Genomic DNA, 56794 nt, shown 5'->3' on the forward strand with positions numbered 1-56794 from the left:
CGAAGATCAGGCACTGCCCGGTGGGCGGGCCACCGGCACGCGGGGCCGTATCGAACGCGATGTGCCCTGCGCGAACGTCGTGGGCAAAGACCCTGCCGAACTGGTCATCGGCAACCTGGCCGATGAAAGCGCACGAGGCGCCCAGCGCGGCAAGGCCGGCCAGGGTGTTGGCGGCCGATCCGCCCGAAATCTCGCGCGCCGGGCCCATCGCTCCATAGAGCACGGCGGCGCGTTCGGCATCCACCAGAGTCATGCCGCCTTTGACCAGGCCGAGCCGGGCAACATCGTCTTCGGTGGCCGGCGCCATGACATCGACGATGGCATTGCCGATGGCGATAACGTCAAAGCGGGGATCGGCAGGAGTTTGCGCCATGGTGTCTTTCGCAAGGAACGGAGAAACTTTATCCGGCGCCTACCCGCCGCATCGACCGACCGCAAGGCCGGTTGCATCGCCGGGCTGCACGAGCCATGACCACGGCCATGCTGCGCCTTTCCCCTCCATCCGCCCGCCCCGCGTGGCAGCCCCTGTCATTCGCGCGTTTCGCACCCGCAATGGCGGGCCTGATGCTGCTTGCCGGATGCAGCAGCACGATACCCGCCGGCCCTGGGCCTGCCACCGCTCGCCGCCCGTCACCCCCGCCCGCGCGCCTGCCTGCGCCACAGCCGCGACCGGCCCCCACCGTGCAGATGGCGCCGGGGCTGGAAGGCGTGATCGGCGCGGATGCCGAGGCGCTGGTGCGGCAATTCGGCCCGCCGCGGCTGGACGTGAAGGAACAGGACGCGCGCAAGCTGCAGTGGAGCGGCGCGGCCTGCGTTCTCGACGTCTATCTCTATCCGCCGCAGGCCGGGGGCCGCCCCACCGCGACGTATGTGGATGCGCGGCGGGGCGACGGGCGCGAGGTGGACCGTGCGGCGTGCATCGCCGCGCTGCGACGGTAGTTCAGATCTGCCACCAGCGGCGGCGCGCGATCGCCGCCGTGCCAGGGCGGTCGGCCGCGCGATCATGCATGCCGGCCGGATCATGATGGGCCGCGGTGACAGTGCCCGGGCGGGCCGGCGGGTTTTCGGCCAGGGCTTCGGCCCGGCCCTCCGCACGGGAAGCGCGCATTTCGGCTTCGCGTGCCGCCATGTCGCGATCGCGGCGGGCGCGCAGGCTGTCATAACTCCACGCCACCTGGCTGTGCGCGAACAGCGCAAGCAGGCCGCCGGTGATCGCCAGGTTCTTGAGCGCTTCGACCACTTGCGCATGATCGAGCACGTTGTGATGGAAGAACAGGATCGTCAGCAGCGTGAAACCGGCCAGCAGCAGGGCGAAGAGCCGCGTTGCCACGCCGAACAGCAGCGCCAGGCCGCCGATCAGCTCGAACAGACCGACCGGTATGGCAAAATCGGGCGAAAGGCCGACACCGGCGAGCGCCGCCTGGGTGCCGCTGACGTCGAACAGCTTGCCCAGACCGGAAATCAGAAACAGAAGCGATAGCAGAATGCGCCCTGCCAGGGCCGCGATGGTGTTCATGGGCCTACCTTTCCGTGCCGTTGCCGCCCCCGTCATGTCTGAACGATATGCGGCAACAATGGCGGCAGGCCCGGTTCGGTTCCGGTGCCGGCCTCACGCAGGCACCCCCCTAAAGACGGGGCAGAGTGACCCCGCGCTGGCCCATGTACTTGCCGGCGCGATCGGCATAGCTGACTTCGCACGGTTCGTTCCCTTGCAGGAACAGGAACTGGCACGCCCCCTCGTTGGCATAGATGCGGGCCGGCAGCGGCGTGGTGTTGGAAAATTCCAGCGTCACATGTCCCTCCCAGCCCGGCTCCAGCGGGGTGACGTTGACGATGATGCCGCAGCGGGCATAAGTCGATTTGCCCAGGCAGATCACCAGGATATCGCGCGGCACGCGAAAATATTCGACCGTGCGGGCCAGGGCGAAGGAATTGGGCGGGATCACGCAGACGTCGGTCTGCCGATCGACGAAGGAATTGCTGGCAAAGTCCTTGGGATCGACGATCGCCGAATCGACATTGGTGAAAATCTTGAATTCGTCGGCCACGCGCGCGTCGTAGCCGTAGGAGGAAAGACCATAGCTGATGCAGCCGTCACGGCGCTGATTTTCCACGAAAGGCTCGATCATGCCTTCGGCAAGCGCCTTGCTGCGGATCCACTTGTCGGAGAGAATGGCCAAGGCCGGTCCTTTGCATGTGCGGATGGGGAAGCGTCAGCCCAGATAGGCCGGGCCGAACGCGCGGGGCAATAGGAAGGACAGGCGTTCTTCCACAACGCCATCGGCGCCGACGCTCAGGACCAGCGGATCGGTTCCGCCAAGGGCCGCCTGTTCGTGCAGCACCTGGCGGCAACGGCCGCAGGGGGTGATCGGATCGCCATCGCGGCCCTCCGGCCCGCCCGCCACCGCCACGGCCACCAGCCCGCCACGCCGGCCGGCATGGGCCGCGCTCGCGCAGGCCACCGTTTCGGCACAGAGCGAAAGACCATAGCTGGCGTTTTCCACATTGCCGCCAGTCACCATGCTGCCGTCTTCGAACAGCAGCGCGGCTCCCACGGTGAACCGCGAATAGGGGGCATAGGCCGTGGCACGCGCGGCGCGGGCAGCGGCGATCAGCGCCGCGCGGGTCGTATCGTCAGGCAGCAGGGCGTTTTCCATGTCTTGGGCTGTGACGCGCGAGAAGCGCCACGTCAACGCCCGACGGGCCTGGAGGGTAGTCGGCACCGGCGGCCTTATCCCCCTCGCATGATCGCATGACCCAGCGCCGGGGAAACGCGCATGATCGCGCGCAGCAGCCTGGTCTTGCCCACGTCGATCTCGCGCCTGCCGGCCTCCAGCCCGGCGACGATCTGGGTCGCGCAGGCCGCGGCGCTGATCTTGCCGCGCCCGCGCCCGGCGGTCATCGCGGTATCGACCAGCGGCGGCAGCGCTTCGACCACGCGGACGTGCGGCGCGGCGTTTTCGCATTGATAGCGCAGCGCGCGGGTGAAGCTGCGCACCCCGGCCTTGGTGGCGCAATAGACCGGCGCGCTGGTCTTCGGGGCCAGCGCCAGGCCCGAGGTGACATTGACGATGGCCGCCGATGGCTGCCGCGCCAGCAGCGGGAGCAGGCCCGCCGACAACGCCACCGTGGCCGTGAAATTGGCCGCGATTTCCTGGCGCAGGGACGGGATCAGCGCCGTGGGGTCTTCACCGGCGAGGTCGGCAAGCACCTGCATGCCCGCGTTGTTGACCAGCAGGGACAGATCGGGCGCGATGGATTCCAGATCGCCGATCAGGCGATCGACCTCGGCCGGATCGGCCAGATCGGCCCGCAAGGTCGTGACCGGCGCCCCCAGCGCCCGCCGGGTCTCTGCCAGGGCTTCGGGATTGCGGCCCACGACGATAACCGGCGCGACGCCCTTTTCCAGCAACAGGCGCGTCAGTTCGCGGCCGATACCGGCACTGCCGCCGGTGACAAGGGCCGTGCGGCCCGCAAGCGAGAATCCGGTCATTCCTCTGTTCCTATGCAAAAGCGCGGCGGTAGGCGGCCGGGGTCAGTGCGGTCTGGCGCCTGAACAGCGCGGTGAAGTGGGGTTGATCGGAAAAGCCGCAAACGAAGCCGATCTTGGCCACGCTGTGTTCGGTTTCGATGAGCATGCGGCCCGCCGCCTCCACGCGCGCCGCGCGCACGACGGCAGGCAGGTTGGCCCCCGCGGCGCCGAGACGCCGTTGCAGCGTGCGCATCGACGTGGCCAGATGCCTTGCCAGCACCGGCAGAGTCCAGCTGCGCGAAAGATCGGCGGCAATCGCGGCGCGTGCCGCCTGCAGCATCGCATCGGGATTCCGGCGGGGCGCGGATGCCGGCTGTGCGACAGACGGAGGATCGCTGGCGTCAGGCACCTCGGGCGTCCCGGCCAGCGGGTCCAGCGCGGTCCAGGCAAAGCGCCACAAGCCCGTGCTGCCCGGCATGGCATCGGCCGGTTCATGAAACCCGCGGTCGTCGATGACACATTGCGCGCGCCCGTCCGCCTGCAGAAGCGCGACGGTCAGGCCCCTGGCACCGACATGGCGGCACAATGCCGCCATGACGCCAAGGACCAGCGCATCCTCGCCCGGCTGCGGGGGTTCGCCGCCGGGCGGCCCGGCATGGCGCACGATCAGCGCTTTCGGGCTTTCCGCCTCGATGACCAGCCGGTGGCGGGAATGCACGAACCGCTCGAGCCGCTGCCAGCGTGCGAAAGCATCGCGCGGGTCCGCTGCACGGAGCAGCGCCGTCAGCGCCGGATCGGGCGGCAGACGATGCAGGCCGCGGCCGACCGCCATCAGCGGGACGAGGCCATGGGCCGCGGCCACCTGCGCGATCAGATCGCGCTTGGCTTCGAGCGCAACGGTCGCTTCGCCCAGCGGCACCCGCGCCTGGTCCGCCGCCGCCGGCAAGAGCCCCCGCGCCGCCAGTTCGGAACGCACGAGGCCGACCATCAGAGCGGATGCGAACGCCTTCACGCCGGCGGCCTTCCGGCGCGCGCGCCGCATCGGCCGCTGTCGATCGTGCCAGACGTTGCACTCATCGGCTGCATTGTTTCAGAACCGGTAGGCCAGGCCAAGCGTGAACCGTCCGAACGTGTCCTCGGGGGTGATCGGGCTGCGATAGGCCTGGCCCACCAGGCGCTTGGCCTCCACCACGCCGACCAGCACCAGACGTTTGGACAGGCCATAGTTGCCGGCAAGACCGGCATAAGCGTCGCGCAGGCCGCTGCCCGGATCGAAGCGGGCCAGTTCGCCGCGGGCAGCCTGCGCCGCGCCGACCCCGAAGTCGGTACGCATGGCCTGGCCATCGGCCCATGTCGCGCCGGCATAGGTGAACAGCTGGTAGCGCCGGTTCCGCACGAGGCCATAGCTCAGGCGCGCATCCGCTTCCGTGCCCTGGTCGTTCAACACGCGGCGCACCCGGACCAGCCAGCCGACCGCGCCTGCCCGGCCTTCGACGAAAGCGCCCAGGCTGGCCGTGGTGGCGATATCGGCAAAGCCGTTGCGCGCCAGCAGCGGGGTGTCGGCAGCATCGCGGCCGATCTCGAACGCGGCCTGCGCGCCCGCCGCCAGGTTCGGGCCAAGCTGGACGCGAACGCCCGCCTCGCCCACGCCGCGGGTGGTGCGCGCGAACAGCACGCCCCGGGAAATATCGGCAACCGGCAGCGCCAGCACGCGGTAACGGTCACCACCGTCGTAATAAGGCTCGATCCGCGCCGAAGCGCCGAGAAAATTGGTCGGCGCCTGCTGCGCCAAGGCTTTTCCGCTTGCCAGGGCGGCACTTGCCGCCAGAAACAACACGCCTGCCCGCATCGGTCACTCCCTTGCCGGTGATGCAGGCGTTTATGGCAGGCGGGAATACGGGTTTCTTGTAAGATCACGCCAATTCACGGCATGGCCGCTTAGGCGCCGCCGCCTACGGCACCACCACCACCCAGCGGAGCGGCCCCGGCGCGGCTTTGCCGCGATAGCGGTCGGTGGCGGTCCACATCACGAAGGGACGGCCGGCATAGCCCGGTTCGAAAAAATCCTGCCGCACCCAGATGTTGCGGTCGATCACCGCAGCCAGGTGATAGCGGCTTTCGATACCGCGCGAGAGCATCAGGATTGCGGGCTTGCCGGCGTGCATTTCCACCTGGTTGAGAAAGGTCGTCAGTTCGCTTTGCAAGGCCGCGTCGGTCGGCGGCACGGGGCAACTGCGCGATTCGCTATCGAGCGCCACGGCCGGGGGCAGCAGGCCTTCCTCGCGCGGCACCATGGTGACGAAATTGGCCGCCTGGGTGTCGCCCGGGGCGCACAGGTCATAGACATGGACGGCCCCGACCTGAAGCCCGGCAGCGCGCGCCTGTTCGAGCGCGTCGGTAAAGGCGCCGTCGCGGCGCTGCGGGCCTTCGCTGGCGGTCAGATAGGCGAAATCGGCGCCATCGCCTTTGAGCAACGGCCAGTCGACCGGCGCATCGTGCATGCCGATCCATGCCCCCTGGACGGGGAAGCGCTGGCGATCGGGCCGCCATGTGCGCGATTGCCACCATAACAGGCCCGCGCCGGCAAGCGCCACCAGCAGCAGCGCCGCCAGCGCGCGCCGCAGCACCGTGTTCCTGCGTTTTCCCATGATGGCGATGCCCCGACCGTGAATTGCCAGCCGCCCATAGGCCAAGGGGTCAGTGGCGTCAAAAAAGAGGCATGACGCCATTCGGGCGTTGACGGCGCGACCCGCGCCTTGCAACAGCGCCATCCGCGAAAGGACGCCGACCGATGCGCTCGACAGACAGGAATGCGGATGAAGGCACGCACGCGGGGCCCGCGTGGCAGCTGGCGCAGATCAACATCGGGCGGCTGGTTGGCCCGCAGGGCGATCCCCGGGTGCAGCCCTTTTTCGACGCGCTCGACAGCGTCAACGCTCTGGCCGATGCGGCCGAAGGCTTTGTCTGGCGCCTGCAGAGCGAGGCTGGCAACGCCACCGCGTTTCAACCCACGCCCGATCCGCTGCTGATCGTCAACATGTCGGTCTGGGCCGACGTGGAAGCGCTGTTCGCCTTCGTCTATCGCACCGGGCATGCGGCACAGCTGGCCCGGCGGCACGCGTACTTCGAACCGTTCGGCAGCGCGTTCCAGGCTTTGTGGTGGGTGCCGGTGGGCCACCGGCCAGCGATCGAGGAAGGCCTGTCGCGGCTGTGGATGATTGACCGCTTCGGCCCTTCGGCTCACGCGTTCACGTTTCGAACGCGGTTTGCAGCGCCTGCGTGACGGGCGCTATCCCCGGATGTGCAGCACGCAGATCAGCGTGAACAAGCGGCGGGCCGTGGCGAAATCGGTCTCCACCTTGCCCGCCAGCCGTTCGAGCAGCATATCGGCCGCTTCGTTGTGCACCCCGCGCCGGGCCATGTCGATCGTCTCGATCTCTTGCGCGGTGGCGCGGCGAATCGCCTGGTAATAGCTGTCGCAGATCGCGAAATATTCGCGGATCGGCCGGCGGAACCGCCCGAGGCCGAGCACGATGCTTTCCAGCAGGGTTCCGCCTTCGTCGGCAATGTCGAGCGTAAGCCGCCCGTCGCGCACCGACAGGCGCAGGCGATAGGGCCCTTCGTGGCCGGCGCTGCAGGCGCGCAACGGACGAAACGTGTTTTCCTCGATCAGATCGAAGATCGCCACGCGCCGTTCCTGCTCCACATCGGCATTGCGCCAGACGATTGTCGCCTCGTCCAGCTCGATATGGGAAATGCGCGGGTCCGCCATGATGGCCTTACTGTTGCAACATGGCGCCACGCGCAGCAAGCGGCCTTGCGCCGGCGCCGGGGCGGCGCGAAACGGCAAACCGTCCACAGGCTGTGGAAAACGGCTGGCCGATTGCCTGATCATCGGGCGCGGCCGCGGCTTGCCAGCCCCGGGGGCTTGCTTCATTCTGGCCGGATGCCTGCCAGCGAAGCCATTCTCGCGCGCCCGGCCAGCGAGGTCCGCGCGCTTCCCGCCAATGTCGAGGCAGAGGCCGCCTTTCTGGGCGCGGTGCTGATCGACAACCGCATCCTGGAAGAAATGACGGTGCCTTTGCGGCCCGAGCATTTCTTCGCGCCGGTGCACGGGCGGGTGTTCGAACGCATCCTGGCCTTGATCGATCGCAAGGCGGTGGTCACGCCGGTGACTCTCAAACCCTATTTCGACAGCGACGAAGAACTGAAGGAACTGGGCGGCACGGCCTATCTCGCCCGGCTGACGGCCGACGGACAGGGCCTGCTGGCGCCACGCGAACTGGCCCAGCAGGTCTATGACCTGGCGCTGCTGCGCGAGCTGATCAGCGTGGGCCGCACTCTGGTGGAAGGGGCGATGGACACGAGCGAGACGGTCGAACCGTTGAAGCAGGTGGAACAGGCCGAAGCCGCGCTTTTCGCCGTGGCCGAAGGCGCGCAGACCGGCAACGAGGCACAGACGTTCGGCCAGGCGACCCGCGCAAGCCTGGAAATGATCGAGAAGGCGCTGCTCTCGGGCGGCCATATCTCGGGCAAGACCACGGGGCTGTCCTCGATCAACGAAAAGATCGGCGGGCTTCACGATTCCGACCTGATCATTCTTGCCGGGCGGCCCGGCATGGGCAAGACTTCGCTCGCCACCAACATCGCGTTCAACGCGGCGGACCGGCTGCGCACCGATATCGCACGCGGCATCCCCGCTAGGGATTCGGTCGGCGCGGCCGTGGCTTTCTTCAGCCTGGAAATGAGCGCCGACCAGCTGGCCACGCGCATCCTGGCCGAACAATCGGGAATCAGTTCCGAATCGCTGCGCATGGGCCGCATCAGCCGCGAGGATTTCCAGCAGCTGTCGTTCGCCAGCCAGCGCCTGGCCGAACTGCCGCTCTACATCGACGATACGCCGGCGCTCACCATCGGCGCGCTGCGCACCCGGGCGCGGCGGCTCAAGCGCCGGCACGATATCGGCCTGATCATCGTCGACTACCTGCAACTGCTTTCGGGCACCGGCAAGGCCGACAACCGCGTCAACGAGATCTCCGAAATCTCGCGCGGGCTCAAGACGCTGGCCAAGGAACTGGCAGTGCCGGTGATCGCGCTTTCGCAGCTTTCCCGTGCCGTCGAACAGCGCGACGACAAGCGGCCGATGCTGTCGGACCTGCGCGAGTCCGGCTCCATCGAGCAGGACGCCGACATGGTGTGGTTCGTGTTCCGCGAGGATTACTATGTGGCCGCGCGCGAACCCAAGCGCCCGATCGAAAGCGACGAGGCCAAGATCCACGAGGCCCATGCCGCCTGGGCTGCCGACATGGAACGGGTGTTCGGCCTGGCCGAACTGATCGTCGCCAAACAGCGCCATGGTTCCACCGGCAAGATACGCTTGCGATTCGAAGCCCGCGTCACCCGGTTCAGCGATCTGGCGCCGGACCAGATGATGCACGACATGGACGACTGACTCCGCCACGCCACCACGTTTCTGGTGACGAAACGATGCAGCGTGCTTTGCAATTGCGACGAACGGAAACATGCGTGCGCCCGGCAGGTTCGCTTGGCGGAACCTTTTGCCTTTGCGAGAGAGTCACAATAGCTTATCCTCGCGCAACGAAATTATAAAAAGGTTCGTGGTAAAACCGCCCGATGGTCTGGATCCAGTCAAAACGTAAATGGCGCATCGCGGTCGCGGCTCTGGCGGTGCTTCCCGCCCTGGCGGCCACCAGCCCCGCGGTGCAAAGCCGTCCGCCCGCCCTGGTGCAGAGCGCGCGCGACCTGGCCATCCAGCAGCGGGTTGCCTCCATCGCCGCGGCGGCGCGCGGACGGGTGGGGGTGGCAGCCATGGATCTGGACGGCGGCGGCCAGGTTCTGATCAATGGCGACATGCCCTTTCCCATGGCCAGCACGGCCAAAGTGGCCGTTGCCGCCACGTTCCTTCAGATGGTGGAACAGGGCCGCTTCCGGCTGGACCAGCAACTGCCGATGATGATGCCCGTGCCCGAACGGACCGGGCGCCGCAATCTGGTGGCGATGGTGCGGCCTGGCCCGAGCTATACCGCGCAGACCCTGCTGGAACGCATGATCACGCGCAGTGACAACCACGCCACCGATGGCCTTATCGCCGCTTTGGGCGGGATCGGCGCGGTGAACCGGTTTCTGGCCCAGACCGGCATTTCCGGCCAGCGCCTGGACCATACCATGGCCACGCTGGTGCGCGATGACGGGCGCATCAACCCCGCGCGGGCAATCGATACCGGCACGTCGAGCACGCCCCGGGCGATGATCGCGCTGCTTTCGGCGATCGACCGCGGCGGCGCCCTCAGTCCCCAGGCCCGCGCCGTGCTGCTCGATACGATGACCCGCACCAGCACGGGCCGCAACCGCATTCGCGCCGGCTTGCCCGAAGGCGTGCTGCTGGCCCACAAGACCGGCACGCTGGCCGGGGTGACCGACGATGTCGGCATCGTGCGCATGCCCGACGGACGCCACGTGGCGCTGGCCATTTTCGTTGCCGGGCCGGAAAGCCATGCCGTGCAGGCCGGCCTGATCGCCCGCATTGCCGCCGCGGTTTACGAAGGTTTCCTGACCCCGGCCGAGGGACCCGGCCCGGCGAGCGAGATGTCCCGCCGCTAAACCTCTACGGCCCAGACCCCTGCTGCCAAGCGGCGCCTGCGCCTGCGCTTTCAACCGGCGCGCGGCGCGTGGGGTTGCCTGCCCATCTGCCCGACAGGACGCACGCGCGGCCGGCCTTCGCTTTTGAACATTGAACCTGGTCCCGTGAACCTGGCCCTGTGAACCTTGGCCCTGTGAACCTTGGCATGCGAACCCTGTCTTGCGCTCCGCACGCGCGAAAAGGGGCGCGGCCGCGTGGCCACGCCCCTCTATCCGTAACCTGCCCTTGCGGGCGGGGATTACATCTTCGCGGCAGCGCTCGCGTCAGCAGCGGCTTCCGAAGCCGAAGCGCTGGCGTCAGCAGCAGCAGCCGAAGCATCGGCCGAAGCGTCAGCAGCTTCGCTGGCAGCTTCAGTGGCGGTGTCAGCCGGCTTTTCCGAGCAGCCGGCGAGGGCGAAGGCGGTGCCGGCGACGGCGGCGAGGATGAGCTTGCGCATGCGTTACAATCCCTGGATTGAAGTGAACCGCGCCGGGCGAAAACCCGCCGCAAAGCCTACTCCCACGGTAGACTTCGACGTCCCAATTAATCGTCAATTCATCGGCTTGCAAGCACAAGACGACAGCATTGCGACGGGCCGTCGCTATCGCCCTTAGCGACAAGGGTTTTTTGCGCGAGCGCCGCTGCGCTCAAGCGCCCCGTTACAGCGATGAAGCGTTGAAACGGGGCTGAATTGTCGTCTCGGTGAAGTCGATTCCGGTACCCCCGGAAAAACGGACCATGGGTATTTTCCAAACCGGCGCGGAGGCGCTAGAGCCTGGTGGCATGGCTTCGCGCAACCACCTCTACCTCGTCGATGGCTCGGCCTATATCTTCCGCGCCTATCATCGCCTGCCGCCGCTGACCAATCCCCAGGGCGTGCCCGTGGGCGCGGTCTATGGCTACACCACGATGCTGTGGCGCCTGGCCGAGGATCTGCACAAGGCCGATGGCCCCACGCATCTGGCGGTGATCCTCGACAAGAGTTCGATCACGTTCCGCAACGCGCTGTACGATCAGTACAAGGCCCATCGCCCACCGCCGCCCGAGGATCTGAAACCGCAGTTCCCGCTGATCCGCGATGCCACGCGGGCATTCAGCCTGGCCTGCATCGAGGAAGAAGGGCTGGAAGCCGACGATCTGATCGCCAGCTATGCCCGCGCCGCCACGGCGCAGGGCTGGGACGTGACGATCGTATCGTCGGACAAGGACCTGATGCAACTGGTGGGCAAGTGCGCCCAGGGCGGCGAAGGCTGTGTCGACATGCTCGACACGATGAAGAACCAGCGCATCGGCATTCCCGAAGTGATCGAGAAATTCGGCGTGCCGCCCGAACTGGTGGGCGACGTGCTGGCCCTGATGGGCGATACGGTGGACAACGTGCCGGGGATTCGCGGCATCGGCCCCAAGACCGCCAGCAAGCTGATTCAGGAGCATGGCGGGCTGGAAGGGGCATTGGCTGCCGCCCCGGCGATGAAGCCGGGCAAACTGCGCGACAGCCTGATCGAGCAGGCCGAAATGGCGCGCCTTTCGCGCCAGCTCGTGGCGCTGAAGGAAGATTGCCCGCTGCCTGTCCCGCTGGACGATTTCGCCCTGGGGCCGATCCCGCCCGCGCCGCTGGCCGCGTTTCTTTCCACCCACGGCTTTACCAGCCTGCTGCGCAAGCTGGGAACCCCGGCCCTGGTCCCGACCGGAACGGCGACTGCCGCTGCCACCCTGCCGGCGGGCGATTCGCCGGGCACGGCGCCCGAAGCCCCGCCCGCCGAATCGACCCGCCAGCCCCTGCCCGCCTGGCCGGCGATCGACCGCGAGGCCTATCCCTGCGTCCAGTCGATGGCCGACCTGCAGGGCTGGATCACCCGCGCCTTTGCCGCGCGGATCGTGGCGATCGATACCGAAACCTCCGCACTCGATGCGATGCGCGCCGATCTGGTGGGGGTAAGCCTGGCCACGGGCGCAGGCCAGGCCTGCTATGTTCCCCTTGGCCACCGCGGGGCCGACATGTTTGCCGAGGCCCCGGTGCAGATCCCGCGAGACGCGGCGCTGGCCGCGCTCAAGCCGCTGCTGGAAAGCGATGCGGTGCTCAAGGTGGGTCAGAACATCAAGTACGATCTGGCCATCCTGGCGCGGCACGGCATTGCCGTGGCGCCGATCGACGATACCATGGTGATGAGCTTCTGCCTCGATGCCGGGCGCAGCGATACCGGCCTGGCGGGGCATGGCATGGACGAACTGGCGAACCGCCACCTGGGGCACGCCACCATGCTGTTCAAGGACCTGTGCGGGACGGGCAAGAAGCAGATTTCCTTTGCCGAAGTGCCGCTGGCCGACGCCACGCGCTATGCCGCCGAGGACGCCGAGGTGACCTGGCGGCTGCACCAGCTGTTCGCGCCGCGCCTGGCCGACGAGGGCGGCACGCGCATCTACCAGCGGGTGGACCGGCCCCTGGTGCCGGTGGTGGCGCAGATGGAGCGCCATGGCATCCGCGTGGACCGCGAGACCCTGGCCAGCCTTTCGACCCGCTTTGCCGGCGAGATCGCCCGCCTGGAAAGCGTGATCCACGAAAAGGCCGGCGGCCCGTTCACGATCGGCAGCCCCAAGCAACTGGGTGACGTGCTGTTCGAGAAGCTGGGCTACAAAGGCGGCAAGAAAGGCAAGAGCGGACAGTATTCCACCGACCAGTCGGTGCTGGAAACCCTGGCCGGCCAGGGCGCGGATGTCGCCACCCTGGTGCTGGAATGGCGCCAGTTGTCCAAGCTGAAGAACACTTATACCGATGCCCTGCAGGCGGCGATCAACCCCGAGACCGGCCGCGTCCATACCAGCTACAGCCTGGTCGGCGCACAGACCGGGCGGCTTTCGTCCAACGATCCCAATCTGCAGAACATCCCGATCCGCACCGAAATCGGCCGCCAGATCCGCGAAGCGTTCGTGGCCGAGCCGGGGCACGTGCTGCTGAGCGCCGACTATTCACAGATCGAACTGCGCCTGGCCGCGCATATCGCCGACGTTGGCCCGTTGCGCGAAGCGTTCGAACAGGGCGAGGACATTCACGCCCGCACCGCGCGCGAGCTGTTCGGCGAAGTCAACCGCGATACCCGCGGCCGCGCCAAGACGATCAATTTCGCTATCCTCTATGGCATCAGCCGCTGGGGCCTGGCCATGCGCCTGGGCACCAGCGCCGAGGATGCCCAAGGCATGATCGACCGCTATTTCGAACGGTTTCCCGGCATCCAGCGCTATATTCACGAGACGCTGGAAAGCGTGCGGGCGCGGGGCTATTCGGAAACCCTGTTCGGCCGCAAGACGTGGTTCCCGCGCATCAATTCCAGCGCCCAGGCCGAACGGCAGGGCAGCGAGCGCGCGGCGATCAACGCCCCGATCCAGGGCACCAGCGCCGATATCATCAAGCGCGCCATGGTGCGCATGCCCCCGGCCCTGGCCGCCGCCGGGCTGCCCCGCGTGAAAATGCTGCTGCAGGTGCACGACGAGCTGGTGTTCGAATTGCCCGAGGACGACGTGGCCGCCGCCGGCGCCGTGATCCGCGGCGTGATGGCCGATGCCGCCGCGCCGGCCGTGCGGCTGACCGTGCCGCTGGGCGTGGAAATCGGCACCGGCAGGAACTGGGGCGCGGCCCACTAGGTGGCTCTCGCCTCACCCGGCAAGAGATTCGACCGATTTGGCGGCACCGCCCCGCGCCCTCTTGTGACGCGCCGTTGCGGCCGGCAACGCTTGGCCGCATGGTTTCGCTGGTATCGACGGTGGCATATCTGGGCCTGGAAGCCCGCGCGGTGGAAGTGCAGTGTCAGATTGCGCCGGGGCTGCCCTCGTTCCGGGTGGTGGGCCTGCCCGACAAGGCGGTGGGCGAAAGCCGCGAACGCGTGCATTCCGCGCTCGCCGCGCTGGGGTTGAGCCTGCCGCCCAAGCGGATCACGATCAACCTGTCGCCGGCCGATCTGCCCAAGGAAGGGTCGCATTACGACCTGCCGATCGCGCTGGCGCTGCTGGCGGCGATGGGCGTGGTCGATCGCGAGACGATTGCCGATTACGTGGCCGTGGGCGAACTGGCGCTCGACGGGCGGATCATCCCCAGCCCGGGCGTGCTGCTGGCGGCGCTCCATGCCAGCGGGGCGGAAAAGGGGCTGGTCTGCCCCGCCGCGCAAGGCACGGAAGCGCGCTGGGCCAGCGGGATCGAGGTGATCGCCGCGCCCGACCTGATTGCCCTGCTCAACCATCTCAAAGGCACGCAGCGGCTGGCCCCGCCGCAGGCGGGCGAAGCGCTGCCTCCGGTGCGGCGCGCCGATCTCAAGCAGGTAAAAGGCCAGGAAACCGCCAAACGCGCGCTGGAAATCGCCGCGGCAGGCGGGCACAACCTGCTGCTGGTGGGGCCGCCGGGCGCGGGCAAATCGCTGATGGCGTCATGCCTGCCGGGCATTCTGCCCGAACTGACCCCGGCCGAGGCATTGGAAACCTCGCTCGTCGCGTCGGTGGCCGGAACGCTGGAGGAAGGGCGGATCAGCCGCGAGCGGCCGTTCCGCAGCCCGCACCATTCGGCCTCGATGGCCGCGCTTACCGGCGGGGGCCTGCGCGTGCGGCCGGGCGAAGTCAGCCTCGCCCACCTGGGCGTGCTGTTCCTGGACGAATTGCCCGAATTCCAGCGCGCGGTGCTCGATTCGCTGCGCCAGCCGCTGGAAACCGGGGAAGTGACCGTGGCCCGCGCCAATGCCCATGTCACGTTTCCCGCCCGAGTGCAGTTGATCGCGGCGATGAACCCCTGCCGCTGCGGCCATCTGGGCGATCCCGCGCTGGGGTGCAGCCGCGCGCCCAAATGCGCGGCCGACTACCAGGGCAAAGTCTCCGGCCCGCTGCTCGACCGGATCGACCTGCATGTCGAAGTCGATCCGGTTTCTGCTGCGGACCTGGCGCTGCCTCCGCCGGCCGAAGGATCGGCCGAAGTGGCCGCGCGTGTGGCCGCCGCGCGCCGGCGCCAGACCGCGCGGCTCGACGGCAGCGGCCGGCGCAACAATGCCGAACTCGACGGCGATCTGCTCGATCGCTTTGCCACGCCCGACGAGGCGGGGCGGCAACTGCTGTTCAAGGCGGCCGAGGCCATGCGCCTGTCGGCGCGCGGCTATACCCGCATCCTGCGCGTGGCGCGCACCATTGCCGATCTGGCCGGCGCGGAGGGCGTTGGCCGCGTGCACGTGGCCGAGGCGCTGAGCTATCGCCGCCAGGCGCCACGGGCCTGAGCGGCCCGTAGGCTTCAGCGCCCGGCCATGGCCTTGGCCTTGGCGAGATAGGTGCGGCCGATGCGCAGCAGCGTGCCATCGGCCAGTTCGGCCGACCATACCCCCAACCCATCGTGGCGCAATCCCCGGATGCGATCGCGGCGCACGATGGTGGAACGGTGAAGGCGGATGAAGCGGGCGGGATCGAGCCGGTCTTCCAGCCGCTGGATAGTGTGCAGCATCAGGTAGCTGCGCTGGCCCACGTGCAGGCGCACATAATCGCGTTCGGCGTCGATGCGGTCGATATCGTCCGCCGCCACGCGCACCAGTTCGCTGCGGTGGGGCACCCAGAATTCCTCGATCCACGGTGACGGCGCAGCCGATGCCGGCGCGACCGACCGATCGTCGGGTGCTCCTGCCTGGCGCGCCAGGGCACGCTCCACCGCGCGTTCCAGCCGGTCTTGCGCCACGGGCTTGAGCACGTAGTCCACCGCTTCGCAATCGAACGCTTCGACCGCGAAATTGTCGTGCGCGGTGACGAAGATCACCAGGGGGCGGGGGCTTTGGCGCGCCAGCGCGCGCGCCACGCCCAGGCCATCGAGTTCGGGCATGGTCATGTCGAGCAGCACCAGCGCCGGCGCCAGCGCCTCGACAAGCCGCAAGGCCGCCGCGCCATCGGCGGCGGTGCCCACGATCTGCAAGCCCGGGATGCGCGCGCAAAGGATCTGCAAGCGTTCGATGGCCAGCGGTTCGTCGTCCACGATCAAAGTGCGCATCAAGACCTCAGGCAGCGTTGGAAACGATCGGCAGCGTCAGCACGGTGGCATAGCCGCCCGCCGGCAGCGGCCCGCTTTCCAGCCGCGCCTGGTGGCCGAAGCGAGCGGCAAGGCGGCTGCGCACATTGGCCAGCCCGATGCCGGTGCCGCCGGCAGGCATGCTGCCCTGATCGCCGCCCTGATCGGCACCCTGACCGCCACTGGGGCCATCGTCGGCGACAGTGAGGACCAGGAGCTCGCCCGAAAGCCGCGCGCGAATGCTGATGGTAACGGGGCGGGTCGTGGCCGAAACGGCATACTTGATCGAGTTTTCTACCAGCGGCTGCAGGATCATGCCGGGCACGCAGGCCTGGGCCACATCGTCGGGCACATCGAATTCCACGCGCAGCCGATCGGGAAAGCGCACGCTTTCGATAGCCAGGTAATGCCGTTGCAGGGCGATCTCGTCGGCCAGGGGAACATCGGCCGCGGGGTCGGCGGCCAGGCTGTGGCGATAGAAGCTGGAAATCGTCTGGATCATCCGCTCCGCCTCTTCGGTGCGACCGACCATGACCAGCGCCGAAAGGGAATTGAGCGTGTTGAACAGGAAATGCGGATTGACCTGATAGCGCAGGGATCGCAGCTCCGCCGTCTTGGCCGCGCGACGGTATTCGCCTTCGCGCCATTCGGCCACGCGGCGCTGTTCGGCATTGCCCAGCGCGAGATAGAGCGCCGCCCAGGCAATCAGCAGGAAATAGCGGCCCAGCGCGATGTCGGTCAGTTCCTGCCAGCCTTCGGCCTGGCCGATCGCCTTGGCGACGGCGGCGGGGGTGGCGGCCTCGCGCGTGACGATACGCATGCCCCCCGCGTCGATTTCGGTGGTGCCGTCGGCATGGTGGCGCACGCTGACCTCGTCATCCGGCGGGGCGGGCGGAACGGCAGACCCAGGAGGAACTGGGGGCGCAGGAGGACCTGGCGGCGGGGGAGGACCTGGGGGCGGGGGAGGACCTGGGGGCGGGGGAGGACCTGGGGGCGGGGGCATGTCGATCAGCACGTTGCCACCGGTATTGCGCTGCTCTGCGTCGTTGCGCGCGGCGGACGAGGTATCGGCCTGCCCGGCTTGCTGCTGCGTCTTCTTGTCCCAATGCGCGTCGAGCGGGGCAAAGGCCCGCTGATTGATAATGGCCAGCAACAGCGCGGCGGGCAGCATGATGACCAGCGCCACCGCCACGCGCGCGCCCAGGCGGTAGTGGTCCCAGCGACGCAGCAGCGGCCAGGCCAGCACGGTGACGGCAATGCCCGCCACGGTCACCAGCGCGCGGCGCCAGAGCAGCTCGATCCAGATCGAAAGGTCGGTTTCGGTGGGGCCGACCAGCGCCCAGCGGATCGAGACCAGCACGAAATAGCACAGCCACAGCGCGGCGGCGGAAAGCACGACCTGCCGCGCCGCGACATGCCCCATGCCGGGCGGAAGCTCCTGGAACGATGAAAGCGGATCTGCCCGCTCGTGGTTGGCCATGCCCCTTGCTAGGCCAGCACGCCGCCTGGCGCCAGTGCAGCGATCGAGCGGGGTGGGCGGTTCATCGAGGGGCGGGCTTTGGCACCGCCCCTCGTCCCGCGCGGCAAAACTCAGGCCGGCAGCAGGCCCTCGTCGGCGATTTTCTTTTTCCATACCAGCGGCGCGAGCTGGTGGACGTTCTGGCCCTCGCTGTCGACAGCGACGGTCACCGGCATGTCTTCCACGGTGAATTCATAGATCGCTTCCATGCCCAGGTCTTCGAAACCCACGATCTTGGCCTGCTTGATCGCCCGCGCCACCAGATAGGCCGCGCCGCCCACAGCCATGAGATAGGCCGACTTGTGGCTGGCGATGGACCGGGTGGCGGCAGGGCCGCGCTCCGCCTTGCCCACGCAGGCCAGCAGGCCCTGGTCGAGCATCATGTCCATGAACTTGTCCATGCGCGTGGCGGTGGTCGGTCCGGCCGGGCCGACCACTTCGTCGCGCACCGGATCGACCGGGCCGACGTAATAGATCACGCGGCCCTTGAAATCGACCGGCAGTTCCTCGCCCTTTGCCAGCATGTCCTGGATGCGCTTGTGCGCGGCATCGCGGCCGGTCAGCATCCGGCCATTGAGCAGCAGGCGATCGCCCTGTTTCCAGCCCTGCACTTCTTCGGGCGTGAGCGTGTCGAGATCGACCCGCCTGGCCGCCGCATCGGGCGCCCAGTGCACCTGCGGCCATTCGTCCAGCCTGGGCCGTTCGAGATAGCTTGGCCCGCTGCCGTCGAGCGTGAAATGGGCGTGGCGCGTGGCCGCGCAATTGGGGATCATCGCCACCGGCTTGCCCGCTGCGTGGCAGGGCGCGTCCATGATCTTGACGTCAAGAATGGTGGACAGCCCGCCAAGCCCCTGCGCCCCGATGCCCAGGGCATTGACCTTGTCGAAAATCTCGATCCGCAGGCGTTCGATATCGGTCTGCGGTCCGCGCTGCTTGAGCTGGGCCATGTCGATCGGCTCCATCAGCGCCTTCTTGGCCAGCAGCACGCAATGTTCGGCGGTGCCGCCGATGCCGATGCCCAGCATGCCCGGCGGGCACCAGCCGGCACCCATTTGCGGCAGCATTTCCAGCACCCAGTCGACGATCGAATCGCTCGGGTTCATCATCTTGAACTTCGACTTGTTTTCGCTGCCGCCGCCCTTGGCCGCGACATCGACGGTCACTTTGCCGCCCTTGACCATTTCCACGTGCAGCACGCAGGGTGTGTTGTCGCGCGTGTTGCGGCGGGTGAAGGCCGGATCGGCCAGGACGGAGGCCCGCAGCTTGTTGTCCGGGTGGAGATAGGCGCGGCGCACCCCTTCGTCGACCACGTCCTGCAGGGACTTGTCGGATTCCAGCCGGCAATCCTGGCCCCACTGGACGAACACGTTGACGATGCCGGTATCCTGGCAGAGCGGGCGATGGCCCTCGGCGCACATCCGGCTGTTGGTCAGGATCTGGGCGATGGCGTCCCTGGCGGCGGGGCCTTGTTCGGCCTCGTAAGCCGCGCCCAGGGCGCGGATATAGTCCATCGGGTGGAAGTAGCTGATGTATTGCAGCGCATCGGCCACGCTTTCGACCAGATCCGCTTCCCGGATCGTCACCATTTCCGCCATCGCGATTGTGCTCCTGCTACAGCATTCTGCCAAAACCCCTTACGCGCCGACAGACAGCATGCAAGACGCTTGGCGCAGGGCAGGCAATATTCTAGAGACACGATCGATCCATGCCGATCCTGCAACTGCGAAGGCGGCCTGGCGCGGGAACCTGACGAGGAATTGCGATGAGCGTGGCAGTGGCTAGTAGCGTGGCAGGAGCTGAGGCAGCCGGGGCGGGGATGGGGCGCGAACGCAAGGCCATGATCGAAAGCCAGCTGCGCGTCAGCGGTGTCAACGATGCGGCGGTGCTGGCCGCCTTTGCCGCCGTGCGGCGCGAGGATTTCGTGCCGGCAGAACGCCGCGCTCTCGCCTATATGGATCGCGCCGTGCCGCTTGGCGATGGCGCCGTGCTGGCCCCCGCGCTGACTCACGGGCAGATGCTGATGGCGGCCGCCCCGGCGGCGGGCGAGCGCGCGCTGGTGGTGGGCAAGCCCGGCGCCTATCTGGGCGCGCTGCTGGGCGAACTGGGCGTGGCGGTAACGCTGGCCGCGCCCGGCGATGATCTGGCCGCCCTCGGCACGTTTGCCCTGGTGATGATCGATGGGGCGATCGAACAGACGACGCCGGCGCTCGAAGCCGCTCTGGCCGAGGATGGCCGCTTGGTCACCGGCCTGGTGGAACGCCGGGTCGCCCGCCTGGCACTGGGCCGCAAAGTGGCCGGCCAGGTGGCCCTGGCCACCCTGGGCGAGGCCGATTTTGCCGTGCTGCGCGAATTCGCCGCGCCCAAGGGCTGGAGTTTCTGAAGCTCATGCCGCAGCAGAGCCGGTGGCGCGCCGCCGCGGCAGGAACATGTCTGGCGGCCGCGGCCACAATGCACGGCGCCCCGGCCCTAGCCGACGATCTGCGCAGCGCGCTGATTGCGGCCTATGAAACCAATCCCGATCTTCAGGCCGCGCGCGACAATCTGCGCGCCACCGACGAGAACGTGCCGATCGCACGGGCCTCGGCCCTGCCTTCGCTATCGGGCAGCGCCAGCTACAACGAATATGTCGACAAGGGCGGATCGTACTTCTTCAACACGTATCCCGAACGCCTGGTGACGGCGACAGCCACAGCCAATGTGCCGCTGTACAATGGCGGATCGGTGAAAAACGGCCTGCGCGCCGCCAAGACCCGCGTCGAAGCCGGGCGCGCCTCGTTGCGCGGCACGGAAACCAGCGTGTTTTCCAGCACGGTCACCGCCTATATGGACGTGATCCGCGATGCGGCGATCGTGGGCCTGCAGAAAAACAACGTGCAGGTGCTGGAAATCAACCTGCAGGCCACCAGCGACCGTTTCGAGATCGGCAACGTGACCCGCACCGACGTGGCGCAGTCGCGCTCGCGCCTGGCGCTGGCGCGGGCCAACCTGCGTTCGGCCGAAGCCAACCTGGTGGCCAGCCGGGAAACCTACATCCAGGTCGTCGGCCAGGTGCCGGGCACGCTGGAAGCGCCGCCGGCGCTGGCCGGAATGCCAGCCACGGTGGAGGATGCCGTCGACTATGCCCTGGAAAACAACCCCGATCTGATCGCCGCGCGCGACAACAGCAAGGCCACCGGTTTCGATGTGAAAGTGGCCGGTGCCGGCCGCCTGCCGACGATCACGGGCAATGCGACGAGCAGCAGCACCAACTACCTCAACAGCTATCTGCCGGTGGTGCCCAATTCGTTCCGCAATTTCACCACCGGCGTCACGGCGTCCATCCCGCTGTTCCAGGGCGGCGCGCCGGCCGCGCGGGTGCGCCAGGCGCAGGCCCGGCAAAGCGCGGCGATGGAGCAGGAAATCGGCGCCGAACGTTCGGTTATCGCGACAGTGCGCTCGGCCTGGTCCAACTGGATCGCGGCCAGGGAAGTGATCGGGCTGAACCAGACGGCCGTGGATGCCGCCGCACTCAGCCTGGAAGGGGTGCGCGCGGAAAATACCGTCGGCAACCGAACGATTCTCAATATCCTCGATGCCGAGCAGGAACTGCTCAACGCCCAGGTCAATCTGGTGACGGCCCGGCGCAACGCCTATGTGGCGGGCTTCGCGCTGCTGGCCGCGATGGGCAAGGGCCAGGCCCGGGACCTGGGGTTGGACGGCGGCGCGCTTTACGATCCGCAGACCAATTACGAGCGCGTGCGCCATCGCATCTGGGATTGGGACAGCGATCCCCCGCCGGTGGCCCGGGCGACATCGACGGTTGACACCCCGGCTCAGGATGCGACAATCCCCGATCAGCCGCGGCCCTGAGATGGGAATCCCGAAACGGGCGGCCTGAACAGGTGGGGATCGGGCCGGACCGCAGGACGACGGATGGGGCGGAACGGCGGATTGCAGAAGGTGGGGAACAGGAATGCGCCAGGCCGGTGAACCTTCGGTCGAGGAAATTCTCGAATCGATCAAAAAGGTGATTGCCCGCGATGCACGCGGGGACGCCCCGCGCCCGCAGCCGCCACGCGCCCCGGCGCCGGCTGCCCCAATGTCGGCTGCGCCGGCTGCCGCGCCGCAGCCCGCCATAGGCCTCTCCCGCACGGCCGGCCCGGCCGATGTGCTCGACCTGACCGACGTGGCCGCGCAGATCATGGGCGAATATCGCGCGCCCGGAGTCTCGGGCGCGGCGACCGATGCCGGCGACGGCGAAGCGGATGAAGCCCTGGTGCCCGAAGAAGCCGCCGCATCGATGCGGGGCTCGCTGGCGGCGCTGGCCATGCTGGCCCAGCCGGGCGCCGCGCCGCAGATCGTACGGTCGGGCGAAACCTCGCTGGAAGGCATGGTACGCGACATGCTGCGCCCCATGCTGGCGCAATGGCTGGAAACCAATCTGCCCGCGATGGTGGAAAAGATGGTGGCGGCCGAAATCGCCCGGATAGCCGGCAAGCGCGGCTGATGGGCGGCAAGGCCAAAGACAGGCACATCCTCGAGGCGGAAGGCACGCTGGCCAAGCTGGGCGGCTTTGCCACGCAGCGCCACATCTTCATCTGCGCCGATTCAGACAAGGACAAGTGCTGCCCGGCCCGGGAAAGCGACGCGGCCTGGTCTTTCCTGAAAAAGCGGCTCGGCGAACTGAAGCTGGGCGGCGCCCAGGGCGTGCTGCGCAGCAAAGTGGGCTGCCTGCGCGTTTGCGCGGCCGGGCCGGTGGCGGTCGTCTATCCCGATGGCGTCTGGTATCATTCCTGCACCCCGCCGGTGCTCGAACGGATCATCCAGGAACATGTGATCGGTGGCGTGCCGGTGGCGGAATACCGGCTCAATCCGCCTGCTTGAATATGGTGGCCTGAATATGGCGGCCTGAATATGGCGGCCTGAGCACGCTGGCCTGAGCACGCTGGCCTGAAGAGGCTGACATGAAGCCCTGCCGGCCTCACGGGCGCGGCCCGTGCAATTGCGCCATGGCCGCTGCCGATCCGATCGGCTATCGTCCCGTCATGTCCGACGGTCCTCTTCTCGATCGCACCCGTGCCGCCACGATCATGGCCGCGCACGGTCTCGATGCGCTGGTCGCGGTGCGGCCGCATCACCTTGTCCAGGCAACCGGCCATAGCAGCAAGATGGACGCGGCACAGCGCGAGACCACCAACCTCGCGGTGATACCCGCCGATACGGCGCTGCCGGTCACGCTGGTGCTGCCGGTGATCGAACTGCCCGGCCTCGATGCGCTCGAACCCGGCGTGGTGCCCCTGCCCTATGCCGCGCCGGGCGGCGGCCCGGGCAACATCGAAGCTGCCCTTGCCGCGGCGCTCGGGCCGATGCGCCGGGTGGGGCATGACGATGCGGTGGTGGCGCAATGGCTGGCACAGGCCCGCGCGGGCGCCACGTCCGTTGCCGCCGCCGATCTGTTCCGCCTGATCCGGCTGGTCAAGACGCCGGCAGAGATCGCGCGCCTGCGGGCAGCCGCCATGCTCAACGAGCAGGCCGCACGCGCCGCGCTGGCCACGATCCGCGCCGGCGATCCACCGGCGGCGCTCACGCTTGCCTATCAGCGCGCGATGCTGGATGGCGGGGGAGAGGGCTGCTATATCGTCACGGCGCTGGGCCGGATGCCCCAGGGCCGTTTCATGGCCGGCGAGCCCTTCATGGTCGACGCGCTGGGCTTTCGCCAGCACTATGCCGGCGACTGGGGGCGCAGCGCCGTGTTCGGCGCGATGCCGCCCGATGCCGAACGCCGCCACGCCCTGCTGCGCGAGGCCGCACGGGCGGTGGCGGCGGCAATCGCGCCCGGGCGCCGCTATGGCGAACTGCGCGCGCTGGCCAATGCCGTCTGGGCCAATGCCGGGTTGCCGCCCCAGATCGTGGAGCCGCACAGCGTCGGCCTTGCGCACAGCGACGATCCGCGCGCCACGGGCGCCCCGCCGTTCCTCAAGGCCGAGCCCGACCGGATGCTCGAACCCGGAATGGTCATCAACGTCGACATGCCTTGCGACCTGGCCGACAATGCCGGCAGCCTGCATCACGAGGATACCTATCTTGTCACCGCAGCCGGCGCCGAACGGCTGACATCGGCCGACGACACGCTGATCCGGCTGGGCTAGGCCGTTCGAAAACGCCGGCCTATGCGTCCCAATGCGAACTGTCGAGGCGGTCTTCGATGCTTTCGTCGTGGCCGGTGCCGCTCGACAGGAACACCAGCCCCATCAGCGATGCCATCAGCATCATCGTCAGCCCCACGCCCAGCGAGGTGGCGATATAGAGGTGGATCGAAACCAGTCCCACGGTGGTATAGAGCCAGCCGTCCACCGCCAGCACCGCCAGCAGCGCGGCCAGGCCCATGCGGCGCAGCAGCCAGCGGTAGCGCGCCCAGGCATGCGCCGCATTATGCGGATCGTCCAGCGGAGAGCGGTTGGCCATCATGTTCTCCCCCCTTCCGTCTTCCAAAGCCGACAGCGCGGCGATCGTTCCGGTCCGGCCGGAATTTTGCCGGAAAGGTATTCCTGCCTACAGGAAGGGCCTTGCCGCGCAACCGGAACGTGTCATGATCGCATGCGGCGGCGGGACAAGCTGCCCCAACGGGAAGAGGAATGAACTGATGACCATTGCGCGGTTGATTGCCGGGCGCTCCGGCGAAGTCTGGTCCGTCCATGCGCAGGACACGGTGGCCGACGCGATCGAGGTGCTGACCCGTCACAAGATCGGGGCTCTACCCGTCCATGACGGCACCAGCGCCGTGGCCGGGATCTTTTCCGAACGCGACGTGATTCGCGCGGTCGCCGCCCATGGCGAGGATGCCCTGCGCCTGGCGGTGGGCGCGGTGATGACGGCGCCGGTCGTCACGGTCAGCCCGGAAACCGAAGTGATGGACGCCCTGGCCCTGATGAGCCGCCGCCGCTTCCGCCACTTGCCCGTGCTGGACAACGGCCGCATGGTCGGCTTCGTTTCGATCGGAGACCTGGTGAAATACCGGCTCGACCGGATCGAGGCGGAAGCCGACGCGATGCGTGTCTATATCCAGTCTGCCTGAGTCCGATCTGCCTGAGTCCAAGCTGGCTAAGTCCGATCTGCCCGGGTCCGATCTGCCCGGGTCCGAACTGCCTGACCGCGATCTGGCTGGCCGGCCCCTCCCGGTTGCGGAAGGGGGGCCATGCGATCAGCTGTCCGATAGGCCTTCGGCGCGGCGCGCTTCCAGCCAGGCCATGGCTTCGGCCTGTTGCGCGGCTTCCGACGCGGCCTTGGACTGGGCTTCGCGCTCGGCGCGCAGTTCTTCGATCAGGGCGTCGCGATCCGAACCGAGGCGATCGACGCTGGCCGCTTCCTCTTCGACCGCCACGCCGGCGCGCTTGGACGCCTTGCTTACCAGCAGGTCCAGCTCGCGCTGCGAACACAGGCCCAGCGTCACCGGGTCCTTGGGATTGATGTTGGCGATGTTCCAATGGCTGCGATCGCGGATCGCGGCAATCGTCGTGCGGGTCGTGCCGATCAGCTTGCCGATCTGCGCGTCGGAAATTTCCGGGTGGTGGCGCAGGATCCAGGCGATGCCGTCGGGCTTGTCCTGGCGCTTGGACACCGGGGTATAGCGCGGACCCTTGGTGCGGCTGACGGCCAGCGGCGCACGCTGCATCTTGAGGCGGTATTCCGGGTTGGCCTGGCCGCGATCGATCTCGCTCTGGCTCAGTTCACCCGAATGCAGCGGGTTGCGTCCGGTATACTTGGCGCCGGCCAGATCGTCGGCCATGGCCTGCACTTCGAGGATATGCAGCCCGCAGAACTCGGCAATCTGGTCGAACGTCAGGCCCGTATTGTCGACAAGCCACGAAGCGGTGGCATGCGGCATCAGCGGATACGTGGGCTGGTTGCTCACGGCATGGTCCTCTTTTTTCATCCTGCGCGGTTCGCCGTTCAGGCAGCTGTCCAGCGGCGCGGAAACAATAAGGGCCGCCCCTTCACGGAGCGGCCACTGGCAGCCAGCGATGTAAGCGAGCAGGGCCGGATCGGCAAGTGCAATCCGCGCGGGCACGGTTCTTTGCGCCCGCCTCAATGCATTTTCAGCACGATCTTGCCGATGTGGCGCCCGGCTTCCATGCGGGCATGGGCCGCGGCGGCCTGTTCCAGGGGAAAAACCTGATCCATGATCGGGCGCAGCAGCCCTTCGCCGACGAGCGGCCAGACCGTCTCCCGGATTTCCTGGGCGAGCAGCGCCTTGAACGTGGCCGAACGCGGCCGCAGCGTCGATCCGGTCAGCGTCAGGCGCCGGCGCATCACCTGGGCCATGTCGATCTGCGCCTTGGCGCCGCCCTGCACGGCAATGGTCACATGGCGGCCATCGTCGGCCAGGCACCGCAGATTGCGGGCGACGTAATCGCCCGAAACCATGTCGAGCACCAGGTCCACGCCCCGCCCCGCGGTGATCGACCCGACCGCCTCGACGAAATCGACGGCCCGGTAATCGATCGCGTGATCGGCGCCGATGGCCAGCGCGGCCCTGCACTTGTCGGCCCCGCCGCAAGTGACGATCACGGCCAGGCCGAACAGCTTGCCCAGCATGATCGCCATGCTGCCGATGCCGCTGGTGCCGCCATGGACCAGAATGGTCTCTCCGTCGCGCGCCCAGCCGCGCTGGAACACGTTGTGCCACACGGTGAACAGCGTTTCGGGCAGAGCCGCCGCCTGGTCGAGCGGCAGCGTTTCGGGCACCGGCAGGCAATGTGCCGCATCGGCCAGGCAATACCGGGCATAGCCGCCCCCCGAAACCAGCGCGCAGACGGCCTGCCCGGGCAGGGGCATCGTCACCCCTTCGCCCAGCGCCACCACCCGGCCGGCGATTTCCAGGCCCGGTATGGGGGATGCGCCGGGCGGCGGCGGATAGAAACCCTGGCGCTGGATCACGTCGGGACGATTGACCCCGGCATAGGCCACCTCGATCAGCACTTCGCCCGCCGCGGGGCGGGGCACGGGCAGCGTTTCGGGGCGGAGCACCTCCGGCCCTCCGGGTGCGGCGAATCCCGCCGCCGTCATCGTTCCGGGAAGTTCCGGCATCGGCTGCCCCCATCTTTTCGACGTCATTTTTGCACCACAGCCCGACCTAGCCATGGGATAGGTTGACAGCAAGCGTTTGCCGTCCAACATTGTGCGTTGCGATGGGCGAAGATGATCTTCCACGCCGCAAGGGCGATCTGGCGAGCAATCTGGCCGCCGAATCGCTCGAATCGTTTTCGGTGGACGAATTGACCGCCCGCATCGCCTTGCTCGAGGCAGAGATCGCGCGCACGGTGCGTCACCGCGACGGGGCCGGCCGTACCCGCGCCGCGGCAGAGGCGCTGTTCGCCACGGCGCGGCCACCGGCCCCTCCTCTTGCCGGCCCCCCTCTTGCCGGCCCCCCTCTTGTCGGTGATGCCGGACGATGAGCGGCGCCGCCCTTCTCCTGGCCGGGCGGCGTTCCCATATAGGGTTTTCCCAATCGCGGGGTCTGGTCGGATCGATCTCTTTCCGGCCAACCCCGTTCCCGATCGCAATATCCGTGGTGGCCGCCCTGCCAGGTTCGGTCGCGGTTAACCAAAGCCGTGTTTTTCTCCCGCAAGGGAATCATCCCATGGCGGAATGCATCCGCCTCGGCCAAACGTGAGCCCCCAGAAAGCGAGCCTATGCCCAGTTTCGCCCAGAGCCTCGAAAAGACGTTGCACAGCGCCCTGGCCAATGCCTCGGAGCGCAGCCATGAATATGCGACGCTCGAACATCTCCTGCTGGCGTTGATCGACGATGCCGATGCGGCCCAGGTGATGCAGGCCTGCGGCGTGGACCTCGGCGATCTGGGCGACGTGGTGCGTCAGTACCTCGATCAGGAATACCAGTCGCTCAAGACCGTGGAAAAGGCCGATCCCCAGCCCACCGCCGGGTTCCAGCGCGTGATCCAGCGCGCGATCCTGCATGTCCAGTCCTCGGGCAAGGATACGGTGACCGGCGCCAACGTGCTGGTGGCGCTGTTTTCCGAACGCGATTCCTATGCCGTCTATTTCCTGCAGCAGCAGGACATGAGCCGCCTCGACGCCGTCAGCTATATCAGCCACGGCATCGGCAAGGGCGGGCGCCAGGCCGGGACCGGCACGGCCAAGCCGAGCGAGGAGGAAACCCCCAAGCAGGAGGAAAAGGCCGAAGCCAAGAGCGGCAACAAGAAGGATTCGGCGCTCGACCAGTTCTGCGTCAATCTCAACGACAAGGCGCTGCTGGGCAAAGTCGATCCGCTGATCGGGCGCGGGCCGGAGGTGGACCGTACGATCCAGATCCTGTGCCGCCGGTCCAAGAACAACCCGCTTTACGTGGGCGACCCGGGCGTGGGCAAGACCGCCATTGCCGAAGGCCTGGCGCGCAAGATCGTGGAAGGCGAGGTGCCCGAAGTCCTTGCCAAAGCCGTGATCTATTCGCTCGACATGGGCAGCCTGCTGGCCGGAACCCGCTATCGCGGCGATTTCGAAGAGCGCCTCAAGCAGGTCGTGTCCGAGCTGGAAAAGATGCCGCACGCGATCCTGTTCATCGACGAGATCCACACGGTTATCGGCGCGGGCGCGACCAGCGGCGGCGCGATGGACGCATCCAACCTGTTGAAGCCCGCGCTTTCGGGCGGGACGATCCGCTGCATCGGTTCGACCACGTACAAGGAGTTCCGCAACCATTTCGAAAAGGACCGCGCCCTGCTGCGCCGGTTCCAGAAAATCGACGTGAACGAACCCAGCGTGGAAGACACGATCAAGATTCTCAAAGGCCTGCGCACCGCGTTCGAGGAGCATCACAAGGTCAAGTACACGCCCGAGGCGATCAAGACCGCGGTCGAGCTATCCGCGCGGTACATCAACGACCGCAAGCTGCCCGACAAGGCGATCGACGTGATCGACGAGGTGGGCGCGATGCAGATGCTGGTGCCGCCGTCCAAGCGCAAGAAGACCATCACCGCGCGCGAGATCGAGGCGGTGATCGCCACCATGGCGCGCATCCCGCCCAAATCGGTCAGCAGCGACGACAAGAAACTGCTGGAGCATCTGGAGCGCGATCTCAAGCGCCTGGTCTTTGGCCAGGACAAAGCGATCGAAGTGCTGTCGAGCGCCATGAAACTGAGCCGCGCGGGCCTGCGCGACCCCGACAAGCCGATCGGCTCGTTCCTGTTTTCCGGCCCCACGGGTGTGGGCAAGACCGAGGTGGCGCGCAGCCTTGCCCAGATCATGGGCATTCCGCTGCAGCGTTTCGACATGTCGGAGTACATGGAGCGCCATTCGGTCAGCCGCCTGATCGGCGCGCCGCCGGGCTATGTCGGGTTCGACCAGGGCGGGCTTCTAACCGATGCGATCGACCAGCAGCCCCATTGCGTCCTGCTGCTCGACGAGATCGAGAAGGCCCATCCCGACCTGTTCAACATCCTGCTGCAGGTGATGGACAACGGGCGCCTGACCGACCATCACGGCAAGACGGTCGATTTCCGTAACGTGGTGCTGATCATGACCACCAATGCGGGCGCGTCCGACATGGCCAAACATGGTATCGGCTTTGGCGACGTCTCGAGGCAGGACGCGGGTGACGAGGCGGTGAAGAACCTGTTCACCCCCGAATTCCGCAACCGCCTGGATGCGATCGTGCCTTTCGACTATCTGCCGCCCGAAGTCGTCAGCCGCGTGGTGGACAAGTTCGTGCTGCAGCTAGAACTGCAACTGGCCGAGCAGAACGTGCACATCCAGTTCGACAGCGACGCGCGCGCCTGGCTGGCCACGCGCGGCTATGACCGCCTCTATGGCGCCAGGCCGATGGCCCGCCTGATCCAGGAACGGGTGAAGAAACCGCTGGCCGAGGAACTGCTGTTCGGCAAGCTGGCCAACGGCGGGGAAGTGCATGTCAGCCTGAAGGACAACGGGCTGGCCTTCCAACTGGCCCCGGCCGCGCCCAAGCTGGTGCGGAAGAAGGCCGGCAAGCGCAAGGCCAGCGACGCTGCCAGCGGGTCCAGCGTCGACGAAGCCTGAGGCACGAGCGATCCCGCAACAGGGGCGGAATGCAAGGTTGCGTTCCGCCCCTTTTCGCGTCCGCCGCTTTTGCAAATTCCATCAATAGCCGGCGTGGCGATCGACCAGGCCGATGGGCACCTCTCCCCCCTGCCATCGCGCGATGTTGGCGGCAATCGCCAACGCCGCCGTGTGCGGATCGGTCACCGCGGCGACATGGGGCGTGATCGTGACGTCATCGCGCCGCCACAGCGGATCGGCCGCAAGCAGCGGCTCGACAGCAAAGACATCGAGCACGGCGTGGCCGAGCTGCCCCGCGTCGAGCGCCGCCAGCAGATCGGGAATCACCACGTGCCCGCCGCGCCCGGCGTTGATCAGCCCCGCCCCGCGCGGCATGCGGGCAAAAGCGGCGGCGTTCAGCAGCCCCCGGGTTTCCGGCGTGAGGGGCAACAGGTTGACGAGAATATCCGCGCACGCGAGCACCCGCGCCAGGCCCCCGTTGCCATCGACCATGGTGACGCCGGCAAGCGGCCGACGCGGGCGGCGGCTCCAGCCGATGACGTCAAATCCGGTGCGGGCCAGAAGCGCGGCGGCGGCCCGGCCCATTTCACCCATGCCGAGAATGCCCACGCGCCGCTGCGCGATGCGCGGCTGGGGCAAGGGCCGCCACTGCGCGCGGGCCTGCTGCGCGCGATAGGCGGGCATCTGGCGGTGGAGCGCCAGCACATGGCCCAGCATCGCTTCGGCCATGTCTGCCGCCAGCTGCGGATCGACCAGCCGCGCCAGGGGCACGGACGGCAAGGCCGGATCGGCCAGCAGGCCATCCACCCCGGCCCAGGCGCTTTGCACGAATTGCAGCCCCGGCAGCCGCGCCAGGCAGCCGGGCGGCGGATTGGCCACGACCGCGACTGTCACCGCTGCCCGGGCATCGTCGGCGGGCGCGGTCAGCGGCGTCCCCGTCCAGGCGAGTACGGTTTCGCCGGGCAGGCTGTCGCTTAGCGCACGCACCCAGACGGCAAGCGCGGGAGGATCGAGATCGGCAAGAAACAGGATCGCCACGGCAATTGCTTTCGCGTCGGAAACAGGGGGTGTTCATGGCAGCCGGCGCGGCATTCCGCCAGTCTGCCGGACAGGCAGGCCGCCTTTGCGGCTCGGCATCCTTGTCGCTGCCACTTTCGTGCGCAATAAAGCTGGCTCATGACCGTCATCCGCCTCGCCGCTTTCCCGGCCGATACCGCCGCCGTATTGCGCATCTGGCGCGAATACATCGCCTGCGCACCGGTCAATCTGGATTTCCAGGACAACGAAGCGGAATTCGCGCGCTTTCCCGGAAAGTATGGCGCACCGACGGGATGCGTACTGCTGGCGGAGCGCGACGGCGCAATCGACGGCTGTATCGCCTATCGCGGCGTTGACGCAGGCCTGTGCGAAATGAAGCGGCTTTATGTCCGCCCCGCGGCGCGCGGCAGACATCTCGGCCGAGACCTCGTAAGCCGGCTGATCGAAGAAGCGCGCGCGGCAGGATACCGCGAGATAAGACTGGACGTGCTGGCGGCGTTCGCGTCCGCACGCAGGCTCTACGAGGCCTTTGGCTTCATTCCCGCGGAGCCGGTATCCTGCAACCCCACCCCGGGCACGGCCTTTCTCGGCCTTCGCCTCTAGCCGCCTCCGCCCGCCAGCGCGCGGCCGACTTTCGGTCCGATCGGCCACTGGCGTTCATTGTCAGAAGGACAGCCGGCACACCAGCCCTTCGCGTTCGTAGCGTGCCCCGCCACCCTGGTGCGCCTTCGCCAGCGATGCGATCATCATCGAGCCGAAGCCCTTGCGGGTCGGCGCGGTCGGCGGCGGGCCGCCGCGTTCGCGCCATTCGAGAAACTTGCGTTCCCCTTCATACTGCCACGTCAATTCAACCATGCCCTCCGGCACCGACAGGGCGCCGTACTTGATCGCATTGGTGGCCAGTTCATGAAGCACGAGCGCAACCGTGGTCAGCTGGCTTCCTTCGACCTGCATGGCCGGCCCGGCATAGCGAATGCGGCGTTCGGCATGGCCGTCGAAAGGTTGCAGGACCGTCTGCACCACGTCACGCAGTTCGGCACTGCGCCAATCGCCGGTGATCAAAAGCTGCTGGGTCGCCACCAGCGCGCCCATCCTGTCTTCGAACGCCGCCCAGACATCGGGCTCGCAGCCTTTCTGCAAGGTCATGCGCGCAATGGCCTGAACGACGGTCATCAGATTGCGCATCCGGTGCGCCATCTCGCCGATCAGGATATCGCGAAGCGTTTCGGCCTCGTGCCGCTTGGTGATGTCGAGCGCGGCGCCCAGGATATGGGTGGGCAAGCCGGCCGCATCGCGGGCGTGGACAACGTCCCTGCTCGACAGCCATAGCCAGCCCCCGTCTTCCTTGCGCAGCCGGTATTCGATCTCGAAGGGCGGCGCGATCCGTCCCTCGCGGATCGCCTGGTGGTGTGCCGCAACCCGGTCGAGATCGTCGGGATGTATGACCACATCGAGAAGGTCGTCGCGCAGCGCGGCGTAGTAAGGCGCCGACATCCCGGTCATCGGCGCGATCTGCGGCCCGATGAACGTGTTCCGCTTCTCGACCAGATCATAAATATAGAGCAGCGTGGGCGCCGTGCGGATGAGGTTCTCGGAAAAAGCGCGCGCCTGTTCAAGTTCCTGCGAAGCCGCGACTTCACGAGAAACATCGCGAACCGTGCCGACAATGCGCACCGGCACGCCGTCGCGAAACAGAGTCTGGCCGGTTGCCTCGACATGGCGGATGGCGCCGTCGCGCGCACGGACCCGGTAGCGCACCAGCAGCTTGCCGTCACCCGCGGGATCATTCGCCGCCGCTATGGCCTGTTCGGTAGGCGCCAGGTCATCGGGATGGATGCCCCCGGCAAAAATCGCGTACGTGATCACCTCTTCGGCACCCACGCCCCACAGCGCGCGGGTGCGGGCATCCCAGTCGATCCTGTCATTGACGATATCGTAATCGTGAATGCCGATACCGCCCGCTGCCTGCGCAAGCTCGAGCCGGGCCAGCAGCGTTTCCCGCTCCTGCGAGGTCATATGATCGTTGCGGGATTCTGGAGAGGAACGGGCGGCAATCCTGGACAGCGCGGCATCTTCGCTCATCGGACCCCCGGCATCCCACAGCTCAAAACCCCGTCGTTCTACATAAGTTCGCCCGGAACCGCAATGCCGCGCGCGGTCGGGTTCCAAGGCTTTACGGGGTGTTAACCTTCATGCGGCAGGGAAGCGCAGGGGTCATGGCAAGGGAATCACGCAAGCGTGCACGGCCCACGCGACACATTCGGCACTCCGGGCAGTGCGAGCGGGGGCGGCGGGTTTGCGCGAAGCGCGCCGGTCGGCGGTTTTGGCACGCGCCGCGCGCCGGTCATCGCGCGCCCCGGTGCCGGGCATCTTGCGACAGACTGGCGCCATTCCGGCCATCCGCTCGCGCAGCGCTGGCTGGCTGCCTGCCTGCGGATCGAGCGGGCTGCCGCACGCTGGCTGCACGTGCCCGATCTGGCGCAGGACATCGGCAGCCGGCGCTGGCTGCACGGCGCGGCCACCTGCGCCACGCTTGCCGCCGCGGCTCTGGCGTTCTGGCCCAGTTTCGCACCGCTTCAGGCTGCCCCGCTCCAGACTCTGGACGATGGCATGGCCCAGGAATTCGCGGCCCAGGGCATCCGGCCGCTGGCCCAGGGCGCCGGCCAGGGACGCCATTTCGCCGCAACGCCGCGGGTCGCCTATCTTGCCGCCGCGCCCGAACGACCGAGCATCGCGATGACCGCAACGCTGGGCGAGAACGACAGCCTGGCGCGCATGCTGCAACGCGCAGGCCTGGGCGGCGGCGATGCGGCGCAGGTTGCCGCGCTGATCGGCCGTGTCGTGCCGCCGGCACGACTGGCGCCGGGCACGCGCTTTCAGATGACGCTGGGGACCCGCACGCATCCGCTCGATCCGCGCCCGCTGGACAGGCTCAGCGTGCGCGCGCGGTTCGATCTGGCCATCGATATCGCGCGCGAAGGCGGTCGCCTGTCGCTGCGCCAGCGGCCGATCCCGGTCGCAATCGCGCCGCTGCGGCTGACGGGCCTGGTCGGCAGCAGCCTTTATCGCGCGGCCCGCGCGGCCGGGGCCAGCCCCCAGGTGGTGCAGGACTATCTGCGCACGATCGATACCGTGCTGCCGTTCGAAGACATTGCCCCCACCGACGAGTTTGATCTGGTGGTGGCTTACAAGCGCGCGGCCGACGGTGAAGGACAGATGGGCGGGCTGCTCTATGCCGGGGTGCGGCGCGGCGGCCAGCCGCGCGCCCAATTGCTGCGCTGGGGGGATGCCGACGCATTCATGAGCCCTGAGGCGATGACCGGCACCGTACAGGGCGATGCCGCGGGCCTGCTGGCCGCACCGGTCGACGGGCACATCACATCGGGGTTCGGGTGGCGCCGCCATCCGATCCTGGGCTATGTGCGCCTGCACGGCGGCATCGATTTCGGCGCCGCCTGGGGTGCGCCGATCCACGCAGTGAGCGATGGCACGGTCACGTTCGCCGGCTGGCACGGTGGGCACGGCGAATACGTGCGGCTCGATCACGGCGGCGGCATCGGCACCGGCTATGGCCATATGAGCCGCATTGCCGTGGCACCGGGCACGCGCGTGGCGCGGGGGCAGGTGATCGGCTATGTCGGCTCAACCGGGCTTTCGACCGGGCCGCACCTGCATTACGAGCTCTATCGCGGCGGCCAGGTGGTCGATCCATCGTCGATCGCCGCGATCGCGCGCCCGCGCCCGATCGATCCGGCGCAACTGGCGGCCTATCGCGCGCGGTTGCGGGCGTTCATGGCGCTGCGGCCGGCCTCGCCGGCCGTGCTGCGCGCCGCGCGCTGAACCCGCCAACGCACTGAACCCATCCGGGCGCTGCCCGGCGCGAAGGCCCCATCCGGGCGCTGCCCGGCGCGAAGGCGTTGACGCTTCCTGCCGCCCTCCATAGGGAGCGGCGCAGGAAAGGCAGGGCGGCTTCTTGGGCAAGCGCAGATGGATCATGGTGCTGGATCGCGGGGCGGTTCTGTTCATCGGCATGGCCGTTGGCGCGCTGCTCGACATGGCGTTCCGCACCGGCGGGAAACCGTGGCAGGCCCTGCCCGGCTTGAACGCGGCGACCCCCGCAGCCGAATCCGCCGCCGTTGCCGGACCTTTCCCCCAAGCGTGGCAGACCGCGCTGGCCCCGGGCTGCAGCGCCGCTTTTCCCCGCGCGCCACGGGTCATGGCCGCGCTGGCCGCGCGGCGGCCGCTGCAGATCGGCGTGTTCGGCGACTCGTTCGGTGACGGCTTGTGGGCCGCCACGCAGCAGGCCTTCCGCGCTTATCCTGACGTCAAGGTTCATCAGTTCAGCCATGAGGGCACGGGCTTCACGCGCTATCGCACGCACGATCTGCTGCGCGATGCCCAGGCTCGCGTCGCGGCCCAGCCGATCGATGTGGCCTTGATCAGCATCGGCGCAAACGACACGCAGGGCCTGTTCGTCGATGGCCAGGCCGCCCCCTACATGGGCGCGGTCTGGCAGAAAACGGTCGAAAGGCGCATCGAAGCCCTGGTCGGCATGCTGCAACAACGCGGGGTGGCCGTGGGGTGGGTGGGCCTGCCACGGATGCGCGATCCCGATTACGATCGCGACATCCAGGCGATCAACCGCTTCTTCGCCAAAGTCACCTGCCGGCTGGGCGTGCCTTTCGCCGATGCCGTGCCGGTGAGCCAGGACCGCCAGCGCCGCTTTGCCCTGCGCCTGACCGATCCGGCCACCGGCATCGCCTATCTCGCGCGGGCCAACGATGGCAAGCACATGACCTTTCATGGATATGAAGTGATCAGCCGGCCGGTGTTGGCGCCGATCCTGGCCTTGCTGGCCCCGTCCCGCGCCGAGGCCCCGTCCCGCGGCGAAGCTCCGTCCGATGGCCCCGCATCCCAGCCGGAACAGACGCGCAGGGCCAACCAGGATGCGCAGCCGCGAGCCACCCCGCCGGTGCGGCGCAAGCCGCCCGCTGCCGACGCTGCCCGGCCCGCCGCACCCGCGCCGCGCCCGGTCGCGCCGATCATTCTGCCCATGCCGTCATCCGGCCCGTCTCCATCCCCGTCTCCGGTGCCGGCGCAGCCCGACAACAAGCCGCAGGACGTCCCCGGCGCCATTCCTTCTGGGGGGAGCCGCAAATGAACCGCCGTGCCCGGTATGCCCTGGCGGCCATGGTGGCCATGGTGGGACTGCTGCCCACGGCAACACCGGCGCAGACCGCCGGGCCGATCGATCCCGCACCACCGCAGCCGGCTGCCCCGGCATCGCCGCTTCCGGTGGCTGTCCGTGTCGTTCCGGGCCAATTGAGCAATGCCGCCGCGCTCGCGCCTTTCCTGGCGCGGCTGGTGCCGGGCCGGGCTGCGGCGGGGGGCGTCGTATCCATCGTGCAGATCGGCGACAGCCACACCGCCGGCGATATGATAAGCCAGGGCCTGCGCGCCGCGCTGCAGGCGCGGCTGGGCAATGCCGGCCGGGGCATGATGCCGGCGGGCAAGCCCTATCCGGGCTATCTGTCATGGGGCATGACCGCGCGGCAAAGCGCGGATTGGCAGGGCAATGCCCTGTTCGGGCCGCAACGCCGGGCCGACGGCGCACGGCTGGGCGTTTCCGGCTTTACCCAGACCACCACGATGCCGGCCGCCACGATGAGCCTGAGCGCCGACAGCGCCGCCACGCGCTTTACCCGCTTTACGCTCTGCGGCCTCACCGGACCCGATGCCGGCGCGGTGACGGTGACGTTCGATGGCGTTCCGGCCGAACCGGTCAGCTTTGCCGCCGCTCTGCCCGGCGCGGCCTGCTTTGCCCGCACCTCCCCCGTGCCGGTCACCCAGGCCGTGGTGGGGACGCTCGATACCCGCACCGTCAGCCTCACCGCCTGGGAAACCCGCACCGGAATGGCCGGCGCGATCGTGGCCAATCTGGGCGTGGTGGGCGCGCGCGTCATGCATCTGGCACGGGCCGACGATGCCGCCGCCGGGGCGGAACTGGGCGCCGCGCGGCCCGATCTGGTGATTCTGGCGTTTGGCACCAACGAAGGGTTCGATCCCGCGCTGGGCCTTGCCGATACCGAAAGCGTGCTGCGCGCGGCTGTGGCGCGCGTGCGTCGCCTGGCTGGGCCGGCTGTGCCGATCCTGCTGCTGGGGCCGCCTGACGCCGCCAGCAGCCGCCCCGCCGTGGCCCTGCCCGCGCTGCCCGAAACCATGCCCTGTGCCGATGGCTGGCAGATGCCCGGGCACCTGGCGCAGATGCGCGCGCTGGCAAAGCGGCTGGCCGTCACGCTGGGCCTGGGTTTCTGGGATTGGCAGGGCGCCATGGGCGGCCCCTGTGCCACGGCGGGCTGGGTGGCCCAGGGCCTGCAACGCGGCGACCATGTGCACTTCACGCGCGAGGGCGGGCGCCTGATCGGCGCCGGCCTGGCGGCAGATCTGGCAGCGGCGGCGGCGGCCCTGCCGCCGGCCGCCATGCACTGAGCTTCGCGCCGATGCTGTTTCCCACGCTGCCGTTCCATCTGTTTTTCCTGGCGGTCTTTGCGCTCAACCGGCTGATGGCCCGCGCCCGCGATTGGCGCGTCATCATGCTGCTGCTGGCATCCTGGCTGTTCTATGGCCTGTGGGACCCGCGCTTCGTGGCGCTGCTGATCGGCAGTTCGGGGTGGAACTGGCTGCTGGCCCAGGTGATCGCCACCGGCAAAGGCCCGCGAAAGCTGTGGCTGTGGGTGGCGATCGCCGGCAACCTCGCCGTTCTGGGCTGGTTCAAATATGCCGGGTTCCTGGCCGATCTTGCGGGCGTGAGCCTTGCCCAGGCGATCGTCCTGCCGGTGGGCATCTCGTTCTTCACCTTCCAGGGCCTGAGCTATGTGATCGATGTCTACAACGGCAAGACACGGCCGGCGCGCCTGCTGCACCTGACCCTGTTGATGAGCTTTTTCCCCCACTTGGTGGCCGGACCGATCGTGCGGCCCAGCCATCTGCTGCCGCAGTTGCGCCATCCCCCGCGCCTGGGCCGGCCCGAAGCTGCCGCCTGCCTGATCCTGATCCTGTGGGGCACGGTCAAGAAAGCAGTGATTGCCAACGATCTCTCGGTCCATCTGGTCGACCCGGTCTTTGCCGATCCGGCCGGCCATTCCGCCGTGGAACTGGTGCTGGCCACTTATGGCTATGCGGTGCAGATCTACTGCGATTTTTCGGCTTATACGGACATGGCGATCGGCCTTGCCGGCCTGATCGGCTTCCGCTTTCCGCGCAATTTCGATCAACCCTATTGCGCTGCCAGCCTTCAGGATTTCTGGCGCCGCTGGCATATCAGCCTGTCGACCTGGCTGCGCGACTATCTCTACATCGGGGCGTTCGGCGGATCGCGCCAGGCGCTGTGGCGCACCTGCCTGGCGCTGTTCGCCACCATGGCGCTGGGCGGGCTATGGCACGGGGCCAGCTGGAATTTCGTGATCTGGGGCGCGCTGCACGGGGCGGTTCTGGTGGCAGAGCGCCTGTGGCAGCATCTGCGGCCGGCCGGGTGGCGCGCGCTGCCGCCCTGGGCGGGAACGGTGATCACGTTCCACATCGTCGCACTCGGCTGGATCTTTTTCCGGTGCAGCGAATTTTCGGGTGCGCTTGCTTTCCTGCACGGCATGGTTACCGGCCGGGGCGGCGGTGCGCCGTTGGCAGGCGCGTGGGTCCTGGCGCTGATCGGCCTGGGCATGGCCTGCCATTTCGGCCCGCGCGATGCGATCCCGCATCTGGCCCGCAGGCTGGCCGTGCTGCCGGGCTGGGCCGTGGGCCTGATCGGCGCCTTCGTGCTGCTGGTGGTGGAAGGCCTGCGCGGCGGGGGGATTGCGCCCTTCATCTATTTCCAGTTCTAAAGGATCATGAACGACGGCCTGCCCTGGGGCGATTCGCCCATCGACCTTGCCGAAGAAACCAGCGCCGCCCCGAACCCCGCGCAGCAAAGCGGCTGGGGCTGGGCCTGGGGCGTGCTGGGCAGCAGCAGCCTGGCGCTGGTGCTGTTCAATTCCCACGCCATTGCCAACTGGGCCGACCAGTTGCCCCCCAGCGATGTGACGGCGCCGATCGTCGCGGCCGCCGATGCCTGGCACGAAACGGCTGGCCGCTGGGGCCTAGATACCGTGGTGGACAAGGTGGAACGCTGGGCGGACGAAGCACGCGGGGATTGACCGCGCTCGTCTGGTTCAGCTGCCCGCCGGCTTGCCGAAAGCGTCGGCCACGGCCGCCGCGTGGGCAGCGCCGTTTTCGACATAATGCGCCACGCCGCGCTGCATGTCGGCCAGCATCCCGTCCGCCAGTTCGCGCATGAACACCGCCGGCCGGCCGCTCCACAACTGCCGCGCGGGAATGCGCTTGCCGGGGGTGAGCATGGCACCGGCGGCCAGCATGGCGTCGCTTTCGATCACCGTGCCGTCCATCACGATCGCGCCCAGGCCCACGAACGCGCGATCGTGCAGCGTGCAGCCGTGCACCATCGCCATATGGCCGATCAACACGTCGTCACCGATCAGCGTGGGAAAGCCGTCCGGCCGGCCGGGCTTGGGGCTGTCGCAGTGGATCACGCTGCCGTCCTGCACATTGCTGCGCGCGCCGATCACCACGCGGTTCATATCGGCCCGGATGACGCAGTTGTACCAGATCGACGCACCCGCGCCGATCGTGACGTCACCCACGATGCGGCAGCCCGGGGCGATGAAGGCGGTGGGGTCGATCCGGGGCGCCTTGCCACGGAACGGCAGGATGGTGACATCAGGGCGAACGGCCATCGGTTCAGCCCTGCAAAAGGCGCGCGGCATGCGCCGCATGATACGTGAGCACGCCCGAACAGCCCGCCCGCTTGAACGCCAGCAGCGTTTCCAGCACCAGCGCGTCGCGCTCCCCCGCGCCGGCGGCCACGGCCGCTTCGATCATCGCATATTCGCCGCTTACCTGATAGGCGAAGACGGGCACGCCAAAAGCTTCCTTCACGCGCAACGCCACGTCGAGATAGGGCAGGCCGGGCTTGACGATCACGCTGTCGGCGCCTTCGGCCAGATCGAGCGCCACTTCGCGCAGGGCTTCCTCGGCGTTGCCGGGGTCCATCTGATAGGTTTTCTTGTCGCCTTTCAGCAGCCCGCGCGATCCCACCGCATCGCGGAACGGGCCATAGAAGGCAGAGGCATATTTGGCCGCATAAGCCATGATCTGGATGTTGGCGTGGCCTGCGCCTTCCAGCGCATCGCGGATCGCGCCGATGCGGCCGTCCATCATGTCGGACGGGGCGATGATATCCGCGCCGGCCTCCGCCTGGTTCAGGCTCTGCCCCACCAGCACTTCCACCGTGGCATCGTTTTCCACATAGCCGGCCGCGTTGACCAGCCCGTCCTGGCCATGGCTGGTATAGGGATCGAGCGCCACGTCGGTCAGAATGCCGATGGCATCGCCGCAGGCATCGCGGATGGCGCGGATCGCCCTGCACATCAGGTTGTCGGGATTGAGCGCCTCGCGCCCGTCTTCGCTGCGCCGCGCGGGCGGCGTGTTGGGAAAGAGCGCCAGGCAGGGAATGCCCAGATCCACCGCCTCTTTCGCGCGCGCCGCCACGCCATCGACCGACCAGCGCGAAACGCCGGGCAGCGCTGCGATCGGCTCTTCCACCCCGTGTCCTTCGGTCACGAACAGGGGCCAGATCAGGTCGGCCGGCGTGACCAGCACTTCACGATGCAAAGCGCGGCTCCACGCGGTGGTCCGGGTGCGGCGCAGGCGGGCTTGGGGAAAGCGGGCGGTCATGCCGCCTTAGCTAGGCGCAAGAAAGCGGCCGGGCAACGGGGCAGTTTGTCCGATCGCCGACCGTGCCGGGGCAGCCCCCGCGCTGCCACAGGGAAAATCCCTAGTCTCGATAGCCCAAACGCAGATCGCGGCGATCGTTTCGGCCTACAAAGCGCTTCCGGCCTGACAGCACCCATGCGGGCACCGCTTGTAAGCTGTCCAGCCAGGCCGTAAATCGAGACTTTGCAACAGGATCGGAACGGAAGATGCGCCGCAGGACTATCGCTTTTGCCGCCTGCCTGCTGACCGGCGCATCGTGCACCGCCCCCGCTATGGCGGCAACGCCGGAACCCGCGCCGGGCGCCGGGCAACAGGCCCCCGTTCCCGCGGCAGAAGCTCGTTCGGCGCAAGCGCATCCGGCATTATGGCCGACGGTCAGAAGCGGCCAGCCGAAAGACCCTACCACCGAACGCGCGATCACCGGGATGATCGCCAGGATGAGCCTTGCCGAAAAGGTCGGCCAGATGATCCAGGCCGACCTTTCCACGGTGCGGCCCGAAGATCTGCGCCGCTATCCGCTGGGCAGCATCCTGGCGGGCGGCAGCACGCCCCCGCTCGGCGGGTCGGACCGTTCGCCCATCGGGCCATGGGTGGCGACGGCGCGGGCGTTCCGCGCGGTTGCCCTGGAACGCCGCCCAGGCCACGAGCCGATCCCGCTGATTTTCGGCATCGATGCGGTGCATGGCAACAGCAACGTGGTGGGCGCCACGCTTTTTCCGCACAATATCGCGCTGGGGGCGGCGCACGATCCCGATCTGGTGCGCCGCATCGGCGCGGCCACGGCCCGGGAAACCGCCGCGGCCGATATCGACTGGGCATTTGCCCCCACCCTGGCGGTGCCGCAGAACGATCGCTGGGGGCGCACGTACGAAGGGTATTCCGAAGACCCGGCCATTGTGCGCGCCTATGCCGGGGCCATGATCGAAGGGCTTCAAGGCGCCCCGAGCGGCGACAACCGTGTCCAGACCGGGCATGTTGCCGCGACGGCCAAGCATTTCCTGGGTGATGGCGGCACCACCGACGGGATCGACCAGGGCAACGCCGAGGTGCCCGAAAGCGAACTGATCGCCATTCACAACGCCGGCTATCCCGCCGCGATCCATGCCGGCGTGATGACGGTCATGGCCTCGTTCAGCAGCTGGAACGGGCAGAAGATGCACGGCAACCGCAGCCTGCTGACCGACGTGCTGAAAGAGCGCATGGGTTTCGACGGCTTTGTCGTGGGCGACTGGAACGGCCATGCCCAGGTGCCCGGCTGCTCCAACGTCGATTGCCCGATCAGTTTCAACGCCGGGCTCGACATGGCGATGGCGCCCGACGGGTGGAAGACGCTGTTCGACAATACGGTGCGCGAAGTGGGCGAAGGGGTGATCCCGATGGCCCGCGTGGACGACGCGGTGCGGCGCATCCTGCGCGTGAAGTTCCGCCTTGGCCTGTTCGATGCGCCGCGCCCCCTTGCCGGGCAGGACAGCGAGATCGGCACGCCCGCACACCGCGCCCTGGCGCGCGAGGCAGTGCGCAAGTCGCTGGTGCTGCTCAAGAACGACGGCGTCCTGCCGCTGCGCGCCAGTGCCCGGGTCCTGGTGGCCGGCCCCGCCGCCGACGACATCGGCCTGCAATCGGGTGGCTGGACGCTGAGCTGGCAGGGCGAAGGCAACAGCAATGCCGATTTTCCCGGCGCCCAGTCGATCTGGGCCGGCATCGCCCAGGCCGTGGGCGCCGGCGGCGGCACCGCAACGCTCAGCCCCGATGGCCGCTTTGCGCAAAAGCCCGACGTTGCCATCGTCGTCTTTGCCGAACCGCCCTATGCCGAAGGGGTGGGCGACGTGAAGACACTGGAATTCGAGGCGGGCGACAAACGGGCGCTGGCCCTGCTCAAGCGGCTGCGCGCCGCCAGAGTGCCGACGGTGTCCGTGCTGCTGTCGGGCCGGCCGCTGTGGGTCAATCCCGAACTCAACCAGTCCGATGCCTTTGTCGCCGCCTGGCTTCCGGGCAGCGAAGGCGGGGGCATTGCCGATGTCCTGATCGGCACGGCCGCGGGCCAGCCGCGCCACGATTTCAACGGCCGGCTTTCGTTCTCATGGCCCAAAACGGCCGGGCAATTCACGCTGAACCAGGGCCGGCCGGGCTATGATCCGCTGTTCCCCCTGGGCTATGGCCTGCGCTATGCCCATGGCGGCAAAGTGGGCACGCTGGACGAAACGCCCGGGCTCGATGCCGCGGCGGCCAACACCATGCTGTTTCTCAGCCGCGCGAGCGCGCCGGCCCCGTTCCGGCTGACCCTGAGCCCCGGCCTCGATGCACGCAAGGTGGATAGCGCGACGGTTCAGGAAGGCGCGCTGCGCCTGGCCTGGGGGGCCGGGCAGGAGGGCGCCCTCATGGTGACCGGCGCCCCGCTCAACTGGATGCGCGAGGCCAATGCGCAGATGGTCCTGCAACTGACCTACCGCGTCGATCGGGCGCCGCAAGGCCCGGTGCGGCTGGAATTGGGCGGCAACGGCGAGACGGCGGGCGCGACGCTCAACACCGTGCTGGCGCCGGCCGACGGCCGCTGGCACGTGTTGCGCGTGCCGCTTGCCTGCCTGGTTTCGCGCGGGCTCGAAATCGACAAGGTCGATCAGGTGCTGGGCCTTCGCGCCAGCGGCCCCTTTGCCATCAGCCTGGCCGAAGCGCGGCTTGCCGGTGATCCGGCCGGGGCGATCTGCCCGCCTGAATAAGCCGCTTCACGCCGGCGCCGCCGGACGCGACAAGGTGCGCGCCACCGCATCGCCCCACCCCGCGACCAGGCGCGCCCGCCGCGCGGCATCCATCGCCGGCACGAAGCGGCGGCTGCACGCCCACTGCCCGGCCAGTTCTGCCTGGCCCGACCAGAAACCGGTGGCGAGCCCGGCCAGGAACGCCGCGCCCAGCGCCGTGGTTTCCAGATGCCCGGGCCGTTCCACCGGCGTATCCAAGAGGTCTGCCAGAAACTGGCACAGCCAGTCGTTGGCGGCCATCCCCCCGTCGACGCGCAGCGCCGCGGGATAGCGCGCGCCATCGGCCGCCATGGTGCGCGCCAGGTCCAGGGTCTGATAGCCCACGGCCTCCAGCGCGGCGCGGGCGAGATGCGCCTGGGTGCTGCCCAGCGTCAGGCCGAAAATCGCACCGCGCGCGTCGGCATCCCAATAGGGCGCGCCCAGCCCGGCGAAAGCGGGCACCATGTAGACGCCGTGGCTATCGGGCACCCGGGTTGCCATGTCATCGGTATCGCGGGCGTGGGTGATCACCCCGATGCCGTCGCGCAGCCATTTCACCGCCGCCCCCGCCACGAAGATCGAACCTTCCAGCGCATAGGTCATCCGCCCGGCGATGCGGCAGGCCGGCGTGGTCAGCAGCCCGCTGTGCGAAGGGAACGCCGTTTCTCCGGTGTTCAGCAGCATGAAGCAGCCCGTGCCGTAAGTGGACTTGGCCTGGCCCGCTTCGAAACAGGCCTGGCCGAACAGCGCCGCCTGCTGATCGCCGGCCATGCCGGCAATGGGGATCGGCGCGTCGAACAGGCCCGGCGCGGTGACGCCAAAGGCATGGGCATTGTCGTGCACCTGCGGCAGGAGCGCCATCGGCACGCGCAGCAGACGGCACAGGTCCTCGTCCCAGCATTGGCGGTGAATGTCGAACAGCATGGTGCGCGCCGCATTGGTCACATCGGTCGCGTGGACCTGCCCCCCGGTCAGCCGCCACAGCAGGAAGCAGTCGATCGTGCCGAAAGCCAGTTCGCCCCGCTCGGCCCGCATGCGCGCGCCGGGCACGTGATCGAGCATCCAGGCGATCTTGGTGCCGGAAAAATAGGGATCGAGCACCAGGCCGGTGCGTGCCCTTACCATGCTTTCCGCCCCGTCATGCCGCAGCGCCTGGCAGGCATCGGCCGTGCGCCGGTCCTGCCACACGATCGCGCGGTGGATCGGCTCCCCGCTGGCGCGGTCCCAGACGAGGGCGGTTTCGCGCTGGTTGGTAACGCCGATGGCCGCGATCGCCGCGGCGGGAACACCGGCCTTGGCCAGTGCTTCCCGCGCGGTGGCCAGGCAATCGCGCCAGATGTCTTCGGGATCGTGTTCCACCCACCCGGGCGCGGGATAATGCTGCGCGAATTCGCGCTGGGCTGTCGCCACGGCGCGGGCCTGACGATCGAACACGATGGCGCGGGTGGATGTCGTGCCCTGGTCGATCGCCAGAACGTGGGTTGCCTGCGTCATGATCCTCCTTGCGCCCCTGCGCCTTCTTCCCATAGGCCAGGCCATGCCTTTGTCCGGCAAGGACAGACACAGCAGGACCGACAGATGACTATCCCGCACGAAACCGATGTGCACGATCTTCTTGTTGTGGGCGGCGGCATCAATGGCGCAGGGATTGCGCGCGATGCGGCCGGGCGCGGTCTTTCCGTGCTGCTGGTGGAACAGGAAGACCTCGCCAGCCACACCTCGTCGGCCAGCACCAAGCTGATTCACGGCGGGTTGCGCTATCTGGAATATGGCGAATTCCGCCTGGTGCGCGAGGCGCTGATCGAGCGCGAGCGGCTGTGGGGCATGGCGCCGCACATCATCTGGCCGTTGCGCTTCGTGCTGCCGCAGCTGCATTCGCCGCGGCCGGCCTGGATGGTGCGGCTGGGGCTGTTTCTCTACGATCATATCAGCGGCCGCAAGGCGCTGCCCGCCACGCAGACCGTCGACCTTGCGGCCTCTCCGCTGGGTGAGGGGGTGAAGCCCGGTGCGCGCAAGGCGTTCGTCTATTCCGATTGCTGGGTGGAAGACAGCCGCCTGGTGGTGCTCAACGCCATGGATGCGGCCGCGCGGGGCGCGCGGATCGCCACCCGCACGCGGCTGGTCTCCGCCCGGCGCGAGGGTGGCCGATGGATCGCCACGCTGGCCATGGGCGGAGCGCAGCAGACGGTGCGCGCACGCGCGCTGGTCAATGCTGCCGGCCCCTGGGTCGAAGACGTGCTTCAGCGTAGCGCGGGCGCCCGCCAGGATCGCGGCGTGCGCCTGATCAAGGGCAGCCATATCGTGGTGCCCCGGCTCTATCCGGGCGATCACGCGTTCCTGTTGCAAAACCCCGATCGCCGTGTGGTTTTCGCCATCCCTTACGAGCACGGCTACACGCTGGTGGGCACTACCGACGAGCCGTGGACCGGGCCGCCCGGCCCGGCGCGCATCGCCCCCCACGAAACCGCCTATCTGTGCGAAACCGTCTCGGCCTATTTCCGGCAGGCGGTTACGCCCGATGACGTGGTGTGGAGCTATGCCGGCATCCGCCCGCTCTATGACGATCACGCCGCAAACGCCTCGGCCGTGACGCGCGACTATGTGCTCGATCTCGACAGTGCCGATGGCGCCGCCCCGCTGCTCAGCGTGTTCGGCGGCAAGATTACCACGTTCCGCAAGCTGGCTGAGCACGCCATGGGGCAACTGGCTCCGTTCTTTTCCCGGGCCGGCCCGGCCTGGACCGCCGGCGCGACGCTGCCCGGCGGCGACATTCCCGGCGCGGATTTCGCGGCGTTCCAGGCCGATCTGCGCCGCGCCTATCCCGCGTTGCCGGTGCCGCTGTTGCACCGCCTGGCCCGCGCCTATGGCACGCGCGCCCGGCTGATCCTGGGCACGGCGCGCAGCGTGGCCGATCTGGGCGAGGATTTTGGCGGCGGCTTTCATGCGGCCGAACTTGCCTATCTGGTCGACAGCGAATGGGCGCAGAGCGCGCAGGACGTGCTGTGGCGGCGCAGCAAGCTGGGCCTGCACCTGCCGCCGCAGGCCGCGGCCGCGATCGATGCCTGGATTGCCCGAAAGCCGTGAACGGCGGAGGACCTAAAAGACAGCTTGCCGCGGCCATCGCCAGGCCGGATTGCGGCACGATGACGCTCGCCGCCCTGCCCCGCCCGCTCGTTCTCCTCGGCCTGGCCGGCATTCTGCCGCAGGCGCTGTGCTTCGCCATGGTGCTGCAGGATGGCCCTTCCCGCTGGCTCGGGTTGGCGGCCGCGTGCTGCTATGCCGCGCTGATCCTCTCGTTCCTGGGCGGATTGTGGTGGATGGCGGGGCTGCTGGGCGGGGTCAGGGCCAGGTGGTTCCATGCCCTGGCCGTCCTGCCCAGCCTGATCGCCTGGGCTGCCCTGCTGCCCTGGTGCGTGGGCGCGCCATGGCCAGGACCCTCGCTTCTCGTGCTGGGCACGCTTATCCTTGCCAGCCCCCTTGCCGATCGCGCCCTGGCGCGCCGCATGGCTTTGCCCCCTGGCTGGCTGCGCCTGCGCGCGATCATGGCAACGGGCCTGGGCACGCTGACGATCGCGGTGGGGTTGGCGGCGTAACGTTGCCGGCTGCCGCCTACTCCGCCACCACCGGCAGCACTACGGCACTCGCCTTGTCGCCGCCGAACCACACGCTTTGCGTTGCCTTGCGGTAATCGCCGGGCTTGGCGAACATGATATTGGGCACATAGGTCTGCGGGTTGCGGTCATAGAGCGGGAAAAGGGTGGATTGCACCTGCACTTTCAGCTTGTGACCCGGCAGGAACACGTGGTTCACGTTGGGCAGGGCCCAGTGATAGTGCACCACCTGCCCGGGCTTGAGCGCGGCGGGCTGGGCAAAGCTCCCGGCATAGCGGCCGCGGAAGATTTCGATCCCGATCGGCAGCTCATAGCCGGCCATCGACGGGCGCCCGCCCTGTTCGGGGGCTTCGGGCACGTCGTTGGGATAGACGTCGATCAGCTTGACCACCCAGTCGCTGTCGGTCCCGGTCGTGGCGGCATAGAGATCCACCTCGGGCGCGCCCATGATGTGCACCGGCTTGTCGAGCGCGGCGGTCTGCCATTCGGCCACGTCGGGCCGCCCGGAAACGAAGCGCTGGTCCTGCACCAGCCAGGCCTTCCACTGCGTGGGATCGTCCATGTCGATCGGGCGCGGGATGAACGGCACGGGGCGGGCGGGATCGCTGACATAGTCATCGTGCCCGGCGATGGCCGGCCGTTCGAACCCGGCCGAACCGTTGGCGCCAAGATAGAGCGGGGTGGGAGCGCCCATCGGCCAGCGCGGGCTTTCCTGCCACTGGTTGATGCCCGTGGCATAGGTCAGCACCGGCGGCGTGCGCGGATCGGGCGTATCCTTCAGCCAGTGATCGAGGAACGGCTTGAGATAGCGAACGCGCCATTGCTGCGCGGTATCTCCCGTGAATTCGAGCGCGCCCAGGTTCCACCCGCCATGGTTGGCGCCCGAATGGCGCCACGGGCCGATCACCAAGGTGACCATGTCGTTGGCCTTGTCCTTGGGTTCCAGCGCGCGATAGGCGGCCGGCGCGCCATAGCTGTCTTCCTGGTCCCACTGCCCCACTTCGAGCATGGTGGGCACGGTCAGCGGCCGCGCGGCGAGCCACTTGTCGACGGCCTGCAGCGACCAGAAATCGGTATAGGCCGGATTTTCCAGCCATTTGCGCACTGTCGGCACCTGGGCAATGCCCAGCTTCGCGGCAAAATCGCCGACCGAGCCGGCGGCCAGCCAGCGGGTGTAATCGTCTTCCTTGCCCAGTGCGAATTCGCCGCCGCCCTGCGCCTTGTTATAGCCCTGGGACAGCGCGTAGCTGAGCGAATTGACGCGGAAGGCGCCGTTGTGGAACCAGTCGTCGCCCATCCAGCCATCGACCATCGGGCTTTCCGGCACGGCGGCCTTGAGCGCGGGATGCGGGTTGATTTCCGCCATCAGCGTGGTGAAGCCGAGGTAGGACGAGCCGATCACGCCCACCTTGCCGTTGCTTTCCGGCACGTTCTTCACCAGCCAGTCGATGGTGTCATAGGCATCGGTCGATTCATCGATGCCGGTATCGTTGAGCGGCCCGGCCAGCGGGCGGTTCATCACATAGGTCCCTTCCGACCGGTGCAGGCCGCGAATGTCCTGATAGACGCGGATATAGCCGTCCTGGGCAAATTCCGTGTCCATGGTTTCGAGAATGTCGACAAGGCGCTGGCTGGCCACGCGATGAGTGGCCCCCCAGGCATCGTACGGGGTGCGCGAAAGCAGGATCGGCCCGCCCCGCGTGCCCTTTTTCATGACGATCACGGTATAAAGCTTGGTCCCGTCGCGCATCGGGACCATCGCTTCGCGCCGGACGAAATCCGCCGATGGCAACACCTGATCGTACTGGGCGACGGCATCGGGCGTCATCGGCGTGACGCGCGCGCCCGCGGCAGGCGACTCCTGCGCCGGGGCCGGGGCCGCCAGGGCCAGCGAAAGCAGCGAGGCGGCCGCCAGAGCGAAAGAGGTGCACGCGAAAGAGGGGCACGCGAAAGAGGGGCGCATGGGAAACTCCAAAAGCTGTAACTTCAAAAGCTGTGAGGCACGCGCCCGCGGTTGCGCGTGAAGCTTCTCTAACGCGTCGCCCCGCAAAGACAAACGCGATTGCGCCGCGCCTCTTGCCGCTGCCTGTCCACGCCCTATTGGCGCGGCGGCGGCGATCCGGTAACGGCCGGTGACGGACGGTAATGGCAGGGCGCCGACACACCCGCCTCAGACCGGACAACCGCAGACAATTCCGGGCGGGATCGACGCATTCTGCCACGAGAGGGAGCCAAACCCATGCAAGCCTTTCGCGGCTCGATCGTCTTCACCGCGCTGTGCCTGTTGCTGGCCGGGATGCTCGGCTATGCCCAGACCGGTCTTGTCGCGTCGGCATTTTCGATGATGTTCCTTGCCGCCGTGCTGGGGGTGATGGAAACCTCGCTCAGTCTCGACAACGCGGTGGTCAACGCCTCCATTCTCAAGACCATGGACCCCAGGTGGCAGCGCCGCTTTCTGACGTGGGGCATTGTGATCGCCGTGTTCGGCATGCGCATCGTCTTTCCAATCCTGATCGTCGCGTTCGCGGCCCTGGTCTCGCCGTGGGAAGCCCTGCGCATCGCGCTGACCGATCACGCCCGTTACGAAGCGATCGTGACCGGCGCGCACATCGGCATTTCCGGCTTCGGCGGCGCGTTCCTGTTGCTGGTAGGATTCAGCTTCTTTTTCGACGATGACCGCGAACATCACTGGATCGGCCTGATCGAGCAACCCCTGGCAACTTTTGCCCGCGTGCCCGGCAGCGCCTATCTGGCGGCGGCGGCCTGCATCGCCGCGTTGTCGTTCTGGTTGCCGCCGGCCGGGCAGAAGACGTTCCTCACCGCTGGCTTTGCCGGGATGGCGACGTTCTTCGCGGTGCACCGGATCGGCGATCTCGTAGGAGGGGGGGGCAAGGACGCCACCGGGCAGGCGGCGCGCTCGGGCGCGGCCTCGTTTCTCTATCTCGAGTTCCTCGATGCCTCGTTCTCGTTCGATGGCGTGATCGGCGCCTTTGCCATCACCAACGATATCCTGCTGATCGCCCTGGGCCTGGGCATCGGCGCGATGTTCGTGCGTTCGATGACGGTGGCCCTGGTACGCGGCGGGCACCTGAACGAATATCGTTTCCTCGAACCGGGCGCGTTCTATGCGATCATCGCGCTGGCGGTGATCATGCTGATCAGCGTGCGCGTCGAAGTGCCCGAAGTGGTGACCGGCCTGATCGGCGCGGCGATCATTGCCGTATCGCTCCATGCCTCGATCCGCCACAGGAACCGCGCTTCCCGCCGACATCGCGACGATAACGAAAGCTGACCGGCCAGAAAGGCATGACATGCACCAGGATCTGTTCGCCACGTTCGAAAACCGCGCGACCGAAGCGCCCGAGGCGCCGTTCCTGATCCTGCCGGATGGGTCGGTGATCAGCTATGGCGCCGCGCTGGCGCAATGCCGGCGCATGGGCGGCCTGTTCCAGGCCGCCGGCGTAACGGCGGGAGACAGGCTGGCGGTTCAGGTGGAAAAGAGCGCCGATGCCCTGCTGACCTATCTTGCCGCACAATGCATCGGCGCGGTCTATCTGCCGCTCAACACGGCCTATACCGCGGCGGAAGTGCGGTTCTTCCTGGGCGATGCGCGGCCGGCGCTGTTCATCCACCGCCCGCAGGACGAAGCGGCCATGGCGGCGCTTTGCGCGGAAATCGGCGTGGCCGCGCGCTTCACGCTGGACGCCGACGGGCTGGGCTCGCTGGCGTCGGGGCTTGCCACCCAAGCCGGCGATGCCGTGTCCCGTTCGGTGCAAGGCGATGATCTGGCCGCCATTCTCTATACCTCGGGCACGACCGGCCGGTCGAAGGGGGCGATGCTTACCCGCGCCAATCTTGCCTCCAACGCCTTCACGCTCAGGGACTGCTGGCGGTTCGACGCGCACGACGTGCTGCTGCATGCCCTGCCGATCTTTCACACCCACGGCCTGTTCGTGGCCACCAACATCACCATCGCCGCGGGCAGTGCGATGATCCTGTGCCCGCGGTTCGATGTGGGCGAACTGATCCGCCTGATGCCCAGGGCCAGCGTGCTGATGGGAGTTCCCACGTTCTACACGCGCCTGCTGGCCGATCCTGCCTTCACCCGCGAACGGGCGGCGCACATGCGCCTGTTCGTCTCCGGCTCTGCCCCGCTTTCGGCCGAAACGCACAAGGCCTTCGCGGCGCGCACCGGCCATGCCATTCTGGAACGCTATGGCATGACCGAAACCAACATGAACACGTCGAACCCCTATGACGGGCGCCGCGTGCCGGGCAGCGTGGGGCTGCCGCTGCCGGGAGTGGAACTGCGCATCACCGATCCGCAAACCGGCGCTGTCCTGCCTCGGGGCCAGGTCGGCGGGATCGAGGTGCGCGGCCCCAACGTGTTCAAGGGGTACTGGCAGATGCCGGAAAAGACGGCCGAGGAATTGCGCGTCGACGGGTTCTTCATCACCGGCGACATGGGGGTGATCGATGAGGCCGGCTATGTCTCGATCGTCGGCCGCGCCAAGGATCTGATCATCTGCGGCGGCTTCAACGTCTATCCGGCCGAAGTGGAAACCCTGATCGACGCCATTCCCGGCGTGGCCGAAAGCGCCGTGATCGGCATTCCCCACCCGGACATGGGCGAAGGCGTGGTGGCCGTGATCCAGGCCCGCGACCCCGCGCTTGACGAGACGACCGTGCTTGCCGCTCTCGATAGCAAGCTCGCCCGCTTCAAGCAGCCGCGTCGCGTGATCTTCCTGCCCGAATTGCCGCGCAACACCATGGGCAAGATCCAGAAAAAAGCCCTGCGCGAGGCTTATGCGGATCTGTTCGCCGTGCGCTAGAAACTGCGCCGCGATCGTTGCGAAATATCGTGGCGGGCTGTCATCATCGGTTCACCCGCAGCGTCATAGCCCGGTGTCCGCACAACAAGTGGACGAAGCCGATGCTCCAGCGATTCTCCCGCGCCGTTCTCGTCACGACCGCAACGGCGGCGGCGATCCTGCCGGTCGTTGCCGGCAGCGCAGCGGCGCGGCAGGCCTATCCGGGCGAACCGCCGCTGCCACCGCCGGGGTATGATGCGCCACCCCCGCCACCGCCCGGCTTCGAAGCTCCCCCGCCGCCACGGCCGCGACAGCCCGTGCCACCGCCACCGCCACCTCCAGAATATGGCGGCAGCTTCGCAGCTTATGACCAGGGGCCGCCCCCCGGCTATGACGGCACCCGCCTGCCGCCACCGCCGCCCGGGTATCGGCCCGGCCCGGTCGATCCCGTACAGTTCGCGCGCGACGCGCGCTTTGCGGCCGAGGCCGAAGCCTGGGCGCGCGCCAATTGCACGCCGTCGCGCAGCAATGCCGGCGCCGGCGCGGTGATCGGCGGGCTGTTCGGCGCGGTGCTGGGCAATGGCCTGGCCGGCCGTGGCGATCGCGGTTTCGGAACGGTGGCAGGCGCCGCCGTGGGCGCCGTGGGCGGGGCGGCGATCGGTGGCCGAACCGGTGGCCGGACCAGCCCGGGATGCCCGCCGGGCCATGTCGTGCGCCCCGGCGCGGCGCCCTATGCCTATGACCAGGCATATTTCGCCGATTATTACTATGCCGCGCCGGAATGGTATCGGCCCTGGGTTTTCCAGGCCGGCCAGTGGCGTTATCGCCCCTATCCCTACCACGATTTCTATTATCGCGCCTATCGCCCCCATCATCCCCATGGCTGGGGTGCGCACCCCGATCAGGATGGCTACGAGGACGGCTATCAAGAGGGTTATCAGGACGGGGACCCCTATCGCGGATATTGATCCGCGCGGGGAGATCAGCGCCAGGAGCTGTCGTTGCGCGGCAGGCGCTGGAGATCGTCGACCACGCGGACGCGGTGCGGCGGGTCGGCGCTCCAGCGCCAGAACACCAGGTTGCGATCGTCGGCCCGCGCCCGGTGGGCAAAGCTGGGCACGATGATCCCGGCCGCGCCCCTGGCCGAAAGATCTGCGGCAAGATGCCAGGTGGGTGGGGCCTGCCCGCGATCGGCCAGGTCTTCCCAGGCGCAGGCCAGGTCTGCCGGGGCGATGCCCAGCGTGGCGCGCACCGCAGGATCGGTCAGATCGAGCAGATCGGCACAGTCCACGTCATAGGCGCACAGCGTCATCGGCTGCGCCTTGAAGGCAAAGCCCTGCTGGGCTTCGAGCCAGGCGGTTTCAGGGCGCAGCGCGGTATAGAGCGCGGCCATGCCCACGGGATTGAAGCGCCCGCCGTGCCGCGCCGCGCCTGCCCCTGAGACCGGATCGACCGCCCAGCGCGGATGGTGCGCGCGATAGACCGCGCCGGCGAACCGGCAAAACGGCAGGGTCAAGCAAAGCCGCCCTCGGCCATGCGACTGAGATAGCGCTTCACCGCTTCGCCCCGCCCGGCGTGCACCAGATCCTCGGCCGTCTGGTCCCCGAACGAAGGCAGGGGCTGCGAGCGATACCAGGCAAAGGCCGCCAGTTCCGAGCCCGCCCAGGGGATCACCCGGTTGACGATTTCCACCATGTCGCGCAGCCGTTTCTGCGTGGCGGGCGAGGCGACGCGGCTGGCCTTGGAAACGCTGTCGCGCGACAGGCCCAGCGCCTGGGCAAGTTCGGTCTTGGTAATGCGCAGGCGGCCGGAAATGACATCGGGGGAAACCGCCCCCCCTTGCCCCAGAACATCCGCCAGAAATGCCGTTGCCACCGTTGCCTCACCATATGCCGCGATATGGGGGCAATATATGCGGCAGATGGAAAATTGCAAGCAGCGGCCTTTGCGCGATGAAAACAGCGGTGGCGGCGTTCCGATCCCGCACGGTCAGGCCCGGGCCGCAACGGCACTGCCGCGTCGCCACGCGTGCCAGCCCAGCCCGGCCAGCGCCACCAGCACGGCATAGAGGCCGGCCGTGGGCCACAGCCCCTTGAACGCGAACATGCCGACATAGATGACGTCAACGGCGATCCACAAAAGCCAGTTTTCGGCGTGGCGCCGCGCCGCCCAGACCTGGGCCACCAGGCTGAAGCTGGACAGCGCCGCATCGATCCATGGCAGCGCGGCGTCGGTATAGTGGCTGGTGAACCAGCCGATCGTTCCGGCCCCCAGCGCTCCCGCGCCAAGGCCCGCCAGCATCGCCACCCGGCCCAGCGGCGCCACCGCCACGGCGCCGCTTTCCGGCACCCCGGCCCGCCGGCTGCGCGCCCAGGCCAGCCAGCCATAGACCATGGCCAGGCCAAACAGCGCCTGAAGCGCCATGTCGGCATAAAGCTTCACGTCCAGGAACAGCTTGAAATAGAGCGCGCAGGCCAGAATGTTGACCGGCCAGCAGGCCATCGCGCGTCGCGCGGTCAACCCTATGCCCAGCAGGCTCACGGCGACCGCAACCAGTTCCAGCGTGCTCATGCCTCGTCCGTTCCCGCGATCGCCGCCAGAAGGGCCTGCCCTTCGACCCCGGAAAACCACGCGGCATGGCCCAGCAGATAGCCGTTCCAGGCAAGCGCCGCATCGCCGGGGCGCTGCACCTGCCCGGTAAAGTAATCCACTTCGGCAAGGGCGAATTCCACATGCGCCAGGGGCATCAGTCGCGCCAGCAAGGCGTGGTCGGCCCCGCTCAGCGGCGCTTCGCGGGCATAGCCGGCCAGCAGCGCACGGGCATCCTCGATCCGGGCCAGGCCGGAACCGCCGCCGTCCGGTTCGAGGCCCGGTTCCCGGCCCGGTTTCAGGCCCGGTTTCAGGCCCAGTTCCAGCCAGCGCACCGCGCAGCGTTCCAGCGCAATGGCCAGATCGAGCAGGGCAAAGCCACGGTCCGCCAGCCCGAAATCGAGCACGGCGGCAACGCTTCCATCGGCCGCCCAGGTCAGGTTCGACGGGTGCCAGTCGTTGTGAGTCCACAGCCGGGGCCGCGTGCGCAGGGCCTGCGCCACCGCTGGCGCCCGATGGGCGGCAAGAACGCCGGCCAGTTCGGCCTGCCACGGCCTGCCGGCCACCCAGCGGGCCAGCGCCGGCCGTGCCGCGACATAGACCTGCGCGGCCTGCCCGGGATCGGCAGCGCCCAGGATCTTGGCGCTGCTCACCAAGGGTTCGGCCGGCCGCGCCGGCGCGCGGTAATCGCCGCTGGCGCGGTGCAGCCGGGCAAGCGCCTGGCCGGCCGCATGGGCATGCGCAGGCTGCAGGAACGGCGTCCAGGACGGGCGATCACGATAGAGATCCACCCCCGGAGCCAGCGGGTGGGCTTCCCATACCCATTCCCCGATGGCGAAAGCGGTTTGCCCGTCGGCATCGGCCAGCGGCGCGACGGCCGGCTGCCCGCGCCCGGCCAGGTGACGGATGAACGCATGTTCGGCACCAAGCCCCTCGATGCTGCGCATCGCGTGATGATGGCGCTTGAGAAACAGCGTGCCGCTTTCCGTCTCGACCAGCGCGGCGGCGGAAAACGGGCGGGGCGAATGCCAGGCCACGCGCCGCAGCGGCCCGGCCTGCGGCAGGCGGGCAAGCACCCCGGCCGCCTGCCGCGGGGTGATCGGCGGCCAGGCCGGCGCTTCGAGCGCGAGGCCCATGCCGTGGACGCGGTGGCCGCTTCCGCTCAAAACCGGTTCCGTTCAGAACTGGCGGGCCAGCGTGACCATGAAGGCCCGCCCGGCACCGATGTAGTAACCCGGCGCTTCGCCGGCAATCGGCGTGCCGCCGGTGCCCATAGTATCGCGGGCGGCGAGAGTTGCCGATTCCACGCCCGAAAGCACGTGAGGATCGGTCACGTTGATGGCATTGAGGCGCAGGTCGGTGCGCTTGCCGTCCAGCCAGCCGCCCAGGTGCATCCCGATCGACACGTCCAGCGTGGCATAGCCGGGGATGCTCTCGTCGTTCATGAACGTGGCATACTGCCGCCCCAGATACTTGAGCGCGAAGCTGCCGAACAGGCGGGTGTCGTCATATGTGCCGCCCAGGGCAAATTGCCAGGCGGGGCTCGATACCGCGACTTTGCCCGCAGTGGGCAGGTAATCGGCGCCGACGGGCAGGTTGTCCCTGATCCGCGCGCGCAGCCACTCGCCCGAGGCATAGAGGCTCATCCCCGCCAGGGGGCGCCAGTCTATCTCGCCGTCGACGCCCCAGGTCACCTGGCGGCCGGCATTGATCGTGGTGTTGACCAGCGCCCCGTTCACTTGCGCCGTCGTTGCCACCAGCCGGTTGCGAAACGCATAGTGAAAGCCCGTGGCGGAAACCGAAAGATCGCGGCCCTGCCAGCGCCAGCCCAGTTCATAGGCCAGCGAATACTCGTTCTTCAGGGCGGTCGTGCCGGCCGACGACACCCCGCCATAGCCGTCATACGTATCGTATAACGCATATTCATTGGGCGCGCGGAAATTGGTAGTGACATTGGCGAACAACTGCTGCCGATCGCTCATCTGCATATGAACGGCCGCGCGCGGCAGGGCGGCAAAGCTGCCGGATCGCACGATGCCCTGCCGCCCCGGCAGGTAATTGCGCCCGGCATGGCGCAGATCGACGCCCTTGAAGCCCAGGTCCAGCCGCACGCGCGGCGACAGGGCGATGCTGTCGGCCAGGAAAAACGCCTTGGCGACGGTGATGGTCTTGGTGTTCATCACTGCATAGAGCCGCCCGTCGGCCGTGCGCACGGCATGTTCGTCACGGCCCCAGCCGTCGACCGGATCGCCGTCTGCGCCAAGCGGGGTAAAGCTCTGGACCACGCGGTCGCTGCCGTAATCGAACCACAATCCGGCGGTCAGCCGGTGCGCCCCGCGCGCCAGCGTCAGCCGGGCGACCTGCCCGGCGCGCAACTGCTCGCCTAGGAAATTGCCCAGGACATTGACGGTGCCGGTATCGGCACCGGGCAATTGCAGCGGGGCATCGAGCGCCTGCGTGCCAAGATAGGTACCCGGGTAATAGCCATCGGCCCCGATCGAAGCGC

Annotated in this window: 53 protein-coding genes (2 of these 53 cut by a window edge); 26 read left to right on the top strand and 27 right to left on the bottom strand. The window is 68.1% G+C overall.

Annotation, left to right across the window (positions count from 1 at the left end):
• Positions 1-373 carry the 5' portion of an adenosine kinase gene (locus AC3EDY_RS03340; protein WP_488571045.1) on the bottom strand. 629 nt of this gene lie to the left of the window's left edge, so only the first 373 of its 1002 coding nucleotides appear in the window; it begins with the start codon at positions 371-373; its stop codon lies off the left edge, out of view.
• A 95-nt stretch (positions 374-468) separates the two neighbouring features.
• On the opposite strand from AC3EDY_RS03340, the gene AC3EDY_RS03345 reads away from it, so the two are divergent.
• Positions 469-939 carry a hypothetical protein gene (locus AC3EDY_RS03345; RefSeq protein ID WP_488571046.1) on the top strand — a complete coding sequence of 157 codons (471 nt, stop codon included), beginning with the start codon at positions 469-471 and terminating at the stop codon, positions 937-939.
• 1 nt (position 940) lies between these two features.
• Here the strand turns inward: AC3EDY_RS03345 and AC3EDY_RS03350 are convergent, their stop codons facing one another.
• The 7 genes from AC3EDY_RS03350 to AC3EDY_RS03380 all read right to left on the bottom strand — a co-directional run bounded on the left by AC3EDY_RS03350 (position 941) and on the right by AC3EDY_RS03380 (position 6120).
• On the bottom strand, positions 941-1516 hold the full coding sequence (locus AC3EDY_RS03350; RefSeq protein WP_488571047.1) for a DoxX family protein: 576 nt from the start codon (positions 1514-1516) through the stop codon (positions 941-943).
• Positions 1517-1625: 109 nt separating this feature from the next.
• On the bottom strand, positions 1626-2180 hold the full coding sequence (dcd, locus tag AC3EDY_RS03355) for a dCTP deaminase (RefSeq protein WP_488571048.1): 555 nt from the start codon (positions 2178-2180) through the stop codon (positions 1626-1628).
• Positions 2181-2213: 33 nt separating this feature from the next.
• Positions 2214-2657, bottom strand: a complete 444-nt coding sequence (locus AC3EDY_RS03360) for a cytidine deaminase (protein ID WP_488571049.1) — start codon at positions 2655-2657, stop codon at positions 2214-2216.
• Between the two features lie 74 nt (positions 2658-2731).
• On the bottom strand, positions 2732-3493 hold the full coding sequence (locus AC3EDY_RS03365) for an SDR family oxidoreductase (protein ID WP_488571050.1): 762 nt from the start codon (positions 3491-3493) through the stop codon (positions 2732-2734).
• A gap of 10 nt (positions 3494-3503) precedes the next feature.
• Positions 3504-4484 carry a helix-turn-helix transcriptional regulator gene (locus AC3EDY_RS03370; RefSeq protein ID WP_488571051.1) on the bottom strand — a complete coding sequence of 327 codons (981 nt, stop codon included), beginning with the start codon at positions 4482-4484 and terminating at the stop codon, positions 3504-3506.
• 78 nt (positions 4485-4562) lie between these two features.
• Positions 4563-5321, bottom strand: coding sequence for a MipA/OmpV family protein (locus AC3EDY_RS03375; protein WP_488571052.1), 759 nt, complete (start codon positions 5319-5321; stop codon positions 4563-4565).
• 103 nt (positions 5322-5424) lie between these two features.
• Entirely contained in the window at positions 5425-6120 is a 696-nt protein-coding gene (locus AC3EDY_RS03380; RefSeq protein WP_488571053.1) for a glycoside hydrolase family 25 protein, read from the bottom strand.
• Between the two features lie 143 nt (positions 6121-6263).
• Here AC3EDY_RS03380 and AC3EDY_RS03385 point away from each other — a divergent pair, with 143 nt between their 5' ends.
• Complete coding sequence (locus AC3EDY_RS03385; protein WP_488571054.1) at positions 6264-6755, top strand: DUF3291 domain-containing protein; 492 nt, start codon at positions 6264-6266, stop codon at positions 6753-6755.
• Between the two features lie 6 nt (positions 6756-6761).
• Here AC3EDY_RS03385 and AC3EDY_RS03390 read toward each other — a convergent pair whose 3' ends face one another.
• Positions 6762-7244, bottom strand: coding sequence for a UPF0262 family protein (locus AC3EDY_RS03390; RefSeq protein WP_488571055.1), 483 nt, complete (start codon positions 7242-7244; stop codon positions 6762-6764).
• Between the two features lie 174 nt (positions 7245-7418).
• On the opposite strand from AC3EDY_RS03390, the gene AC3EDY_RS03395 reads away from it, so the two are divergent.
• Together AC3EDY_RS03395 and AC3EDY_RS03400 are read left to right on the top strand one after the other, a co-directional pair.
• On the top strand, positions 7419-8924 hold the full coding sequence (locus AC3EDY_RS03395) for a replicative DNA helicase (RefSeq protein ID WP_488571056.1): 1506 nt from the start codon (positions 7419-7421) through the stop codon (positions 8922-8924).
• 182 nt (positions 8925-9106) lie between these two features.
• Positions 9107-10093 carry a serine hydrolase gene (locus AC3EDY_RS03400; RefSeq protein ID WP_488571057.1) on the top strand — a complete coding sequence of 329 codons (987 nt, stop codon included), beginning with the start codon at positions 9107-9109 and terminating at the stop codon, positions 10091-10093.
• Positions 10094-10371: 278 nt separating this feature from the next.
• Here the strand turns inward: AC3EDY_RS03400 and AC3EDY_RS03405 are convergent, their stop codons facing one another.
• Entirely contained in the window at positions 10372-10569 is a 198-nt protein-coding gene (locus tag AC3EDY_RS03405; protein ID WP_022677666.1) for a hypothetical protein, read from the bottom strand.
• 326 nt (positions 10570-10895) lie between these two features.
• Here AC3EDY_RS03405 and polA point away from each other — a divergent pair, with 326 nt between their 5' ends.
• A complete protein-coding gene (gene polA / locus AC3EDY_RS03410) occupies positions 10896-13751 on the top strand; it encodes a DNA polymerase I (RefSeq protein WP_488571058.1) in 2856 nt (951 codons plus the stop codon).
• Positions 13752-13849: 98 nt separating this feature from the next.
• A complete protein-coding gene (locus tag AC3EDY_RS03415) occupies positions 13850-15358 on the top strand; it encodes a YifB family Mg chelatase-like AAA ATPase (RefSeq protein WP_488571059.1) in 1509 nt (502 codons plus the stop codon).
• Positions 15359-15372: 14 nt separating this feature from the next.
• Here the strand turns inward: AC3EDY_RS03415 and AC3EDY_RS03420 are convergent, their stop codons facing one another.
• The 3 genes from AC3EDY_RS03420 to AC3EDY_RS03430 all read right to left on the bottom strand — a co-directional run bounded on the left by AC3EDY_RS03420 (position 15373) and on the right by AC3EDY_RS03430 (position 19245).
• Positions 15373-16113, bottom strand: coding sequence for a LytR/AlgR family response regulator transcription factor (locus AC3EDY_RS03420; RefSeq protein ID WP_488571060.1), 741 nt, complete (start codon positions 16111-16113; stop codon positions 15373-15375).
• A gap of 7 nt (positions 16114-16120) precedes the next feature.
• Positions 16121-17611, bottom strand: a complete 1491-nt coding sequence (locus AC3EDY_RS03425) for a sensor histidine kinase (protein ID WP_488571061.1) — start codon at positions 17609-17611, stop codon at positions 16121-16123.
• A 110-nt stretch (positions 17612-17721) separates the two neighbouring features.
• Positions 17722-19245 (bottom strand): fumarate hydratase, encoded by a 1524-nt coding sequence (locus AC3EDY_RS03430; RefSeq protein ID WP_488571062.1) that lies wholly within the window; start codon positions 19243-19245, stop codon positions 17722-17724.
• A gap of 167 nt (positions 19246-19412) precedes the next feature.
• Between AC3EDY_RS03430 and AC3EDY_RS03435 the strand changes: the two genes are divergently transcribed.
• The 5 genes from AC3EDY_RS03435 to AC3EDY_RS03455 all read left to right on the top strand — a co-directional run bounded on the left by AC3EDY_RS03435 (position 19413) and on the right by AC3EDY_RS03455 (position 23778).
• Positions 19413-20030 carry a protein-L-isoaspartate O-methyltransferase family protein gene (locus AC3EDY_RS03435; RefSeq protein WP_488571063.1) on the top strand — a complete coding sequence of 206 codons (618 nt, stop codon included), beginning with the start codon at positions 19413-19415 and terminating at the stop codon, positions 20028-20030.
• Positions 20031-20098: 68 nt separating this feature from the next.
• Positions 20099-21499, top strand: coding sequence for a TolC family outer membrane protein (locus AC3EDY_RS03440; RefSeq protein ID WP_488571064.1), 1401 nt, complete (start codon positions 20099-20101; stop codon positions 21497-21499).
• Positions 21500-21602: 103 nt separating this feature from the next.
• Complete coding sequence (locus AC3EDY_RS03445; protein WP_488571065.1) at positions 21603-22136, top strand: DUF2497 domain-containing protein; 534 nt, start codon at positions 21603-21605, stop codon at positions 22134-22136.
• Complete coding sequence (locus tag AC3EDY_RS03450) at positions 22136-22513, top strand: (2Fe-2S) ferredoxin domain-containing protein (protein WP_488571066.1); 378 nt, start codon at positions 22136-22138, stop codon at positions 22511-22513. Before AC3EDY_RS03445 ends, AC3EDY_RS03450 begins: the two co-directional genes overlap by 1 nt.
• A 125-nt stretch (positions 22514-22638) precedes the next feature.
• Entirely contained in the window at positions 22639-23778 is a 1140-nt protein-coding gene (locus AC3EDY_RS03455) for a M24 family metallopeptidase (protein ID WP_488571067.1), read from the top strand.
• A gap of 19 nt (positions 23779-23797) precedes the next feature.
• On the opposite strand, the gene AC3EDY_RS03460 is transcribed toward AC3EDY_RS03455, so the two are convergent.
• Entirely contained in the window at positions 23798-24097 is a 300-nt protein-coding gene (locus AC3EDY_RS03460; RefSeq protein ID WP_488571068.1) for a hypothetical protein, read from the bottom strand.
• Positions 24098-24272: 175 nt separating this feature from the next.
• Here AC3EDY_RS03460 and AC3EDY_RS03465 point away from each other — a divergent pair, with 175 nt between their 5' ends.
• On the top strand, positions 24273-24704 hold the full coding sequence (locus tag AC3EDY_RS03465; protein ID WP_488571069.1) for a CBS domain-containing protein: 432 nt from the start codon (positions 24273-24275) through the stop codon (positions 24702-24704).
• Positions 24705-24830: 126 nt separating this feature from the next.
• Here AC3EDY_RS03465 and AC3EDY_RS03470 read toward each other — a convergent pair whose 3' ends face one another.
• Entirely contained in the window at positions 24831-25541 is a 711-nt protein-coding gene (locus tag AC3EDY_RS03470; protein ID WP_488571070.1) for a DUF1013 domain-containing protein, read from the bottom strand.
• A 173-nt stretch (positions 25542-25714) separates the two neighbouring features.
• Positions 25715-26716: an NAD(P)H-quinone oxidoreductase gene (locus AC3EDY_RS03475; protein ID WP_488571071.1), complete on the bottom strand. Its 1002-nt coding sequence runs from the start codon at positions 26714-26716 to the stop codon at positions 25715-25717.
• A 101-nt stretch (positions 26717-26817) separates the two neighbouring features.
• Here AC3EDY_RS03475 and AC3EDY_RS03480 point away from each other — a divergent pair, with 101 nt between their 5' ends.
• Positions 26818-27084 (top strand): DUF1192 family protein, encoded by a 267-nt coding sequence (locus AC3EDY_RS03480; protein ID WP_488571072.1) that lies wholly within the window; start codon positions 26818-26820, stop codon positions 27082-27084.
• 237 nt (positions 27085-27321) lie between these two features.
• Positions 27322-29679: an ATP-dependent Clp protease ATP-binding subunit ClpA gene (gene clpA, locus AC3EDY_RS03485; protein ID WP_488571073.1), complete on the top strand. Its 2358-nt coding sequence runs from the start codon at positions 27322-27324 to the stop codon at positions 29677-29679.
• An 81-nt stretch (positions 29680-29760) separates the two neighbouring features.
• Here clpA and AC3EDY_RS03490 read toward each other — a convergent pair whose 3' ends face one another.
• Positions 29761-30717, bottom strand: a complete 957-nt coding sequence (locus AC3EDY_RS03490; protein WP_488571074.1) for a 2-hydroxyacid dehydrogenase — start codon at positions 30715-30717, stop codon at positions 29761-29763.
• 138 nt (positions 30718-30855) lie between these two features.
• Here AC3EDY_RS03490 and AC3EDY_RS03495 point away from each other — a divergent pair, with 138 nt between their 5' ends.
• Positions 30856-31320 (top strand): GNAT family N-acetyltransferase, encoded by a 465-nt coding sequence (locus AC3EDY_RS03495; RefSeq protein ID WP_488571075.1) that lies wholly within the window; start codon positions 30856-30858, stop codon positions 31318-31320.
• 60 nt (positions 31321-31380) lie between these two features.
• On the opposite strand, the gene AC3EDY_RS03500 is transcribed toward AC3EDY_RS03495, so the two are convergent.
• Positions 31381-32799 carry a sensor histidine kinase gene (locus AC3EDY_RS03500; RefSeq protein ID WP_488571076.1) on the bottom strand — a complete coding sequence of 473 codons (1419 nt, stop codon included), beginning with the start codon at positions 32797-32799 and terminating at the stop codon, positions 31381-31383.
• A gap of 156 nt (positions 32800-32955) precedes the next feature.
• On the opposite strand from AC3EDY_RS03500, the gene AC3EDY_RS03505 reads away from it, so the two are divergent.
• From AC3EDY_RS03505 to AC3EDY_RS03525, 5 genes are all read left to right on the top strand, one after another.
• On the top strand, positions 32956-34557 hold the full coding sequence (locus AC3EDY_RS03505) for a peptidoglycan DD-metalloendopeptidase family protein (RefSeq protein ID WP_488571077.1): 1602 nt from the start codon (positions 32956-32958) through the stop codon (positions 34555-34557).
• A 133-nt stretch (positions 34558-34690) separates the two neighbouring features.
• Positions 34691-35878, top strand: a complete 1188-nt coding sequence (locus tag AC3EDY_RS03510) for a DUF459 domain-containing protein (RefSeq protein WP_488571078.1) — start codon at positions 34691-34693, stop codon at positions 35876-35878.
• Complete coding sequence (locus tag AC3EDY_RS03515; RefSeq protein ID WP_488571079.1) at positions 35875-37206, top strand: GDSL-type esterase/lipase family protein; 1332 nt, start codon at positions 35875-35877, stop codon at positions 37204-37206. The genes AC3EDY_RS03510 and AC3EDY_RS03515 overlap by 4 nt, the downstream gene beginning before the upstream one ends.
• Positions 37207-37217: 11 nt before the next feature.
• Complete coding sequence (locus AC3EDY_RS03520; RefSeq protein ID WP_488571080.1) at positions 37218-38594, top strand: MBOAT family O-acyltransferase; 1377 nt, start codon at positions 37218-37220, stop codon at positions 38592-38594.
• A gap of 6 nt (positions 38595-38600) precedes the next feature.
• Positions 38601-38906: a hypothetical protein gene (locus AC3EDY_RS03525; protein ID WP_488571081.1), complete on the top strand. Its 306-nt coding sequence runs from the start codon at positions 38601-38603 to the stop codon at positions 38904-38906.
• Positions 38907-38921: 15 nt separating this feature from the next.
• Here AC3EDY_RS03525 and AC3EDY_RS03530 read toward each other — a convergent pair whose 3' ends face one another.
• Together AC3EDY_RS03530 and hemB are read right to left on the bottom strand one after the other, a co-directional pair.
• Positions 38922-39503 (bottom strand): gamma carbonic anhydrase family protein, encoded by a 582-nt coding sequence (locus AC3EDY_RS03530; protein WP_488571082.1) that lies wholly within the window; start codon positions 39501-39503, stop codon positions 38922-38924.
• A gap of 4 nt (positions 39504-39507) precedes the next feature.
• Positions 39508-40503, bottom strand: coding sequence for a porphobilinogen synthase (gene hemB, locus AC3EDY_RS03535; protein ID WP_488571083.1), 996 nt, complete (start codon positions 40501-40503; stop codon positions 39508-39510).
• 245 nt (positions 40504-40748) lie between these two features.
• On the opposite strand from hemB, the gene AC3EDY_RS03540 reads away from it, so the two are divergent.
• On the top strand, positions 40749-43259 hold the full coding sequence (locus AC3EDY_RS03540) for a glycoside hydrolase family 3 protein (RefSeq protein WP_488571084.1): 2511 nt from the start codon (positions 40749-40751) through the stop codon (positions 43257-43259).
• A gap of 6 nt (positions 43260-43265) precedes the next feature.
• On the opposite strand, the gene glpK is transcribed toward AC3EDY_RS03540, so the two are convergent.
• Positions 43266-44771, bottom strand: a complete 1506-nt coding sequence (gene glpK / locus AC3EDY_RS03545) for a glycerol kinase GlpK (RefSeq protein ID WP_488571085.1) — start codon at positions 44769-44771, stop codon at positions 43266-43268.
• Positions 44772-44855: 84 nt separating this feature from the next.
• On the opposite strand from glpK, the gene AC3EDY_RS03550 reads away from it, so the two are divergent.
• Both AC3EDY_RS03550 and AC3EDY_RS03555 read left to right on the top strand, forming a co-directional pair.
• On the top strand, positions 44856-46361 hold the full coding sequence (locus AC3EDY_RS03550; RefSeq protein WP_488571086.1) for a glycerol-3-phosphate dehydrogenase: 1506 nt from the start codon (positions 44856-44858) through the stop codon (positions 46359-46361).
• A gap of 59 nt (positions 46362-46420) precedes the next feature.
• The gene (locus AC3EDY_RS03555) at positions 46421-46870 is read left to right on the top strand and encodes a DUF3429 family protein (RefSeq protein ID WP_488571087.1); all 450 of its coding nucleotides are present in this window, start codon (positions 46421-46423) and stop codon (positions 46868-46870) included.
• A gap of 16 nt (positions 46871-46886) precedes the next feature.
• On the opposite strand, the gene AC3EDY_RS03560 is transcribed toward AC3EDY_RS03555, so the two are convergent.
• Entirely contained in the window at positions 46887-48851 is a 1965-nt protein-coding gene (locus AC3EDY_RS03560; RefSeq protein WP_488571088.1) for a CocE/NonD family hydrolase, read from the bottom strand.
• A gap of 276 nt (positions 48852-49127) precedes the next feature.
• Here AC3EDY_RS03560 and AC3EDY_RS03565 point away from each other — a divergent pair, with 276 nt between their 5' ends.
• The 3 genes from AC3EDY_RS03565 to AC3EDY_RS03575 all read left to right on the top strand — a co-directional run bounded on the left by AC3EDY_RS03565 (position 49128) and on the right by AC3EDY_RS03575 (position 52667).
• Entirely contained in the window at positions 49128-50180 is a 1053-nt protein-coding gene (locus AC3EDY_RS03565; protein WP_488571089.1) for a DUF475 domain-containing protein, read from the top strand.
• Between the two features lie 19 nt (positions 50181-50199).
• Complete coding sequence (locus tag AC3EDY_RS03570; protein WP_488571090.1) at positions 50200-51720, top strand: malonate--CoA ligase; 1521 nt, start codon at positions 50200-50202, stop codon at positions 51718-51720.
• 101 nt (positions 51721-51821) lie between these two features.
• Positions 51822-52667 (top strand): hypothetical protein, encoded by an 846-nt coding sequence (locus AC3EDY_RS03575; protein ID WP_488571091.1) that lies wholly within the window; start codon positions 51822-51824, stop codon positions 52665-52667.
• Between the two features lie 14 nt (positions 52668-52681).
• On the opposite strand, the gene AC3EDY_RS03580 is transcribed toward AC3EDY_RS03575, so the two are convergent.
• The 5 genes from AC3EDY_RS03580 to AC3EDY_RS03600 all read right to left on the bottom strand — a co-directional run.
• On the bottom strand, positions 52682-53215 hold the full coding sequence (locus tag AC3EDY_RS03580; protein ID WP_488571092.1) for an RES family NAD+ phosphorylase: 534 nt from the start codon (positions 53213-53215) through the stop codon (positions 52682-52684).
• The gene (locus AC3EDY_RS03585; protein ID WP_488571093.1) at positions 53212-53574 is read right to left on the bottom strand and encodes an antitoxin Xre/MbcA/ParS toxin-binding domain-containing protein; all 363 of its coding nucleotides are present in this window, start codon (positions 53572-53574) and stop codon (positions 53212-53214) included. Before AC3EDY_RS03585 ends, AC3EDY_RS03580 begins: the two co-directional genes overlap by 4 nt.
• 114 nt (positions 53575-53688) lie before the next feature.
• A complete protein-coding gene (pnuC, locus tag AC3EDY_RS03590; protein WP_488571094.1) occupies positions 53689-54270 on the bottom strand; it encodes a nicotinamide riboside transporter PnuC in 582 nt (193 codons plus the stop codon).
• Positions 54267-55424 carry a phosphotransferase enzyme family protein gene (locus AC3EDY_RS03595; protein WP_488571218.1) on the bottom strand — a complete coding sequence of 386 codons (1158 nt, stop codon included), beginning with the start codon at positions 55422-55424 and terminating at the stop codon, positions 54267-54269. The genes pnuC and AC3EDY_RS03595 overlap by 4 nt, the downstream gene beginning before the upstream one ends.
• Positions 55425-55466: 42 nt before the next feature.
• A protein-coding gene (locus AC3EDY_RS03600; protein WP_488571095.1) for a TonB-dependent receptor crosses the window boundary here: on the bottom strand, positions 55467-56794 show its 3' portion. 1021 nt of this gene lie beyond the right edge of the window; only the last 1328 of its 2349 coding nucleotides appear in the window; its start codon lies beyond the right edge, outside the window; the stop codon is at positions 55467-55469.

This window comes from Novosphingobium sp. DS6-6 (assembly GCF_057784975.1).

Coding starts and splice junctions, on each gene's coding strand:
- AC3EDY_RS03420 (WP_488571060.1), bottom strand. CDS start 16,113: ATGCGCACTTTGATCGTGGACGACGAACCGCTGGCCATCGAACGCTTG.
- AC3EDY_RS03565 (WP_488571089.1), top strand. CDS start 49,128: ATGCAAGCCTTTCGCGGCTCGATCGTCTTCACCGCGCTGTGCCTGTTG.
- AC3EDY_RS03455 (WP_488571067.1), top strand. CDS start 22,639: ATGGCCGCTGCCGATCCGATCGGCTATCGTCCCGTCATGTCCGACGGT.
- AC3EDY_RS03445 (WP_488571065.1), top strand. CDS start 21,603: ATGCGCCAGGCCGGTGAACCTTCGGTCGAGGAAATTCTCGAATCGATC.
- polA (WP_488571058.1), top strand. CDS start 10,896: ATGGCTTCGCGCAACCACCTCTACCTCGTCGATGGCTCGGCCTATATC.
- AC3EDY_RS03345 (WP_488571046.1), top strand. CDS start 469: ATGACCACGGCCATGCTGCGCCTTTCCCCTCCATCCGCCCGCCCCGCG.
- AC3EDY_RS03390 (WP_488571055.1), bottom strand. CDS start 7,244: ATGGCGGACCCGCGCATTTCCCATATCGAGCTGGACGAGGCGACAATC.
- AC3EDY_RS03575 (WP_488571091.1), top strand. CDS start 51,822: ATGCTCCAGCGATTCTCCCGCGCCGTTCTCGTCACGACCGCAACGGCG.
- AC3EDY_RS03400 (WP_488571057.1), top strand. CDS start 9,107: ATGGTCTGGATCCAGTCAAAACGTAAATGGCGCATCGCGGTCGCGGCT.
- AC3EDY_RS03595 (WP_488571218.1), bottom strand. CDS start 55,424: ATGGGCCTCGCGCTCGAAGCGCCGGCCTGGCCGCCGATCACCCCGCGG.
- AC3EDY_RS03520 (WP_488571080.1), top strand. CDS start 37,218: ATGCTGTTTCCCACGCTGCCGTTCCATCTGTTTTTCCTGGCGGTCTTT.
- AC3EDY_RS03555 (WP_488571087.1), top strand. CDS start 46,421: ATGACGCTCGCCGCCCTGCCCCGCCCGCTCGTTCTCCTCGGCCTGGCC.
- AC3EDY_RS03395 (WP_488571056.1), top strand. CDS start 7,419: ATGCCTGCCAGCGAAGCCATTCTCGCGCGCCCGGCCAGCGAGGTCCGC.
- AC3EDY_RS03440 (WP_488571064.1), top strand. CDS start 20,099: ATGCACGGCGCCCCGGCCCTAGCCGACGATCTGCGCAGCGCGCTGATT.
- AC3EDY_RS03465 (WP_488571069.1), top strand. CDS start 24,273: ATGACCATTGCGCGGTTGATTGCCGGGCGCTCCGGCGAAGTCTGGTCC.
- AC3EDY_RS03360 (WP_488571049.1), bottom strand. CDS start 2,657: ATGGAAAACGCCCTGCTGCCTGACGATACGACCCGCGCGGCGCTGATC.
- AC3EDY_RS03435 (WP_488571063.1), top strand. CDS start 19,413: ATGAGCGTGGCAGTGGCTAGTAGCGTGGCAGGAGCTGAGGCAGCCGGG.
- clpA (WP_488571073.1), top strand. CDS start 27,322: ATGCCCAGTTTCGCCCAGAGCCTCGAAAAGACGTTGCACAGCGCCCTG.
- AC3EDY_RS03460 (WP_488571068.1), bottom strand. CDS start 24,097: ATGATGGCCAACCGCTCTCCGCTGGACGATCCGCATAATGCGGCGCAT.
- AC3EDY_RS03375 (WP_488571052.1), bottom strand. CDS start 5,321: ATGCGGGCAGGCGTGTTGTTTCTGGCGGCAAGTGCCGCCCTGGCAAGC.
- AC3EDY_RS03415 (WP_488571059.1), top strand. CDS start 13,850: ATGGTTTCGCTGGTATCGACGGTGGCATATCTGGGCCTGGAAGCCCGC.
- pnuC (WP_488571094.1), bottom strand. CDS start 54,270: ATGAGCACGCTGGAACTGGTTGCGGTCGCCGTGAGCCTGCTGGGCATA.
- AC3EDY_RS03570 (WP_488571090.1), top strand. CDS start 50,200: ATGCACCAGGATCTGTTCGCCACGTTCGAAAACCGCGCGACCGAAGCG.
- AC3EDY_RS03480 (WP_488571072.1), top strand. CDS start 26,818: ATGGGCGAAGATGATCTTCCACGCCGCAAGGGCGATCTGGCGAGCAAT.
- AC3EDY_RS03405 (WP_022677666.1), bottom strand. CDS start 10,569: ATGCGCAAGCTCATCCTCGCCGCCGTCGCCGGCACCGCCTTCGCCCTC.
- AC3EDY_RS03560 (WP_488571088.1), bottom strand. CDS start 48,851: ATGCGCCCCTCTTTCGCGTGCCCCTCTTTCGCGTGCACCTCTTTCGCT.
- AC3EDY_RS03515 (WP_488571079.1), top strand. CDS start 35,875: ATGAACCGCCGTGCCCGGTATGCCCTGGCGGCCATGGTGGCCATGGTG.
- AC3EDY_RS03380 (WP_488571053.1), bottom strand. CDS start 6,120: ATGGGAAAACGCAGGAACACGGTGCTGCGGCGCGCGCTGGCGGCGCTG.
- AC3EDY_RS03495 (WP_488571075.1), top strand. CDS start 30,856: ATGACCGTCATCCGCCTCGCCGCTTTCCCGGCCGATACCGCCGCCGTA.
- AC3EDY_RS03475 (WP_488571071.1), bottom strand. CDS start 26,716: ATGCCGGAACTTCCCGGAACGATGACGGCGGCGGGATTCGCCGCACCC.
- AC3EDY_RS03385 (WP_488571054.1), top strand. CDS start 6,264: ATGCGCTCGACAGACAGGAATGCGGATGAAGGCACGCACGCGGGGCCC.
- hemB (WP_488571083.1), bottom strand. CDS start 40,503: ATGACCGCCCGCTTTCCCCAAGCCCGCCTGCGCCGCACCCGGACCACC.
- AC3EDY_RS03450 (WP_488571066.1), top strand. CDS start 22,136: ATGGGCGGCAAGGCCAAAGACAGGCACATCCTCGAGGCGGAAGGCACG.
- AC3EDY_RS03425 (WP_488571061.1), bottom strand. CDS start 17,611: ATGGCCAACCACGAGCGGGCAGATCCGCTTTCATCGTTCCAGGAGCTT.
- AC3EDY_RS03550 (WP_488571086.1), top strand. CDS start 44,856: ATGACTATCCCGCACGAAACCGATGTGCACGATCTTCTTGTTGTGGGC.
- AC3EDY_RS03500 (WP_488571076.1), bottom strand. CDS start 32,799: ATGAGCGAAGATGCCGCGCTGTCCAGGATTGCCGCCCGTTCCTCTCCA.
- AC3EDY_RS03525 (WP_488571081.1), top strand. CDS start 38,601: ATGAACGACGGCCTGCCCTGGGGCGATTCGCCCATCGACCTTGCCGAA.
- AC3EDY_RS03540 (WP_488571084.1), top strand. CDS start 40,749: ATGCGCCGCAGGACTATCGCTTTTGCCGCCTGCCTGCTGACCGGCGCA.
- AC3EDY_RS03430 (WP_488571062.1), bottom strand. CDS start 19,245: ATGGCGGAAATGGTGACGATCCGGGAAGCGGATCTGGTCGAAAGCGTG.
- AC3EDY_RS03350 (WP_488571047.1), bottom strand. CDS start 1,516: ATGAACACCATCGCGGCCCTGGCAGGGCGCATTCTGCTATCGCTTCTG.
- glpK (WP_488571085.1), bottom strand. CDS start 44,771: ATGACGCAGGCAACCCACGTTCTGGCGATCGACCAGGGCACGACATCC.
- AC3EDY_RS03365 (WP_488571050.1), bottom strand. CDS start 3,493: ATGACCGGATTCTCGCTTGCGGGCCGCACGGCCCTTGTCACCGGCGGC.
- AC3EDY_RS03530 (WP_488571082.1), bottom strand. CDS start 39,503: ATGGCCGTTCGCCCTGATGTCACCATCCTGCCGTTCCGTGGCAAGGCG.